This is a genomic window from Deinococcus multiflagellatus (genome assembly GCF_020166415.1).
In the GTDB taxonomy this organism is placed as follows: domain Bacteria; phylum Deinococcota; class Deinococci; order Deinococcales; family Deinococcaceae; genus Deinococcus; species Deinococcus multiflagellatus.
The window spans coordinates 57,672-106,782 of record NZ_JAIQXV010000017.1 but is presented as its reverse complement, the minus strand read 5'-3'; the positions used below and the strand labels follow the sequence as shown (position 1 = coordinate 106,782).

General features: G+C 69.4%; 35 protein-coding genes. 19 read left to right on the top strand and 16 right to left on the bottom strand.

All coding sequences use genetic code 11. The features are described from left to right. Positions 1 to 213: 213 nt before the first annotated feature. Together K7W41_RS17405 and K7W41_RS17400 are read right to left on the bottom strand one after the other, a co-directional pair. Positions 214 to 1,407, bottom strand: a complete 1,194-nt coding sequence (locus K7W41_RS17405; RefSeq protein ID WP_224611313.1) for a trans-sulfuration enzyme family protein — start codon at positions 1,405 to 1,407, stop codon at positions 214 to 216. Between the two features lie 454 nt (positions 1,408 to 1,861). Then, positions 1,862 to 2,449, bottom strand: a complete 588-nt coding sequence (locus K7W41_RS17400) for a TetR/AcrR family transcriptional regulator (RefSeq protein ID WP_224611304.1) — start codon at positions 2,447 to 2,449, stop codon at positions 1,862 to 1,864. A 285-nt stretch (positions 2,450 to 2,734) separates the two neighbouring features. On the opposite strand from K7W41_RS17400, the gene K7W41_RS17395 reads away from it, so the two are divergent. Together K7W41_RS17395 and K7W41_RS17390 are read left to right on the top strand one after the other, a co-directional pair. Next, complete coding sequence (locus tag K7W41_RS17395; protein WP_224611302.1) at positions 2,735 to 3,670, top strand: ABC transporter ATP-binding protein; 936 nt, start codon at positions 2,735 to 2,737, stop codon at positions 3,668 to 3,670. Between the two features lies 1 nt (position 3,671). Continuing rightward, the gene (locus tag K7W41_RS17390; RefSeq protein ID WP_224611301.1) at positions 3,672 to 4,844 is read left to right on the top strand and encodes an ABC transporter permease; all 1,173 of its coding nucleotides are present in this window, start codon (positions 3,672 to 3,674) and stop codon (positions 4,842 to 4,844) included. Between the two features lie 422 nt (positions 4,845 to 5,266). On the opposite strand, the gene glf is transcribed toward K7W41_RS17390, so the two are convergent. The 4 genes from glf to K7W41_RS17370 form a co-directional block, all read right to left on the bottom strand. After that, positions 5,267 to 6,442, bottom strand: a complete 1,176-nt coding sequence (glf, locus tag K7W41_RS17385) for a UDP-galactopyranose mutase (RefSeq protein ID WP_224611299.1) — start codon at positions 6,440 to 6,442, stop codon at positions 5,267 to 5,269. Then, a complete protein-coding gene (locus tag K7W41_RS17380) occupies positions 6,435 to 7,607 on the bottom strand; it encodes a glycosyltransferase family 1 protein (RefSeq protein WP_224611297.1) in 1,173 nt (390 codons plus the stop codon). The genes glf and K7W41_RS17380 overlap by 8 nt, the downstream gene beginning before the upstream one ends. Positions 7,608 to 7,878: 271 nt before the next feature. Beyond that, positions 7,879 to 8,787: an SDR family oxidoreductase gene (locus tag K7W41_RS17375; protein WP_224611295.1), complete on the bottom strand. Its 909-nt coding sequence runs from the start codon at positions 8,785 to 8,787 to the stop codon at positions 7,879 to 7,881. Positions 8,788 to 8,920: 133 nt separating this feature from the next. Continuing rightward, positions 8,921 to 11,074, bottom strand: a complete 2,154-nt coding sequence (locus K7W41_RS17370; protein ID WP_224611293.1) for a family 1 glycosylhydrolase — start codon at positions 11,072 to 11,074, stop codon at positions 8,921 to 8,923. A 415-nt stretch (positions 11,075 to 11,489) separates the two neighbouring features. Between K7W41_RS17370 and K7W41_RS17365 the strand changes: the two genes are divergently transcribed. Together K7W41_RS17365 and K7W41_RS17360 are read left to right on the top strand one after the other, a co-directional pair. Further along, positions 11,490 to 12,125: an FmdE family protein gene (locus K7W41_RS17365; RefSeq protein WP_224611291.1), complete on the top strand. Its 636-nt coding sequence runs from the start codon at positions 11,490 to 11,492 to the stop codon at positions 12,123 to 12,125. A gap of 40 nt (positions 12,126 to 12,165) precedes the next feature. Continuing rightward, positions 12,166 to 15,153: a PAS domain S-box protein gene (locus tag K7W41_RS17360; RefSeq protein WP_224611289.1), complete on the top strand. Its 2,988-nt coding sequence runs from the start codon at positions 12,166 to 12,168 to the stop codon at positions 15,151 to 15,153. 281 nt (positions 15,154 to 15,434) lie between these two features. Here K7W41_RS17360 and K7W41_RS17355 read toward each other — a convergent pair whose 3' ends face one another. Beyond that, positions 15,435 to 16,952 carry a sensor domain-containing diguanylate cyclase gene (locus K7W41_RS17355; RefSeq protein WP_224611287.1) on the bottom strand — a complete coding sequence of 506 codons (1,518 nt, stop codon included), beginning with the start codon at positions 16,950 to 16,952 and terminating at the stop codon, positions 15,435 to 15,437. 160 nt (positions 16,953 to 17,112) lie between these two features. On the opposite strand from K7W41_RS17355, the gene K7W41_RS17350 reads away from it, so the two are divergent. The 3 genes from K7W41_RS17350 (at position 17,113) to K7W41_RS17340 (ending at position 20,001) form a co-directional block, all read left to right on the top strand. Further along, the gene (locus K7W41_RS17350; RefSeq protein ID WP_224611285.1) at positions 17,113 to 17,670 is read left to right on the top strand and encodes a polymorphic toxin-type HINT domain-containing protein; all 558 of its coding nucleotides are present in this window, start codon (positions 17,113 to 17,115) and stop codon (positions 17,668 to 17,670) included. A 1-nt stretch (position 17,671) separates the two neighbouring features. Further along, on the top strand, positions 17,672 to 18,121 hold the full coding sequence (locus K7W41_RS17345) for a hypothetical protein (protein ID WP_224611283.1): 450 nt from the start codon (positions 17,672 to 17,674) through the stop codon (positions 18,119 to 18,121). Between the two features lie 653 nt (positions 18,122 to 18,774). Continuing rightward, the gene (locus K7W41_RS17340; RefSeq protein WP_224611281.1) at positions 18,775 to 20,001 is read left to right on the top strand and encodes a glucose-1-phosphate adenylyltransferase family protein; all 1,227 of its coding nucleotides are present in this window, start codon (positions 18,775 to 18,777) and stop codon (positions 19,999 to 20,001) included. 8 nt (positions 20,002 to 20,009) lie between these two features. Here K7W41_RS17340 and K7W41_RS17335 read toward each other — a convergent pair whose 3' ends face one another. Next, entirely contained in the window at positions 20,010 to 20,399 is a 390-nt protein-coding gene (locus K7W41_RS17335; protein WP_224611280.1) for a DUF1801 domain-containing protein, read from the bottom strand. A gap of 224 nt (positions 20,400 to 20,623) precedes the next feature. Between K7W41_RS17335 and K7W41_RS17330 the strand changes: the two genes are divergently transcribed. The 6 genes from K7W41_RS17330 to guaD all read left to right on the top strand — a co-directional run bounded on the left by K7W41_RS17330 (position 20,624) and on the right by guaD (position 28,603). Then, entirely contained in the window at positions 20,624 to 22,135 is a 1,512-nt protein-coding gene (locus tag K7W41_RS17330) for a DEAD/DEAH box helicase (protein WP_224611278.1), read from the top strand. Positions 22,136 to 22,434: 299 nt separating this feature from the next. Continuing rightward, on the top strand, positions 22,435 to 23,841 hold the full coding sequence (locus tag K7W41_RS17325) for a xanthine dehydrogenase small subunit (protein ID WP_224611276.1): 1,407 nt from the start codon (positions 22,435 to 22,437) through the stop codon (positions 23,839 to 23,841). Between the two features lie 36 nt (positions 23,842 to 23,877). Next, complete coding sequence (gene xdhB / locus K7W41_RS17320) at positions 23,878 to 26,241, top strand: xanthine dehydrogenase molybdopterin binding subunit (protein WP_224611274.1); 2,364 nt, start codon at positions 23,878 to 23,880, stop codon at positions 26,239 to 26,241. Continuing rightward, positions 26,234 to 26,428: a hypothetical protein gene (locus tag K7W41_RS17315; RefSeq protein ID WP_224611265.1), complete on the top strand. Its 195-nt coding sequence runs from the start codon at positions 26,234 to 26,236 to the stop codon at positions 26,426 to 26,428. Before xdhB ends, K7W41_RS17315 begins: the two co-directional genes overlap by 8 nt. Continuing rightward, positions 26,425 to 27,258: a xanthine dehydrogenase accessory protein XdhC gene (xdhC, locus tag K7W41_RS17310; protein ID WP_224611263.1), complete on the top strand. Its 834-nt coding sequence runs from the start codon at positions 26,425 to 26,427 to the stop codon at positions 27,256 to 27,258. The genes K7W41_RS17315 and xdhC overlap by 4 nt, the downstream gene beginning before the upstream one ends. 43 nt (positions 27,259 to 27,301) lie before the next feature. After that, positions 27,302 to 28,603: a guanine deaminase gene (gene guaD / locus K7W41_RS17305; RefSeq protein WP_224611246.1), complete on the top strand. Its 1,302-nt coding sequence runs from the start codon at positions 27,302 to 27,304 to the stop codon at positions 28,601 to 28,603. On the opposite strand, the gene K7W41_RS17300 is transcribed toward guaD, so the two are convergent. Continuing rightward, the gene (locus K7W41_RS17300) at positions 28,600 to 28,947 is read right to left on the bottom strand and encodes a hypothetical protein (RefSeq protein WP_224611235.1); all 348 of its coding nucleotides are present in this window, start codon (positions 28,945 to 28,947) and stop codon (positions 28,600 to 28,602) included. The genes guaD and K7W41_RS17300 overlap by 4 nt on opposite strands. A 385-nt stretch (positions 28,948 to 29,332) precedes the next feature. On the opposite strand from K7W41_RS17300, the gene K7W41_RS23735 reads away from it, so the two are divergent. Further along, positions 29,333 to 31,009, top strand: a complete 1,677-nt coding sequence (locus K7W41_RS23735) for a tetratricopeptide repeat-containing diguanylate cyclase (protein WP_318010919.1) — start codon at positions 29,333 to 29,335, stop codon at positions 31,007 to 31,009. 49 nt (positions 31,010 to 31,058) lie between these two features. Further along, positions 31,059 to 32,219 carry an acyl-CoA dehydrogenase family protein gene (locus K7W41_RS17285; protein WP_224611234.1) on the top strand — a complete coding sequence of 387 codons (1,161 nt, stop codon included), beginning with the start codon at positions 31,059 to 31,061 and terminating at the stop codon, positions 32,217 to 32,219. 156 nt (positions 32,220 to 32,375) lie between these two features. Here the strand turns inward: K7W41_RS17285 and K7W41_RS17280 are convergent, their stop codons facing one another. The 3 genes from K7W41_RS17280 to K7W41_RS17270 form a co-directional block, all read right to left on the bottom strand. Then, positions 32,376 to 32,540, bottom strand: a complete 165-nt coding sequence (locus K7W41_RS17280) for a hypothetical protein (protein WP_224611233.1) — start codon at positions 32,538 to 32,540, stop codon at positions 32,376 to 32,378. A 52-nt stretch (positions 32,541 to 32,592) separates the two neighbouring features. Further along, positions 32,593 to 34,131, bottom strand: coding sequence for a GGDEF domain-containing protein (locus K7W41_RS17275; RefSeq protein WP_224611231.1), 1,539 nt, complete (start codon positions 34,129 to 34,131; stop codon positions 32,593 to 32,595). 416 nt (positions 34,132 to 34,547) lie between these two features. Then, entirely contained in the window at positions 34,548 to 35,528 is a 981-nt protein-coding gene (locus tag K7W41_RS17270) for a tyrosine-type recombinase/integrase (protein WP_396115938.1), read from the bottom strand. 561 nt (positions 35,529 to 36,089) lie between these two features. On the opposite strand from K7W41_RS17270, the gene K7W41_RS17265 reads away from it, so the two are divergent. Further along, positions 36,090 to 37,334, top strand: a complete 1,245-nt coding sequence (locus tag K7W41_RS17265) for an MFS transporter (RefSeq protein ID WP_224611218.1) — start codon at positions 36,090 to 36,092, stop codon at positions 37,332 to 37,334. A 469-nt stretch (positions 37,335 to 37,803) separates the two neighbouring features. On the opposite strand, the gene K7W41_RS17260 is transcribed toward K7W41_RS17265, so the two are convergent. After that, complete coding sequence (locus K7W41_RS17260; protein WP_224611217.1) at positions 37,804 to 38,403, bottom strand: phosphatase PAP2 family protein; 600 nt, start codon at positions 38,401 to 38,403, stop codon at positions 37,804 to 37,806. A gap of 442 nt (positions 38,404 to 38,845) precedes the next feature. Between K7W41_RS17260 and K7W41_RS17255 the strand changes: the two genes are divergently transcribed. Both K7W41_RS17255 and K7W41_RS17250 read left to right on the top strand, forming a co-directional pair. Continuing rightward, the gene (locus K7W41_RS17255; RefSeq protein ID WP_224611215.1) at positions 38,846 to 41,980 is read left to right on the top strand and encodes a PAS domain-containing protein; all 3,135 of its coding nucleotides are present in this window, start codon (positions 38,846 to 38,848) and stop codon (positions 41,978 to 41,980) included. Between the two features lie 340 nt (positions 41,981 to 42,320). After that, positions 42,321 to 42,788, top strand: coding sequence for a hypothetical protein (locus tag K7W41_RS17250; protein WP_224611196.1), 468 nt, complete (start codon positions 42,321 to 42,323; stop codon positions 42,786 to 42,788). 239 nt (positions 42,789 to 43,027) lie between these two features. Here the strand turns inward: K7W41_RS17250 and K7W41_RS17245 are convergent, their stop codons facing one another. Both K7W41_RS17245 and K7W41_RS17240 read right to left on the bottom strand, forming a co-directional pair. Next, a complete protein-coding gene (locus K7W41_RS17245) occupies positions 43,028 to 43,534 on the bottom strand; it encodes a hypothetical protein (RefSeq protein WP_224611195.1) in 507 nt (168 codons plus the stop codon). A gap of 209 nt (positions 43,535 to 43,743) precedes the next feature. Beyond that, the gene (locus K7W41_RS17240; RefSeq protein WP_224611193.1) at positions 43,744 to 44,469 is read right to left on the bottom strand and encodes a ZIP family metal transporter; all 726 of its coding nucleotides are present in this window, start codon (positions 44,467 to 44,469) and stop codon (positions 43,744 to 43,746) included. Positions 44,470 to 44,885: 416 nt separating this feature from the next. On the opposite strand from K7W41_RS17240, the gene K7W41_RS17235 reads away from it, so the two are divergent. Further along, complete coding sequence (locus tag K7W41_RS17235; RefSeq protein WP_224611191.1) at positions 44,886 to 45,932, top strand: esterase/lipase family protein; 1,047 nt, start codon at positions 44,886 to 44,888, stop codon at positions 45,930 to 45,932. 380 nt (positions 45,933 to 46,312) lie between these two features. On the opposite strand, the gene K7W41_RS17230 is transcribed toward K7W41_RS17235, so the two are convergent. Continuing rightward, on the bottom strand, positions 46,313 to 49,027 hold the full coding sequence (locus K7W41_RS17230) for a LuxR C-terminal-related transcriptional regulator (protein ID WP_224611189.1): 2,715 nt from the start codon (positions 49,025 to 49,027) through the stop codon (positions 46,313 to 46,315). Positions 49,028 to 49,111 lie beyond the last annotated feature (84 nt).

Genomic DNA, 49,111 nt, shown 5'->3' with positions numbered 1-49,111 from the left:
ATGACCCGGACCTGAAAAGCCTCGGGCCCCTGCAACGCTGCGCAGGGGCCCGAGGGGTCTATGCCTGGGGCGACAAAGAGCGGTCCTCCGTTCTGCCCAGGGGAAGAAAACACCCTCCTCAGCTTCACGCCAACCGCCCTCTGCCGCGGTCACTCGCTTCCTTCGCCCCACATGACCTGCGGGGTTCACCTTCAGGTCATGGGGTGACCGCTGTCAGTGTTGCGCCACCGGCACCCGGTCCAGCGCGCGCAGCACGTCGTCAATCAGATCGGCCGGGTCTTCGATGCCCACACTCAGACGCACGAGGCCCGGGGTCACGCCCTGGCGCAGCAGGGCCTCGTCGCCCAGCAGGGCGTGGGTGGTGCTGGCCGGGTGGCAGATCAGGCTTTCCACGTCGCCCAGGCTCACGGCCTGCGTGAACAGCCGCAGTTCATCGGCAAAGGCCATCGCGGCGGCGCGGGATGCCAGTTCCACGCTCACCAAGCCGCCGTAGCTGCTCATCTGGCGGGTGGCGACCTCGTGCCCGGGGTGGTCCGGCAGGCCGGGGTAGAGCACGGTCTTCAGGCCGGGGTGACCCTGCAGGGCCCGGGCCAGGGCCTGCGCGCCCTCGCAATGGGCGGCCATGCGCAGGGGCAGGGTCTTCATGCCGCGCAGGAACAGGTACGCCTCGAACGGCCCCAGCGAGGCGCCCACATGCCGCAGCCCCACGCCTCGCAGTTCGGCCAGCAGGTCCGCGCGGGCCGCCACCACGCCGCCAATGGCGTCGCCGTGACCACCCAGGTACTTGGTGGCGCTGTGCATCACCAGATCAATGCCGTGCTCGGCGGGCCGCGTCAGGGCCGGGGTGCTGAAGGTGTTGTCCACCACCGTCAGGGCCCCCGCCGCCTGCGCCGAGCGCGCCACCCAGCCCAGGTCCACGATGTTCAGGCGGGGGTTGGTGGGCGTTTCCACCCAGATCAGGCGGGTCTTGGGCCCTATCAGGGCGTCCATCGCCGTTTCGTCGGCGGCCTCGTGGACCACCACGCCGAACTTCGTGGCCACCTCGTGCAGGAAGCCGGTGGTGCCCCCGTACAGCGGCGCCACGAAAATCACCTCGTCGCCGGGCTGCAGCAGGGTCAGGCACACAGCCGAGACCGCGCCCATGCCGCTGGCAAAGGCCACCGCGTCGTCCAGCCCTTCCAGGTCGGCCAGCTTGCGCTCGAAGGCGCGCACGGTGGGGTTGGTCAGGCGTGAGTAGAAATAGCCCTCTTCCTGCCCAGCGAACAGCCGCTCACCGCGGGCCGCGTTGCCGTAGCCGAACGTGCTGGTGGCGTAGATGGGGGTGGCGTGGGCGCCTGTGGCTGGGTCCAGGCCGTGTCCGGCGTGGACAGCACGCGTCCGAAACGCCTGTCTAGGGTTGTGTGCCATACCCACACTGTACGGCAGAGTCGTGAACAAACGTTTGTTTTCTGTGGGGTGTCCGGGGAGGCCGATCACCCACTGGTCTCAGGAGCAGGGGCTGCCTGGCAACGGCGCCAGGGAGGGCGTTTGCCCTAGCGGTGCCTTTAGGCAGAGCCCGGGCTTCAGGAGCGCCTCTGGCCAGCCAGTTCCCGGAACTGCTGCACGGCGGCATTCGTCACAGCCGTCCTCAGCTCGCCCACAGCGGCTGGGCAGGAAGATGCAGAGGAGTACTGCGAACTGCCGCCCATTTCTGGAACATCCAATTCCTTCCTGGCTGTTCCCCGTCTTCGGCGCTGTGCCAGCCCAAGGCCCGGGCATCCGTCCCTTTTCCCTCTCTGCGGCGCCGCTCTGCGCGTCCCTCCGGTCGGAAAAACACCGGGATACGGTACGGCGTTTCTGGCAAGTCGTCTGAAGGGCCGGGTCAGCTGTTGTCGTGGCGGGCCACCCCATGCAGAAAGTCGGCGACATGCTGCGCGGGGTCAAAATGGGTCTCTACCTCAAACACTTCGCCCAGCAGGAAGATTTTGCCGGCCATAGGGCCCATGAAAGTGGCCATCAGGTCCTCGGGGGTGCGGCCTGGAAAGTGCCCCGCTTCCTGGTAATGCACGAAGAGGCCGCGCAGGCTGCGCAGCAGGGTCTGGCGCAGCGGCGCCGAGGCTTTGCGCAGCGCCGGGGTGTAAGCAATTTCGGGCAGCAGACGCAGCATGAGCTTGCGGTGGCGCCGGGCCAGACGGTCGTACTGTTCGGCCACCCGTTGCAGATCGGCCTCCAGGTGGCCCGTGGGGGAGAGAGCCGCTTCCTGGTACCTATTGGTCAGATTCAGGAACACCTCGACCAGCAGGTTCGCCTTGGTCTTGAACAGCCGGAACAGCGTGACTTCGGCCACGCCCGCCTGGGTGGAAATGGACCGGGTGGTGGCCCGCCCAAACCCTTCTTGCGCCATGACCTCAATGGTGGCGTCCAGCAGCCGTTCCCGGGCGCCGGGCGCTGGTAAGTCCTGATCTGACATGGTGCCAAGGTAGACCATGACGCCGGGCATGGGTCCGCACGCCCGGCAGGGGCGGAGCGGGGCACCCTGGGCCAGAGCACTGGACCGCCCGGGGTGCCCGGTGCCCTGGGCCAGCGTGCCCCGACCAGAAAAGGTGCACCGCCCAGCGCCAGTGCTGGGCATGGCCCTGCCGCCTGGTCCCTTCGCATTGACAGCCGCCCTGAAGCCGCCTACTGTAGTGTAAGCAAGCACTAACACACAAGGCAGTGTGGTCCCCGCTTTGCGGCGCACTGCAGGGAGGCGGGTATGGACGCGGTGGAACTTCGCGGGCTCACGAAGGTGTACCGGCGCGGGCGGCGCAGCGTTACGGTGGTGGATCACCTGACCCTGAAGGTGCCGGCGGGCATCGTGTTCGGGTTCCTGGGGCCCAACGGTGCGGGCAAAACCACCACCATACGCATGCTCTGCGGCGTGCTGGCCCCCACCAGCGGCGAGGCGCAGGTGGCGGGCGCCAGCCTCCGGCACCCGGACCAGATCAAGGCGCGCATTGGGTACGCCAACCAGGCCGCCAGCGTCTACGGCGACCTGAGCGTGCAGGAAAACCTGCAGTTCAAAGCGGCGCTGTACCTGCCCAGCGCCGAGGTGGGCCCGGCCGCAGAGCGGGTGATGGCCCGGCTGGCGCTGGAACCTTTTCGGCACACCGCCGCCGCGCAGCTGTCTGGCGGCTGGCGCCAGCGCCTGCTGATCGGCACAGCCATCATCCACAGCCCGCGCGTGATCTTTCTGGATGAACCCACCGCCGCCGTGGACCCGGTGGGGCGGCGCGAGCTGTGGGACACCATCTACAACCTGACGGCCGACGGCGTGACCGTGTTCGTGAGCACCCACTACATGGAAGAAGCCGAGCGCTGCCACCGCATTGCCATGATCGCTGGCGGGCGCCTGCTGGCCGAGGGCCGCCCCGAGGACATCCGCGCCGCCACGCCAGGGCACTTCTATCAGTTTGAGCCCGCCAATCTGGTGGAGGGCCTGCACCGCGCGCGCACGGCGCCCGGGGTACGCGGCGCCTGGATCAGCGGCAATGCCATCCGGCTGCTGGCCGACGGGGAGCTGCGCGCGGGGGCGTGGCCGGCGGGGCCTCCCCCCGCTCCCGCCCTGCCTACCCTGGAAGACGCCTTCGTGGCGCTGGCCCAGCGGGCCCAGTTCCCAGACCAACCGCTCCCCGCCCAAGGGGTGGCCTGACATGGCCCAGCCCCGTCCCTCCCTGCGCGCTGGCCACCGTTCCGCGCCCGGCATGGCCGCCCAGCGCACCCTCGCCATTGCCCGCAAGGAATTCATGCAGCTGCGCCGCGACCCCGTGCTGCTGCGCTTTATCCTGATTTTTCCGGTGGCGCTGCTGGTGATTTTCGGCTTTGCGCTGAACACCAAGGTGACCCATATTCCGCTGGTGGTGGTGGACGAATCGGCCGACCGGGTCAGTCAGAAGCTGCGCCAGACCCTGGGCGCGGAGCAGCGCTTCGCCCTGACCACCGCGCCGTCGCTGACCACGGCCCTGGAACAGGTGCGCCAGGGCGAGGCCAGAGCGGCCCTGCACATTCCGGGGGGCGCTATTGAGGCGGTGCGCGGCGACAGGTCGCTGCACTTCACCCTGTACGTGGACGGCTCGGACCCCACCGTCAGTTCGCAGATTCGCGCGGGTGCCTCGGCCGCCGCGCAGGAGACGGCCGCCACCATTGCGGCGGCGCGCGCCCTGCGCACCGGGACGGTCAGCACCCCGCCCGTCTCCCCTGAAGTGAAGGTGCTGTTTAACCCCGATGACCGCACCGCCGTGTACATCGTGCCCGGCATGATCGGCCTGATTCTGACCCTGGTGGGCTGCCTGCTGACGGCCATCGTGATCGTGCGTGAGCGGGAGATGGGCACCATGGAGGGCCTGATTGCCACGCCCGTGCGCCCGCTGGAAGTGGTGCTGGGCAAGATCACGCCGTACTTCGTCTTTGGGCTGATTGACGCGGTGCTGGTGGTGCTGGCCGGCGTGCTGGTGTTCCGGGTGCCGTTTCAGGGCTCGCCGCTGCTGCTGGCCGGCGCCATGCTGCTGTTTATCCTGGGCTCGCTGGGGGTGGGCATCGTAATTTCCACCTTCGTGCGCACCCAGATTCAGAGCGTGTTCTGGATCATCGCCTATTTCTTTCCCAGCATCTTTCTGTCGGGGCTGTTCTTTCCGCTGGAAGGCATGGTGCAGCCCTTTGGCTTTATTTCGCAGTTCGTGCCCCTGCGCCACTTTCTAGAGCTGGCGCGCGGCGTGATGATTCGCGGCGCCGACCTCTCGCACCTTGCCACGCCCATGCTGGCCCTGGCGCTATTCAGCGCCGCCACGCTGCTGATCGCCAACTTCCGCTTCAGGAAGACGCTCTGAGGGCAGCCGTACCAGTGGGCGGCAGACGGCTTCCAAATCATCCGTGACCGCCCCTGCGCTTCGGTGCTTGCACGCTTCTCCGTTCCCGGTGCTCCTGCTCTGCTGCGCTGCGCTGCCAGCCCCTCCGGTCGGGTTTACCCGCTTGGATGAACCGGAATTCTCAGCACTGGTTCGAACACGTTTAAGTCTATGGAGGGGGCCGTTCCGAAAACGTCGTTTGGGCTGCTGACCCCGCTTACCCCCCTCCCCGCCTCCCCCACAAGGGGGGAGGAGAAAGCTGCTGTACTGTTCGCGGCTCGTTGCCGTGGACGCTCAGCCTGTCCGAGCCATGAGTCGGAGAGAAGACGGCGCTGAACGGCCCGCATCTCCCCAATTGAGGGACATGCGGGCCGTTCAAGCGGTGTTAGAAAAGAGGCACGGCCTTAAGCCGAGGCGCCCGCCGCCCCCACAGCCTGACGCTCTGTGGCCTCGGCCTTGTCGCCCTGCAGGCGGCGGTAGGTCGCCAGGGCCTGGGCCACCACCTGATCCATGTTGTAGTAGCGGTAGGTGGCCAGCCGGCCCACGAAGGTCACGTCGGTGCGGGTGCGGGTCAGGGCCTCGTACTTCTTGTACAACTCGGCGTTTTCGGGGCGGGGCACCGGGTAGTAGGGATCACCCTCGGCGCGGGGGTACTCGTAGACCACGCTGGTGTGCGGGTGGCGCTGCCCGGTGATGTGCTTGAACTCGCTGATGCGGGTGTAGCCGTAGTCGTTGGGGTAGTTCACGGTGCCCACGGCCTGAAACTGCTCGACCGGATGCGTTTCGTGCACAAAGTCCAGGCTGCGGTACGGCAGCTTGCCGTGGCAGTGGTCAAAGAAAGCGTCCACCGGGCCGGTGTAGATCATGTGGCCCCAGGGCACCAGATCCACAATTTCGCGGTAATCGGTGTTCAGCATCACCTTGATGTTCGGGTGGTCCAGCATCGCCTCGAACATGCGGGTGTAGCCGTGCAGCGGCATCGCCTGATAGGTATCCGTGAAATAGCGGTTGTCGCGGTTGGTGCGCGTGGGCACCCGCGCCGTCACCGAGGCGTCCAGCTCGCTGGGGTCCAGGCCCCACTGCTTGCGGGTGTAGCCCCGGAAGAACTTCTGGTACAGGTCGCGCCCCACCTTGGACACCACCACGTCTTCGCTGGTGCGCACCTGCTCCACCGGCTCGGCCACCGAGGCGAAGAAGCTTTCCACCTCAAAGGCCGTGAGGTTCAGGCCGTACAGCCCATTGACCGTATCCAGGTTGATGGGAATGGGCAGCTGCTGCCCGTCCACGCTGGCCAGCACCCGGTGCTCGTAGGGCCGCCACGCGGTAAAGCGCGACAGGTACTCGAACACGTCCTTGCTGTTGGTATGGAAGATGTGCGGGCCGTACGGGTGAATCAGAATCCCGGCGTCGTCGTAGCGGTCGTAGGCGTTGCCGCCAATGTGTGGGCGGCGGTCCACGATCAGCACGCGCTTGCCGGCGTCCCGGGCCAGCCGCTCGGCCAGCACGGCACCAGCAAAGCCCGCCCCCACGATCAGGTAGTCAAAGCCCCCGTTTCTGGGCAAGGGGGCCGCCTCAGTCATTGGCGCCTGCCATCTGGGCGCTGGCCACGCGGGCGGCTGGCTGGGCGGCCAACGGCTCAATGTGGCGGTCCATCGCCTGCCATGTGGCGTCCCAGGACTGCTGCGCCAGCAGGGCGTCGGCGCGCTCCAGGCGGTGGGCGGCGGCGGGGGTGCCGCGTTCGGCCAGGGCGGCGGCGCAGGCGGCTTCAAAGGCGTCGGCGCCGTCGGCAATGCGCACCAGCTCGCGCTCGCCGTAGGGGCGCACCACGTCGCGGATGCCGGTGGAGACCACGCTCAGGCCCGCCGCAAGGTACTCGGGGGTCTTGGTGGGGCTGATGAACTCGGTGGCCGGGTTGTGGGCAAAGGGCAGCAGGCCCACGTCCCAGTGCGCAAAGTAGTTCGGCAGTTCGGCGTAGAGTTTCATGCCCAGGTAGTGCAGGTTGGGCCCCTGGGGCAGCGTGGCCGGGTCAATCTTGACCACCGGGCCAATCAGCACAAACTGCCACTCCGGGCGGCGCCGGGCCACCTCACCCAGCAGGGCCACGTCCAGGCGCTCATCAATGACGCCGGCAAAACCCAGCCGGGGCCCTGGAATGCCCGCCTGATCCTCGGGTTGCGGCGGCAGGGCGCGCGCCTGCCGGAAGTGGGCGGTGTCCACGCTGGACGGAAAGGGGTGCACGTTGGGGTGCCGGGCCGTCTTGGCCTCGTACAGCCGGTGCCCGCCGGTGAATACCACGTCGGCGCGGCGGAACAGCTCGTCCTCGCGGGCGCGCAGCTCGGGCGGGGCGCCGTGGAAGTTGGCCAGTTCGTCCATGCAGTCGTAAATCACGGTGCGCGGCGTCAACAGGTCGGCCACCGGCAGTTCCATGGGGGTGTAGACCCACAGGTCGTATTCCGGCACGTCCTCGGCGTCCAGGAACTCGGCCAGCACAGCCGCCGTGCGCGCCTGCGACTCGGCCGGGCTGTGGCCCACTTCAATGTAGGGGGTACAGACCACCACGCCCGAGGGCTCGCGGCGCACCTCCAGGCGGTCACGCCACTCGCCAAAATGGGGCTCTTCGACGTAATACACCGTGCGGGTGCGCGCCGCACGGGTCATGAGGTGCTGGGGGCGCTGAAAGACAAAATCCCAGCGCAGGTGGGCCAGCACAACCAGGGCCGGGCAGGATGACTGAATAAGGGACATGGAGGCCTCCTGCCCAGCGGAGCGGGCATAGACAGAGAAAGAAACGTGCAGTGACCGAATTGCCACTCGGATAGACCCGACTATAATCTGTGCGTCCTGCACGCAGTTTTTGGTGATCTTTAATACTTCTTACGCTGGAAGGAGAGCAGGGTAAAGGCCGCTTCATGCAGTGGTGGGTTATCCCCACGTTTGAAGCCAGGACGCATAGCAACCCAACGGTGTGCACGGGCACCGACCCACTGCGCGCCCTTAGCTCATGGGTGGCCGGTCCTTACCCGTTGATCAGCTCGCCACCGTTGGGGTGAATCACCTGCCCGGTGATGTAACTGCTGTCATCCGACGCCAGGAACACGAAGGCCGGGGCCACCTCGGCCGGCTGGCCGGCGCGGCCCAGCGGCACGTCCTGCCCGAACTTGCCCACTTTCTCGGCGTCGAAGGTGCTGGGGATCAGGGGGGTCCAGATGGGCCCAGGGGCCACCGCATTCACGCGAATCTTCTTCTCGGCCAGATTGCCACTGAGGCTGCGGGTAAAGGCCACGATGGCGCCCTTGGTGCTGGAATAGTCCAGCAGTTCGGGGCTGCCCCGGTAGGCGGTGACGCTGGCGGTGTTCACGATGCAGTCGCCTTCTTCCAGGTGCGGCAGCGCGGCCTGCACCAGATAGAACATGGCAAAGATGTTCGTGCGGAAGGTGCGCTCTAACTGCTCGGGCGAGATATCGGTGATGCTTTTTTGCGGGTGCTGCTCGGCGGCGTTGTTCACCAGCACGTTCAGGCCACCCAGGGTCCCCACCGTGCGCTCCACCGCCCGACGGCAGAACGCCGGGTCGCCCACGTCGCCGGCCAGCAGCAGGCCCCGGCGGCCCTCGGCTTCAATCATCTGCAGGGTGGCGCGGGCGTCTTCGGATTCGTCGAGGTACACAATCGCCACGTCCGCGCCCTCGCGGGCAAAATGCACGGCCACGGCGCGGCCAATGCCGCTGTCCCCACCGGTGATCAGGGCCACCTTGCCCGCCAGCTTGTTGCTGCCCCGGTAGTCCTCGCGGATCACGATGGGGGCCAGGCTCATCTGCGATTCGTGGCCCGGCTGCTCCGACTGGGTCTCGGCAGGTGTCTGTTCGGGCATCTGGTCGGCGGGGGCGGTTTCGGGCTGTTCGGTCGGGGTACGGTGATCTTGCGACATGGACACTCCTGAAGGCCAATGGAAAATGAAAACGGTGCTCTGGGCCGCTGTTCAGTGTGGGGGTGGGCGGCGCGTTCCCCGGCGAGGAGGAGGTGAAGCCGGGTTCATGTCCGGCTGGGCACCACTGGAAAGCTCAGAGGGGCGGCGCCGGGCGCCAGTGGGCCGGCGGCGCTGGCGGGCACGGCTGGGTCAGTTCGGGGCCGGTGCTGGCCCACCAGTGGGCCAGTGCGCGTGACAGCGGCGGCATGGGCCAGCCGCGCCCGCTGCGCAGGGCCGGCGGTGGCAGGGGCTCGGCGCCGGGCTGCCGGGCCGGCAACCGCTCGCCCAGCAACTCGGCCAGTTGCCCATGCCACTCGGCCTGCGAGATGGGGGCGCCGTGCGTCAGGTGCCACAGGCCCGTTTCGCCGTCCTGCAACAGATTCAGGGCCTCGTGCAGAAAGTCGCGGGCGTAGACGGGTGACACCAGCGTCTCGCGGCCCCCGGGCCGCGCCCCCCCCGAGCCCAGGGCGCCCAGCACGGCCGCCGCGCTGTCATGGGCGCCCCCCGTGCCGAACAGGGGGCCGCCGCGTACCACCAGCGCCTGCGGGCAGCGGGCCAGCACCCAGCGTTCCGTCTGGGCCAGCCCCCGCGCGGCCGGGTCCACCGGGGCCACCGGGTCGGCCTCGCTCCAGGCGTGCGGGCCCGCGTGGCCGAAGACCTCGGCCCCCGAACAGCACAGCAGGGGCAGGCGCAGCGCGGCGCAGGCCTGCGCGAGGTGCGCCGCGCCCCGCCCCAGCCGCGTGCCCGGCAGGCTGACCACGCCCCAGGGGCCTGCGGCCTGCAGCAGCCCCAGTCGGTCGGCGGGCGACAGGCGGGCCCACAGCTGCGGGTCCAGGGTGAGGGTGGACAGCCCCCGCTCGGCGCAGAGTTCGCGCAGCAGGGCGCCCAGCCGTTCCCCGGTGCCCACGATGAGCAGGGGCGGCCTGTCCCCGGGCAGCGCGGCGCTGTGCACCTCGCCCAGCGCGGGATACAGCAGGCGCCCGGCCCGCGCCCACCAGCCAGGGGCCGAGTGCAGGCCGGACAGGGGCGGGGCCTCGCCGCGCGCCAGTGCCCGCGCGAGGCGCGCCAGCGCCGTGGGGCGCGGCTGCGGCGCGCGCACGTCCCACAGCCCGCTTTCGTAGTGCCCTTCGCGGCGGGTGAGCAGGCTGTTCCATTCAAAGGCCCCAAAGGCCGCCCAGGCAGTCACGGCGCGCACGTCGGCGCCCTGGGCCTGGGCTTCACGCGCCCCCTGCCACGCGCCCTGCAGCCAGCGCAGCTGCTCTTCACGGGTGCAGTTCAGGTGCACCTCGGTGACCGCCATGGGGCGGCCATACCGCGACTGGGCTTCGAGCAGCCGCGCCTGCACGCCGCCGTGCGGGGCGCCCAGCACCCGCACCGCCTCGACATCGGCGTAGCGCTCTCGGCCATTGCCGCCGTGGGTGCAGGCCGGGTAGCGCTCCAGCCGCTCATCTAGAAAGCGCTCACCCGTCACGTAGATGTTCAGGCCCAGCAGGTCCGGTGGGCAGGGGTGCTCGGCAAACCACAGCAGCTCGGCCTCGCTGGCCCCCGCCCGGCGCAGGTGGGCCCACAGGGGGTGCCCATGCGTGACCCGGCCCAGCAGCAGGTCGAAACTCAGCCAGCGCCGCTCGTTTTCAAAGTCGGCCTGCTGCTGCAGGCGGGGGGTGCTGTGGGTGCGGCCCAGGTCCTCGGTCTGAATGAGCTGCGCCTGCGGGTTGATTTCGCGGATGGCCTGCATGGCGAGCACCGTGCCCTGCAACTGGTGTTTCAGGGCCAGCCAGCAGCTGCGTTCGTCGCGGGCGTGGGGGTACCAGTGCCCGTACAGCCCTGAAAAGCGCGCGGTGGTCAGGGGTTCATTGACTGGCGTGTAGGCGCTCAGCGCCGGGTAGCGCTGGGCCACCGCGCGGGCGTAGGCCACCAGCCCCGGTACGAAGCCCGGGTCCAGCAGGTGGGTATGCCGGGGCCCGCTGCCGTGGTGCACCAGTCCGGCGATGGGCGTCACCCCGCGCCTTTGCAGGCGCGCTATGCGCTCATCGGCCCAGCGCCAGTCGGCCGAAGCTGGCCCGTCCGGGGCGGTGCGTTCCCACAGCACAGCCAGCCGCACCGCGCTCACGCCCAGGTCGGCCAGCCGGTCCATGTCCTCGGGGCGCTCATCGGTGCCGCACAGGGCCTGCTGGTCCAGCGTCCGGTCGCCCACGCGGCTCACGGTGGGCTCAATGCCGGCCCACAGGCGCAGCGGGGGGGCGGTCATGGCGCGCGCCGGGGAGGCGCGCTGGCGCGGCGCCTGCCCTGCGGCGAATCGGAAAGAAGACAGAAAGGGCGGGGCATGCCCCAGCCTACGGGCCCCTCAGCGGCCCAGCCTTCAGGCTGGGTTCAGAGATTCTGGGCCGCTCAGGAGCGCCGTCTCAAGGTGGCTTCATCTTTGCCGCTGGGTTCGTGGCAGAACTGGGTCTGTGCCGCGGCGCCCAGCTCCCATCCTTGCCCGGCTCTGGGATGAACAAAGTGCGCCGGCAGGTCCAGCAGCGCCGGGCAGGCTTGAAGAGGGCCAGGCTTTGGCCCCAGGGAGCCCAGCGGCGCCCGGCTCCCCGCAGGCCCAGCCACCCACCGCCGCGCCCAGTCCGCTACTCTACCCAGGTCGGCCCCCGCCGGCCCAAGGACCCTGCGCCATGACCCAGCCCGCCCTCCCCACCCCCCCGCTTTCGCCCGCTGCCCCGGAAGCATTGCCCGGCCTGCTGGCGCAGAGTGCGGCGCTGCACCGCCACCTGTGCCCCCGGCAGGTGCTGGGCGCGCGCATGGGGCTGCTGGCGGGCCAGCACCTCGCCCTCTCCTTTCCCCGCACCGACAAACGGGTGCTGGTGTTTGTGGAAACCGACGGCTGCTTTGCCGATGGGGTGGCGGTGGCCAGTGGCTGCTGGCTGGGCCGCCGCACCATGCGCCTCGTGGACCACGGCAAGGTCGCCGCAACCTTTGTGGACACCCGCACCGCCCAGGCCGTGCGCGTGGCCCCGCACCCCGACCTGCGCGCCCGCGTGCAGGCTGCGCGCCCCGAAGGCCAGAAGCGCTGGGACGCCTACATGGCCGCCTACCAGACGTGGCCGGATGAGGCGCTCTTCCGGGTGCAGCCGGTGACCCTGACCGTGGACCTCGCGGCCCTGATCAGCGTGGCGGGCAAGCGCGCGGTGTGTGGCCGCTGCGGCGAGGAAATCGTGAACGAGCGCGAGGTGCGTGCCGGGGGCGCCGTGCGCTGCCGGGCCTGCGCGGGCGACACCTACTGGGCCCCCCTGGGGGAGAGCGCCCCTTAACTGCCCCCGCAGGCCCCGGGCGGGCGCTACACTCCGGGGCGTGTCCCCCCCAGCCGAGGCCTCGCCCGGACCCTTTCCCCTGAGCGGCGAGCAGGCCCACCAGCTGCTCACCGTGACCCGCGCCCTGTTCCGCGCGGTGAGCCGCGCCGATGTCAAGCGCGTGATTCTGGATGAAGCCCTGCGCGTCACCGGGGCGTACGGCGGCACCCTGGTCAACGTCATTGACGAGCAGACCCTGTACATGGTGAGCGCGGCGGGCTACGACCCCTCGGTGGGGCAGACGTGGCAGCGCTTTCCCATGAACCCCGAATACCCGGTGGTGCAGGCCATTCAGGAGCGCCGCCCCGTGTTTGCCACCCTGGACGAGTTGCGCGCGCACGCGCCCGGGTTTGCGGCGCTGCTGCAGCCCCAGACCCGCGCGGTGGCGGCCATTCCGCTGATGGCGCGCGGGGAGGTGCTGTCTGGGCTAACCCTGTCGTTTGACCACGAGCAGGCCGTGACCCCCGAGCGGCAGGCCTTTTTGCTCACGCTGGTGGACCTGTGCGCCGAGGCCCTGGAACGCGGGCGCCTGCACGACGCCCAGCAGCAGGCGCGCGAGCGGGCCACGGCGCTCTCGGAAGTCAGCCGGGTGCTGGCGGCTTCGCTGGACGTGCAAGAAACGCTGCAGCAGATCACGGCGCAGGTGATTGCCCACGTGGCCGACTGGTGTGCGGTCTACCAGCCCGGCGAAGGCGGCGCCCAGCTCAGCGCGGTGGCCCACCAGAATCCGGCGCAGGTGCAGCGGCTGCACGCCCTGCTGGAGCGCTTTCCCTCTGACCCGCAGACCCCGGGCACGTTCGCCTGGGTGATGGCCACCGGCCAGGAGGTGCTGCTGCCGGCGGTGCCGCCCGCCATGCTGGACGCCCTGCCCACCGCCGAGCAGCGCGCGGCGGTGGGCGAGCTGGGGCTGCACTCGCTGATTCTGGTGCCCATGAACGTGCGCGGGCGCCGCGTGGGCGCCCTGGGGGTGGCGTCTTCGCACCCTTCACGCACCTACGGCCCGGACGACCTCGCCCTGGTGCGCGAACTGGCGCAGCGCGCGGCCCTGGCCCTGGACAACGCCGAACTGCACGAAGCGGCGCAGTTCAGCGCCCAGCGGTACCGCTCGCTGGTGGACGCCACCCGGCAGACGGTGTGGACCAACAGCGCCAGCGGCCAGATGCTGGGCGAACAGCCCGGCTGGGCCGCGCTGACCGGGCAGTCGCGCGCGCAGTACCAGGGCCACGGCTGGGCCCAGGCGCTGCACCCCGAGGACCGCGAGGCCACGCTGCGCGCCTGGGCGCGGGCGGTGGCGCAGCAGACCCTCTATGAGGTGCGCCAGCGCGTGCGGGTGGCCGGCGGCGGTTACCGGGTCTTTCACGTCAAGGCCGAGCCTGTGACCAACGCCGACGGCACAGTGCGCGAGTGGGTGGGCGTGCACACCGACATCACCGAGCAACTGGCGGCCGAACAGGAACTGCGTGACCGCGAGGCCCGCTACCGCGCGCTGGTGGAACACGCGGCGGTGGGCGTGGGGCGCGCCGACCACCAGGGCCGCTGGCTGGATGTCAACCGCGCCGCCGAGACGCTGCTGGGCTACACCCGCGCCGAACTGCTGACCATGACCTTTGATGACGTGACCCACCCCGAGGACCGCCAACGTGGCCCTGGGCGGCCCTTTGCGCGCCTGGTGGCGGGCGAACTGGAAACCTTTACCACCGAAAAGCGCTACCTGCGGCGCACCGGCGAGGTGGTCTGGGCCGCCACCACCGTCTCGGCCGTGCGCGACGAAGCGGGGGCCTTTGAGTACGCCGTGGCGGTGCTCAACGACATCACCGCGCGCAAGCAGGCCGAGGATCAGGCCCGGCAGCTGGCCCGCGTGATTGAAGAAAGCGACGACTTCGTGGGCATCACCACGCTGGAAGGGGAGACGCTGTACCTCAACCCGGCTGGCCGCGCCCTGCTGGGCCTGGGGGAGCGCCCGGTTTCGGCGCTGCGCCTCAGCGACTTTTTCTGCCCCGATGACCTGCCGTTCGTGCAGGAGGTGGTCTTGCCCACCACCCGCACCCAGGGCCGCTGGGCCGGTGACTTCCGGTTCCGCCACGCGCAGACGGGCGAAGCGGTGGACGTGAACTACACCCAGTTTGTGGTGACTGACCCCGCCACCGGCGCGCCCCGGGCTCTGGCCACCGTGACGCGCGACATCCGCGCGCGCAAGCGCATTGAGGCCGAGGTCCGGGCGCTGAACACAGCCCTGGAAGAGCGGGTGGCCGAACGCACCGCCGAGCTGCAGCAGGCCAACGCCGAACTGGCCCGCAGCAACACCGAACTGGAGCGCTTTGCCTTTGTGGCTTCGCACGACCTGCAAGAGCCGCTGCGCAGCATCGCCTCGTTTTCCGAGTTGCTGGACCGGCGCTACGGCGAGCGCCTGGAAGACCAGGGCCGCCAGTACCTGGGCTACGTGACGCGCGGCGCCCAGCGCATGAAGGTCCTGATTGACGACCTGCTGGTGTTCTCGCGCCTGAACGCGGTGCACGAGCCCTTTGCCGCTGTGGACATGGCCGGGGTGCTGGGCGAGGTGCAGGCGCGGCTGCACGCGGCCATTGAGGACAGCGGCGCGCAGCTGGTGGTGGGCCCGCTGCCCACGGTGATGGGCGCCCCGGAAGAACTGACCCGGCTCTTTCAGAACCTGTTGGGCAACGCCCTGAAGTTCCGCCGCGAGGGGGTGCCGCCTGTGGTGGCGGTGGGCGCCCAGGACGAGGGCGAGCGGTGGCACTTTACCGTCACCGACAACGGCATTGGCATTGAGCCGCAGTACCACGAGCGGGTGTTTGGCCTGTTTCAGCGCCTGCATGTGCGCGACCGCTACGAAGGCACCGGGCTGGGGCTGGCCATTGTGCGCAAGGTGGCCGAGCGCCACGGCGGCGCGGTCTGGCTGGAGAGCCGGGCCGGAGAGGGCACCACCATTCACCTCACGCTGGCCAAAGTGCCCCCAGTGACGCCCCTCTAGCCGCGCCCACACTTTGGGCAGGGCCGGGTGCGGCAATGGTTCGGACAGGTTCGGCAGTCCACAGAGGAGAGCCGGACAAACACGCTGGTTTTCCCCTCCCCCTCGTGGGGGACTCGTAGAGCTGCGCAGCAGAGGAGGGCAGCGAGTCGGGCGTCCCAGACAACGTTTCTTCCATCCAGACAACGTTTCTTCCATCGGCCACTCGCCACACTTGAACACTGTCTGTACCATTGATGCGGGTGCCTGGGCCAAAGGGGCCCCCGCTGGGGCGCTTTTCCCGCCTAGGCCACGCTGGCCCGGCGGCGGCGTTTGGCGGCGTACATGCGTTGATCGGCCAGGGCCAGCCGCGCCGGCGCGTGCGCTTCCTCGGCCCAGCGCACCACGCCGGCGCTGGCCCCGGTGCGCTGCGTGGTGAGCTGGGCGGCGGCGCCCATCGCCACGTCAATGCGCGCCAGCACCTCGGCCTCGCCCTGGTCCGGCAGCAGCAGGGCAAACTCGTCGCCCCCCAGGCGGTAGGCCGCGCCGCCCTCTCCGGCCTGCGCGGCCAGCGCCGCCGCAAACACCTGCAGCAGCCGGTCCCCCTGGGCGTGGCCCTCGGTGTCGTTCACCACCTTCAGGCCGTCCAGGTCAATCACCGCCAGGGTGAACGGTTCGCTGCCCCGTTCGCGCGTGTCCAGGTCCTCGTCAAAGGCGCGGCGGTTGAGCAGGCCCGTCAAGGCGTCCTCACGGGCCTGGTCGTGGATTTGCTGCAGGGCGGCGCGGCGCTGCAGGGCGTGGCGGATGGTGCGCCCGGCGGCTTCGAGCAGCGTGCGGTCCCCAGCGCGCCAGTCGGTGACGGCGTGCCCCTGCAGGCGCACCGCCATCAGCAGGGTGGGCCCCGACCCGCCTTCGCCCAGGGGAATCCAGGCCGCCTGGGCCACCCCCGCCGCCACCAGTTCAGGCAGGGCCTGGGGGTGGGCGGCGTAGTCGTGCAGATACAGGGGCCGCGCCAGATCGCGCAGGCTCCGGGTGACCCCGCCCATCATCTGGGGCAACTGCTGGGCCAGGGTCAGCACAGCGGCGGGCACGCCCGGCTGGTGGTGGGCCGCCTGGACCGTAAAGGTGTCGCCATGCCACGTCATCAGCGCGGCGTAGTCGGCACTGATCGCCTCGCTGATCAGCGACGCGGCGGCCAGCGTGGCCTGTTCAGGTTCCAGTTCCAGGTCCATCAGGCTGCTCACGCCTTCGAGAATGCGGGCCTGTTCCAGCGTGCGGCGCAACTCCGCCACCTGCTGGCGCTGCGCCTGGGCGTCGTGCTGCGCGTCCAGCTGCTGGCGGCGCAGTTCCAGTTCGTTCATGGCGATGGCGGCAAGGTCCTGCAGCGCCTGCAGGTCTTCGGCGCTCAGGGGATGGGGCTTGTCGTCGGTCACGCACAGGGTGCCGATGCGGTGGCCGGCCGGAGAAATCAGCGGCGCGCCTGCGTACATGCGGATGTGTGGGGCGCCTGTCACCATCGGGTTCTGGCGAAAGCGCGGATCACGCGGGGCGTCCTCGACCACCAGCGGGCCGTCGTCCAGAATGGTCCAGGCACAGAACGAGTCCTGACGGGGGGCGGTGGTGTCCCCCAGGCCATACGCCGATTTGCCCCACTGGCGGTGCTGGTCTACCAAGTTCAGTACCGCCACCGGCACCTGCAGCACCCGCGCCGCCAACCGCGTAATCCGGTCAAAAGTCTCGTCCTGGCCGCTGTCCAGAATCTGGTAGCGCGCCAGATCCAGCAGGCGGCGGTATTCATCGGCCGGAAGGGGAGCCCCAGTCACCTGCCCAGGATAAGGTGCGCCCCCTCACAACAGACTTGCGCCGAAGCGACAATGGAGAACGTAAAGGTGTTGGGATGAGTACCCCTTCTCCGTCACGGAGCGCTCTGACACCCAGCCTCGGCCCAAGCCGGAAGGGCATGAGGAACTGAGTGACAAGTGGGTGGGTGCGGGCCACCTCAAGATTGGTGACAAGATCAAACAGGCAGATGGCACCATTGGCTTCGTTGCCAATGTCATCAACGTCCAGAAGACCCAGGAGATGTTCAACCTCACCGTCAGTGAGGCTCACACCTACTACGTTGGGAATGAAGGCTGGTTAGTACATAATCAGAACACACCTTGTAAAATCCCTAGTGGTCCTCAAACTTATACTGCCGATTTAAGTAACACCACTGGCAGGGCAGCAGCGAATCGTAACAAAATTATTGCAGCACTAATTGAAGAGGATCTTCCAGGTATCAGGTTTACTTTCGTTCCACAATACAGTCCATTTATCCGAACAGGCATTGCTCAACAGGGTGCAGGTACACAGGTTGATAAGCTGGCATTTGGTTCGCGGGCTACACTCATAGATACCCTTATCCATGAGGAACTTCACCATCGCTGGTGGGCTCGAGGTGTTCCCTCACCTCATCACAGCTATCGCGGCGTTGAATCTCCTGCTGATCAACGGTTTTGCGATACTATTGACAGATACAGACGATTAAAGGGCTGGTGAAATGAAATTGCAAGCAAAGTGTCAAGTGTGTGGTGCCAAAAATAATTGGGTTCCCAGTCAGGCGAACATAAAAGGCAAGCTGCTTTGGAGCGCTGGATACGCGTGCGATAGTTGCGGCAATCAGATGGAAATAGATGATATTGGATTTATGCCAATTGAGCTCCGAAAGATGATTTTCGATAGAGATGGGAAATTTTCGATAAAGGCAGCTGAGCGTATTGATGACATTAGCTCGGTTAAAATCAAACAGATTTTGAGGAGAGAGTTTTCACTCGATCTAATTAAAACCAAATCTATTTGCGTTAATAATCATAGCGGATTCCTGTCTGGCACGTATACTGAAATGTCTTGGCTTAGAAGTATTCTCGACTCATTACATCTTTCGCTTGCAATAGAGCGAACTGATGATGCAGGTGACGAAATCCTTGATTTGATTTCTTTGGTGAAATGATTACTTGCGCTATTTGCGGCTATTCAACATCGAATTTGGCCCTCACCCTATAGTTACGCCATCTCCTCCAGCAACTGAGCCTCAACTACCAGCCGCTCCAGTCTCCCTTTTTTGGGGCGTGGGGCGGCTTCTCTCTTGCGCCCGCTCCAAGCACCCGCAGAGCAGAGGGCAAGCACCAAGGCGTGATCCTCAGCAGTCATGACCCCTACGAGCCACTGCAACGCGTTCTCCGGTATGGCCGGTGGCTCTGGTAATTGGTGAGGCCAGCAACGCAAGTCCTGCTCCAGCCAGCCATGCAGCCCACGCCACAGCCAGCGCCACAGATCGGGCGCGCTTTCCCACCATTTGGTCAGTACGGCCCCTCGCGCGAGGAAGGCTGCCTCGTCTCCATTTCGCATACTTGCTGCCCATTCTTGGTACAGCGGTTGGAATAGCTCGTCGTGCTTGAGCTTCCAGTCCTGGTCAATCCGGCTCCATTCACGCAGGGCTGTTGCTCCCCAGCATGTCCAAGTAGCGACGCACAGAGCAACTGCCTCCTCAGCTTCCAGCCGTTCACGTCTTGCTCCGTGCTCTCCGATCCGCTGCCTCCCTCATAAACCCCCCCTTACGCCTCCCACACCCATGTCCCCGGCCCCGCCCCCGAGACTCGCCGTATGGCGTCTTCCCGCAGTCTGAGCAGTGGGCCCACTGGGCGCGGCACCCGCGTGCGCGGCAAGCGCGTGCTGGCCATCATCCTGGCCGGGGGCAAGGGCAAGCGCCTGGGCGTGCTCACCCAGGAGCGGGCCAAGCCCACCCTCACCTTTGCCGGCACCTACCGCCTCATTGACTTTGCCCTCAGCAACTGTGTGCACAGTGGCCTGAGCGATGTGTGGGTGATCGAGGAGTACGAGCTGCACACCCTGAACGACCACCTCGCCAACGGCCGCCCCTGGGACCTGGACCGCACCCACGGCGGCCTGCAGGTGCTGCCGCCCTTCAGCGCCGGCGGTGAGGAAGGGGGCTTTGCTGCGGGCAACGCCGACGCCCTGTACATTCACCGGGGCTTGATCCGGCAGTACGCGCCGGAGGTGCTGCTGGTCCTGTCGGCCGATCACGTGTACACCCTGGATTACCGCCCGGTCATTGAAGCCCACCTGAACAGCGGCGCCGCCGTGACGATGGTGACCACCGCCCTTCCTGAAGGCGAGGACGCTTCCCGTTTCGGGGTGGTGCAGGTGGACGAAGACGGCGCCGTCACCCACTTCGCCTACAAGCCCGAGCACCCCCGCAGCCAGACCATCACCACCGAAATCTTCGTGTACGACGCCCCAAAGCTGCTGGCGCAGCTGGACGCCCTGCATGGGGCCAAGGGCGAGCAGGGGCGCCTGGGCGACTTTGGCGACGAACTGATTCCCGCCTTTGTGGCCGCCGGTGAAGCCCGCGCCACCGACCTGGGCGGCTACTGGCTGGACGTGGGGTTGCCCGGTGCCTACTGGCGCGCCCACCAGGACCTGCTGCGCGGCGAGGCCGTGACCCTGGACGACCCCGAGTGGCCCATCCTGACCTCCAGCATTCCGCGCATGCCCGCGCGGCTGGACGCGGGGGCCCAGGTGGAAGGCAGCCTCGTGTCCTACGGGTGCCGGGTGGCGGGCACCGTGCGCGGTTCGGTGCTGGCGCCCGGGGTGATCGTGGAAGAGGGCGCCACCGTCGAAGACAGCGTGCTGCTGCGCGACGTGGTGGTGCGTGCGGGCACGCAGGTGCGCCGCGCCATTGTGGACGAAGAGGCCCACTTGGCCGCCAACGTGGGCGGCGGCCAGGAGTTGACGGTGGTGGGCGCCCGCGCCCGGGTGAACAAGCCTGTGAAAGGCGGCGCCGAGGTCCAGGCGGGCCCCGAGATGTAGGTTGCGCTTCAGCCCTTCTTGGAGGGGCGCTTCTCCTCGTTCAGTGCCGCTGCCGCGCGCACCAGGGCCTGAAAAGCGCCCTCGTCCAATGCGGTCCCTTCACGCAGGTCTATGGCCCGGCGCACCTTGCCCTCCAGGCTGGCGTTGAACAGCCCGCCCGGGTCGGGCAGCGCCGCGCCCCGGGGAAAGGTCAGCTTGACGGCCGCCTTGTAGACCTCGCCGGTACACAGGATGCCGCCGCAAGACCACACCGGGGTGTCCCATTTCCATTCCTCCTGAATGCCGGGTGTAGCGGCCAGAACCAGCGCGCGCACGCGGGCCAGGGTCTCGCCCCGCCAGTCGTGCAGGCCAGCAATTTTTTCGGAGATCAGGGCCGGGGCGGGTTGTTGGGGCGTCATGGTTCCATCCTACCGGGGCGCCCATTTGGGTCTGGGGGGCTTTATCCGGCATAGTGGGGGCAGCACGGGCCGAGGCGCATGGTCCGTCTTGCCCCGCCCCTGGCGTCGCCGGGTGGCTGGAGGCGCTCGCCTGGACGCGTCCTGCCCGCCTTGTGGCCGGCGCGTCCCTTATTGCCCCTGGTCCCGCGCGGCGCGCCCCCGGTGGACCTCTGGAAGGACCTCGCATGACCTCAACGAACAAACCCCGGCGCACGCCTGCCGCGTCGCCTGCCACCCCTGTGGCCGCCCCCCTGACCCCCAGCGCCGACTGGACCGCCCTGCTGGGGGACCGCACCCCCACCCCCGTTCAGGCCGGGGCTATCCCCGCGCTGCTGGCCGGGCGCGACGTGATCACCACCGCCCGCACCGGCAGCGGCAAAACGCTGGCTTTTCTGATTCCCGCCGCCGCGCGCGGCATCGGCATGACGCCCGTGCGCGGCATGCGCCCCGAGGTGCTCGTGGTCACCCCCACCCGCGAACTGGCGGTGCAGATCCGCGATGTGGCGCGCGAGCTGGGCATGCCCGCCGGGCGCATCACCGGCGGCATCACCCCCGGGCAGACCCGCTCTGAAGCCACCGGCAAGGGCCTGATTGCCGGCACCCCCGGGCGCCTGAAAGACCTGATCAACCGTCAGGAACTCAGCCTTGCCGGCCTGAAATACGCCGTGCTGGACGAGGCCGACGAGCTGCTGTCCCTGGGCTTCCTGCGCGATGTGGGTGACATTCTTCGCGCCGCGCAGGCCCAGCGGGCGGGCAAAGGCCACCTGCAGATTGCGATGGCCTCGGCCACCTTCCCGGCCGAGATTCGCGCGGTGGCCGAGCGCTTCATGGAAGACCCGCAGCGCATTGACATTGCCCCGGCCACCCCCGCGAGTGACGCGGCCAACCCCGGCGACGTGCTGGGCGGCGCCACCGGGGCCACCCACGAACTGCACAACACCACCCGCGACGACGTGCTGGACCTGACGGCCGCCCGCACCCGCGAGGCCCTGCGCGAGCCCGGCGGCTGCGTGGTGATCTTCAGCCGCACCAAGCACCTCGTCAAGCGCCGCGCCGAGAAACTGGGCGCGCTGCTGCCCACCGAGACCGTGAGTGCCCTGGAAGGCAACATGGACCAGAAGAAGCGCGAGCGCACCATGACCCTGCTGCGCGAAGGCCAGTCGCGCGTGCTGGTCGCCACCGACATTGCCGGGCGCGGCATTGACCTGCCCGAGGTGCGTCTGGTGATTCATATGGACGTGGCGTCCACCGCCGAGGACCATGTGCACCGTTCGGGCCGCACCGCCCGCGCCGGGCGCCCCGGCACCAACCTCGTGCTGCTGATTCCCGAGCAGCGCGCCCTGTGGCAGAGCATTCGCCGCAAGCTGCCTGCCCCCCTCCACCCCCCGCTGACCCGCGAAGAAGGCCAGATTGACAAGGCCATTCAGGAAAAGCAGGGCCAGGGCCGGGGCGGGCAGGGCGGCGGGCGTAGCCCGGGTCAGCCCGGGGGCGCGGGCGGTCGCCCGGGGGGAAGCGGCAGTGCCCGCCAGGCCCAGGCCCAGTCCGGTGACCGGCCCCAGCGGCCCCGCCAGGGCGAAGGGCGCCCGTCTGGTCAGCAGGGGGGAGGCCGCCCGGCCCGCCGCCCGGAAGGTGCCACCCCGGGCACTGGCGCGGGCCGCGTGGGTCCGCAGCGTGCACGGGGCCGGGGCCGCCGCTAAGCGCCCAGTTACAGAAGTCCAATCAGGAAGGCCCAGTCAGGAAAAAGGGGCCAGGAGGAAGCGGCACAGCACACCGCGCCCTCCTGGCCCCCTCCGTTCTGTCCCCAGTGGCCTAGAGCAACTGGCCCCCTCCACCGCCCCTCTGCACTATCCTGAGCCTACCCACAACCCGGCTGTCGTTCTGCATGGATAACCGGCAGCCCGCCCCCTTTGCACGTCCGGCGTGAACCATGCGCGGCCTTCCCCACCCGGGGCAGGGGCCGCGCCGGGCAGCCCGCTTTCTGGCGGCAAGGAGGAACATGACAGTCACGGTCACGGTGAACGGGGTCCCCACCCCCCTGGGCGGCGGCGCACATACCACGCTGCTCGCGGCCCTGCGCGCCCGGGGGCTGACCGGGTGCAAGGAGGGCTGCGCCGAGGGCGAATGCGGCGCCTGCGCGGTGCTGGTGGCCCGCCCCGAGGGAACTGGCACCCGCTGGGAGAGCGTGAACGCCTGCCTCGCCCTGCTGCCGGCCCTGGATGGGGGAGAGGTGGTCACCGCCGAGGGCCTGGGCACGCCGGGGGCCCTGCACCCCACCCAGCATGAACTGGCCGTGCGCGGCGGCTCGCAGTGCGGGTACTGCACCCCCGGCTTCGTGTGCAGCATGGCGGCCGAGTACTACCGTCCGGGGCGCGCACCCGGTGAGCACGGGGCGCCGGGCGGCTTTGACCTGCACGCCCTGAGCGGCAACCTGTGCCGCTGCACCGGCTACCGCCCCATTGCCGACGCCGCGCACGCGCTGGGCACCCCCGCGCCGGATGATCCCCTGCTGGCCCGGACCCAGGCCCCCGCCCCGGCCCCCCGCGCCACCGCCCTGCAGGCCCCCGACGGCGCCTTTCACCGCCCCGCCAGCCTGCCCGAAGCCCTGGCCCTGCTGGCCGCCCACCCCGGCGCGAAGGTGCTGGCCGGCGGCACCGACTGGGGCGTGGAGGTCAACCTGCGCCACGCCCGCGCGCCCCTCACGGTGGCGGTGGACGCCCTGCCCGAACTGCGGGTGTTCGAGGACACCTCCGAGCACCTGCTCCTGGGCGCCGGCCTCACCCTGAGCGACCTGGAGCGGCGCATGGGCGGGCGAGTGCCACTGCTCTCGGCCTGGTTTCCGCAGTTCGCCTCGCGCCTCATCCGCAACTCGGCCACGCTGGGGGGCAACCTGGGGACCGCCTCGCCCATCGGGGACAGCCCGCCTGTGCTGCTGGCCCTGGAGGCGACTGTGGTGCTGGTGGGCCCCGGGGGCCCGCGCGAGGTGCCCCTGGCCGACTTCTTTACCGGCTACCGCCAGACGGTGCGCCGCCCGGACGAGCTGATTCAGGCGGTACGGGTCCCGAAGCCCCTGTCGCCCCTGGTGGCCTTTCACAAGATCGCCAAGCGCCGGTTCGACGACATTTCCAGCGTGGCGGTGGGCTTCGCGCTGCAGGTGGAAGGCGGCGTGGTGACCCGCGCCCGCATAGGCCTGGGCGGCGTGGCCGCCACGCCGCTGCGCGCCGTCGCCGCCGAGGCCCTGCTGGAAGGCCAGCCCTGGACCGCCGACACCGTGCGCCGCGCCGCCCGCGCCCTGGGCCAGAGCGGCACGCCGCTGAGTGACCACCGCGCCAGCGCCGCCTACCGCGCCGCCATGCTGGAACAGAGCCTGCTGAAGTTCTTCGTGGAGCAGGGAGGCACGCTGTGAGCCTCGCTGCCCGCCTTACCCCACCGGAGGTCCCCCATGTCCTCTGACCCTGCCCTGCCCACCCCCCACACGTCCGGCCCCGTCGGGGCCCCCCTGCCCCACGAAAGCGCCGCCGCCCACGTCACCGGGCAGGCGCTGTACACCGATGACCTGGGCGTGCGCCTGGCCGGATTGCTGCACGCGTGGCCGGTGCAGGCGCCGCACGCCCACGCCCGGGTGGTGGCCCTGGACCCCGCCCCCGCCCTGGCCGTGCCCGGCGTGGCCCGTGTGCTCACCGCCGCCGACGTCCCCGGCGTGAACGACGCGGGCGTGAAGGGCGACGAGCCCCTGTTCCCCTCTGAAGTCATGTACCACGGCCACGCCGTCTGCTGGGTGCTGGGCGACTCTGAAGAGGCCGCCCGCCAGGGCGCGGCGGCGGTGGCGGTCACCTACGAGCCGCTGCCGTCCATCATCACCCTGGGGGAAGCCATCGCCGCCGGCTCCTTCCAGGGCGCCCAGTCCACCCTGCGCCGGGGCGACGTGGCGGTGGGGTTTGCCCAGGCGGCCCACCTCTTTGAAGGCGAATTCGAGCTGGGCGGCCAGGAGCACTTTTACCTGGAAACCCACGCGGCCCTGGCCCATGTGGACGAGGCCGGGCAGGTCTTCGTGCAGTCCAGCACCCAGCACCCCAGCGAAACCCAGGAGATCACCGCGCATGTGCTGGGGCTGCCCTCGCACGCGGTGACCGTGCAGTGCCTGCGCATGGGCGGCGGCTTTGGTGGCAAGGAGATGCAGCCCCACGGCTACGCGGCCATCGCCGCGCTGGGCGCGGCCCTCACCGGGCGCCCGGTGCGGCTGCGCCTGAACCGCACCCAGGACCTCACCCTCACCGGCAAGCGCCACCCCTTCCACGCGCGCTGGAAAGCGGGCTTTGACGACCAGGGCCGCTTCACTGCCCTGCAGGTCACCCTCACCAGCGACGGCGGGTGGAGCCTGGACCTGTCCGAGCCGGTCATGGCGCGCGCCCTGTGTCACCTCGACAACGCCTATTACATTCCCCACATTGAGGCGCACGGCCGCATTGCCCGCACGAACAAGACCTCGCAGACGGCCTTCCGGGGCTTTGGCGGCCCCCAGGGCATGCTGGTCACCGAGGACCTCCTGGGCCGCGTCGCGCCGCTGCTGGGTCTCTCGCCCCACGACCTGCGCGCGCGCAACTTCTACCAGCCCGGCCAGAGCACCCCCTACGGCCAGGCCGTGCGCCACGCCGAGCGCCTGGAGACGGTGTGGAACACGCTGCTGGGCACCAGCGACTTTCAGGGCCGGCTGGCCCAGGTCGCGGCCTTTAACGCCGCGCACCCGCACCGCAAGCGCGGGCTGGCGATCACGCCGGTCAAGTTCGGCATTTCCTTTAACTTCACCGCCTACAACCAGGCGGGCGCGCTGGTGCATGTGTACCGCGACGGCAGCGTGCTGGTTAACCACGGCGGCACCGAGATGGGCCAGGGCCTGCACACCAAGATGCTGCAGGTGGCGGCGTCGGCGCTGGGCGTGCCGTACTCAAGCGTGCGTCTGGCGCCCACCCGCACCGACAAGGTGCCCAACACCAGCGCCACCGCCGCCAGTTCCGGCGCCGACCTGAACGGCGGGGCCGTGAAAGACGCCTGCGACCAGATCCGCGCCCGGCTGGCCGAGGTGGCGGCCGGGCAGCTGGGCGTGCACCCGGACGACGTGTGCTTTGAGGCCGGGCAGGTCTTCCCCCTGGGCCACCCGGAACGCGGCCTGCCCTTCCCCGAACTGGTGTGGGCGGCCTACTTTCGCCGCACCCCCCTGTGGGCCGCCGGCTTTTACCGCACCCCGGGCCTGCACTGGGACCGCGAGGCCATGCAGGGCGAGCCGTTCAAATACTTTTCCTACGGCGCGTCCGTCTCGGAAGTGGAGGTCTGCGGCTTTACCGGGGCCTACAGTGTGCGCCGGGCCGACCTGCTGCACGACGTGGGCCAGAGCCTCTCGCCCCTGATTGACCTGGGGCAGGTGGAGGGCGGCTACCTGCAGGGCGTGGGCTGGCTGACCCTGGAAGAGCTGCGCTGGGATGAGTCGGATGGCCCGGGGCGGGGGCGGCTGCTGACCCAGTCGGCCAGCACCTACAAGCTGCCCAGCTTCAGCGAGTTGCCTGCCGAATTCAACGTCGCCCTGCTGGAAAACGCGGCGGAAAACGGCGTAATTTACGGTTCCAAGGCGGTGGGTGAACCCCCCCTGATGCTGGCAATTTCCGTGCGCGAGGCGCTGCGCGCCGCCTGCGCGGCCTTTGGCTCCCCGGACCAGCCCACCCTGCTGGCCAGCCCCGCCACCCCCGAAGCCGTGTACTGGGCCCTGACCCGCGCCCGCCAGCTCCACCCGGAGGCCCTGCCCCATGACTGAACCCCTCACCCCGGCCGACCTGCACCTGCTGCACGCTGATCTGCCGCCCGTCCTGCCCCTGCTGACCACCGAGGACCTGGACCCCGATGACCTCGCCCGCCACGAATGGGCCGAGGAAGTGCCCCTGAGCCCGCTGCGGCTGGTGCCGCTGGCCTGGACGGGCCCCGGGCAGGACCACCGCCCTTGAACTGGCGCGAGGCCCTGAACGCCCTGCACGAGCGGGGCGAGGCTGGCGTGCTGGTCACCGTGGCCGCCGCCCGGGGCCACACCCCGCGCGAGGCCGGGGCCAAGATGCTGGTGGGGGCCGGGCACACCTGGGACAGCGTGGGCGGCGGCAACCTGGAAGCTACAGCGGTGGCCCGCGCCCGCGCCTTGCTGGCGGCGGGCGAGCGCGCCCCCGAACTCCTGACCCTGCGCCTGACCGACCGCGCCCCCAACGAGCACGGCCGCCAGTGCTGCGGCGGCGAGGTCACGCTGCTGCTGGAGCCTTTCCTGACCGCGCGCCCGGCGGTGGCGGTGTTCGGGGCCGGGCATGTGGGCCTGGAACTGGCGCGCCTGCTCTCGCGCCTGCCGCTTGCCCTGCACCTCATTGACTCGCGCGCCGCCCAGCTGGCCCCGGAGCGGCTGGCCCCCCTGGACGGCGGCGCCGCGACCCTGCACGTCCACCACGCGCCCATCCCCGAAACGGTGCTGGCCGACCTGCCCCCGGGCACCCACCTGCGGCTGCTGACCCACGACCACGCCGAGGACGCCGCCCTGCTGGACGCGGCCCTGCGCCGCCCCGACTGGGGCTCGGTGGGATTGATCGGATCTTCGGCCAAGTGGGCGCGGTTTCAGGGGCAACTGGCCGCGCTGGGCCACCCCCCAGACGCCCTGGCCCGCGTGATCACACCCATCGGCCTCCCGGCCCTGATGACGGGGCCGGCCCGCAAGCACCCCGCCATGATCGCCCTGGCGGTGGCCGCCGAACTCGCGCCGCTGCTGTTTCCAGAGGGCCCTGGTGACGAGGCGCCCTGAAGCCTCGTCAAAGCCCCACCCTGTCCCCACCCCAAAGGAAGTTATGACCTCTGTTCTGTACCGCGCGACCCTCCTGCACACCCCTGAAAGTCCCTTTACCCACCCTGATGCCCTGCGCGCCCATGAAGACGGCGGCCTGCTGGTGTCGGGCGGCGTGATCCAGGCCAGCGGCGATTTCGCGGCCCTGCGCGCGGCCCACCCGGCCGCCCCCGTGACCGATCTGCGCGGCGGCCTGCTGCTGCCCGGCTTCATTGACACCCACGTTCATCTGCCCCAGGTGCGGGTGATCGGCGGACTGGGCCTGCCGCTGCTGGCGTGGCTGGAGGGGTGCGCTCTGCCCGAGGAAGCCCGGCTGGCCGACGACACCTACGCGCGCGCCGTGGCCCGGGACTTTCTGGATGGCCTGCTGGGTGCGGGCACCACCACCGCGCTGGTGTTCGGCTCGCATTTCGCCTCGGCGGTGGACCTGTTTTTCGAGGAAGCCGCCCAGGTTGGCCTGCGCGCCGTGGCCGGACAGGTGGTGAGTGACCGCCTGCTGCGCGATGAACTGCACACCACCCCCGAGCGCGCCTACGCCGAGGGCAGGGCCCTGATCGAGCGCTGGCACGGCGTGGGCCGCGCCCTGTACACGGTCACGCCCCGCTTTTCCCTCTCGGCCTCCGAGGGCATTCTGGACGCCTGCGCCGCCCTGATGACCGAGTTCCCCGATGTGCGTTTCACCAGCCACATCAACGAAAACGTGCGCGAGGTGGAGGTGGTGCGCGGCCTGTTCCCCGGCGCCCGCGATTACCTCGACACCTACGAGCGCGCCGGGCTGGTGAATGCGCGCGGCGTCCTGGCCCACAACATTCACCCCTCGGACCGCGAACTGGGCGTGCTGGCCGAACGGGGCTGCGCCGTTTCGCACTGCCCCTGCAGCAATTCGGCCCTGGGCAGCGGCTTCTTTCCCCTGCGCCGTCACCTGCAGGCGGGCGTGCCGGTGGCCCTGGGCAGCGATGTGGGCGGCGGCACCGGCTTTTCGCTCCTCAAAGAAGGCCTGCAGGCCCACTTCATGCAGAACCTGATGGGCGAGGCGGGCGCGCCCCTGACGCCCGCCCACCTGCTGTACCTCGCCACCCGGGCCGGGGCCCAGGCGCTGGGCCTGGAGGCGCAGGTGGGTTCGTTCCTGCCGGGCCAGCAGTTTGACGCCGTGCACCTTTCGCCCCTGCCCGGTACCCCCCTGGACGCCGTGTTCCGCCACGCGGCCAGCCCGGAACGCGCCCTGGCCGCCGCCTTTGCCACCGGCACCCCGGCCGATATTGCGGGCGTGTGGATCGGCGGCGGGCAGGTGCGGGCGCGGGCTTAACGGTCCGGGTCGGCCGCCCAGTCGGTGCTGAGAAAGGCGGTCAGCACCATTGCGGCGGCCCCGGCAAAGTACCGCCCCTCCCTGGGGCCCTCACCCCGCGCCGAGAGCAGGACCAGCGGCACACTCAGCAACTCGGCGCGGCCGTGCCAGGGAAAGGGTACGGTGCGGCGCAGGGCTGGGGGAAAGTCCGTCACCGCTGTCAGCGCCAGATACGCCGCCGCAAACGCCTGCGACCGGGCCCGTGCGGCCGGCGACAGGCCCAGCACCCGGGGCAGCACCAGCAGCCCCGCGCAGGCCACATAGTCAATGATTCCGTGCACGCGGGGCGTGACGGGCGGCTTCATGGCGTTACTCCGTGGGGCGCGGGCAGGGGAGAGCACGGCGGGCACTGGGTCATGGCAAGCCTCCTGGGGGCAGGATGACGGCTGGCCCAGGCCGGCGAGGTGCGCGCCGACTGAAGGTCCCTGAAGCTGGACCGCACCCCGGGCGGCGGGTTCCGTGAAGGGCGCTTCACGTCTGGGCGGCCCCTTCCGCTCTCCAGCCCCTGGACCCCGGCGCAGGCACCTTTTACAGTGGGGCCATGATCTGGAACTCAGGGGAGCTGAAGGCGAACCTGAGCGGACTCGCAGAGCTGCATCGTAGGGCAAAGACGAGAACATACGGGACTTCGGCGATGGAGAAGCATCCCTTCGCTCTTCCCAATCTGATTTGGAATCAGAGGCGTCCCGGATGACTTCCTCTGGCGGCGGCGGCGGCAGGGCTGACCCGGCCCCGCCAGAGGCCCACGCCGCGCTGCTGGCGCAACTGGTCGCGGCCGAAGCCGCCCTGGACACCGACCCAGCGCGTTCGCAGGCCCTGGCCGCCGGGGCGCTGGCGCAGGCTGAAGCCCTGGATACAGACCCGGCCCTGCTGGCCCGCGCCCTGTGCACGGCAGCGGCCCCGGCCCTCTTTCAGAACCGCTATACCGAAGCCCAGGCCCTGTACCGCCGCGCCTTGGCGCTGGAGGTCCCCGATGCGTCGCTGGTCTGCCGGGCGCTGAGCGGCCTGGGGGCCTGCGCGCTGCGCCAGGGCGACTATGCCCGCGCGCTGGAACTGTTTCTGGAAGGTCTGCGCCGCGTGTCCCCGGCCGACACCTTCGGGCGCCTGCGGCTGCTGAACAACGTGGGGCTGGTCCACACCGAACTGGGCGACCACGCCCTAGCCCTGCAGGCCCACGAACAGGTGGTGGCCCTGGCCGAGGAGCTGGGCGACGACACCCACCTCCTGACCGGCGTGAGCAACATCGTGATGGACCGCTACGCCCTGGGCGAGTACGCGCGGACCCTGGCCCTGATTGCGGCTCAGGAGGAGAGCGCCCGGCAGGCGGGGCTGCGCCACCACGCGCTGGTGTTCGCCACCTACCGCGTCCTGTGTCTGCTGCACCTGGGCCGCCTGGACGACGCCCAGGTGGCCGCCCACGCGCTGGCCCCGGCCGTCACCCAGGCCGAGGCCGCCGCCGACTGGGACACCGCCGCCCACGCCCTGACCGTGCTGGGGCAGGTGGCCCTGGCTGCCGGGCACCCCGGTGAGGCCAGGGCCCCCCTGAACGCCGCCCTGGCCCACGCCCGGCACTGGGGCCTGCGCGCCCGGGAATGTGAGGCCCTGCGCCTGCTCAGCGAGGCGCACCGCCAGCGCGAGGACTGGCGCGCCGCCTACGAAACCCTGGCCGCCCACCACGCCCTGGAGCGCGCCCTGCACGCTGAGCACCTGGACCGCCGGGCACGGGCCCTGCGCGATCAGGTGCAACTGGAGCGCCTGCGCCGTGAAGCCGAAACCCAGCGCCAGCAACTGCGCGCGCTGCTCGAAGACCACAACACCCTCCTGCAGGACCGCCACGCCCTGGTGCAGCAGGCCAGCCACGATCCGCTGACAGGCCTGCTCAACCGCGCCCAGTTTCGCGCCCGTGCCGAGGCGCTGCTGGCCCAGCCGGGGCAGGCCGAATGCGCGGTGGTGTTCCTGGACCTGGACGGCTTCAAGCCGGTCAACGACACCCACGGGCACGCGGCGGGCGACGACCTGCTGGTGCAGGTGGCCGGGCGCCTGCGCGGCGACCTGCGCGGGGCTGACCTGGTGGCCCGCCTGGGGGGCGACGAATTCGCGGTGTTCCTCACCCGCCTGCGCCACCCGGGCGACGCGCAACTGGTGGCGGCCAAGCTGTTAGACACCCTCTCGCGCCCCTACACCCTCTCCAGGACGGGCGCCACCGTCCATGTCTCGGCGTCGGTGGGTGTGGCTGTCACGCCCCAGGCGGGGCCCGACTTGGGCACGCTGCAGCGCTGCGCCGACGAGGCGATGTATGCGGCCAAGCGGCAGGGCCGGCGGCAGGTCTGCCTGTACGTGCCCGCTGAGGAGGCCCCGGCGCCGTAACGGGCTGGCGGCGCCCTTGCCCCCAGGCCTATCTGCTATTCAGTGAAGCATGTTCGATGAATTCGCGGTGCAGGACCTGCTTGGGCCCGATGAACGGCAGGTGCGCCGGAGCGTGCGCGCCTTCTGCGACGCGGAATTGCTGCCCCAGGTGGGCGCGTGGTGGGACCAGGGTGAGCTGCCCGTGCGCGACGTGATGCGCCGCTTTGGCGCCCTGGGCCTGCTGGGCCCCACCACCCCCGAGGCCTACGGCGGCGCAGGCACCTCCCACAGCGCTTACGGCGCCATGATGTACGAACTTGAGCGGGTGGACAGCGGCCTGCGGTCCGCCGCCAGCGTGCAGGGCAGCCTGGTCATGCTGCCCATCCTGAATTACGGCAGCGAGGCGCAGAAGGCGCGCTGGCTGCCGGGGCTGGCCAGCGGCGAGCTGATCGGCTGCTTTGGCCTCACGGAAAGTGACGGCGGCAGCGACCCCGGCGCCATGCGCACCCGCGCCGTGCGCGACGGCGACCAGTACGTGCTGAACGGCGCCAAGATGTGGATCACCAACAGCCCGGTGGCCGACCTCGCCCTGGTCTGGGCCCGCGACGACGAGGGCGCCGTGCGCGGCTTCCTGGTCCCCACCGAGACCCCCGGTTTCGCGGCCCCCAAGATCGAGCGCAAACAGAGCCTGCGTGCCAGCGTGACCGGCGAAATCGTGCTGACCGACTGCCGCGTGCCCGCTGACCACCTGCTGCCCGGCGCGCGGGGCCTGGGCGCGCCGCTCTCCTGCCTGAGTTCGGCCCGCTTTGGGATTGCCTGGGGGGCCATGGGCGCCCTGGAAGCAGTGCTGAGTGCGGCCCTGGACTACGTGGGCAGCCGAACCACCTTTGGCAAGCCGCTGGCCGCCCGGCAACTCGTGCAGGACAAGCTGGCCCGCATGGCCACCGACCACAGCCTGGGCCTGCTGCTGGCGTGGCGCCTGGGCACCCTGAAAGACGGCGGCACCATGAACCACGCGCAGGTCAGCTACGCCAAACGGAACAACGTGCGCGCCGCGCTGCAGGGCGCCCGGCTGGCCCGCGAACTGCTGGGCGGCAACGGCATCACCACCGAGTACCCGGTGATCCGCCACATGCTGAACCTGGAAACCGTGGACACCTACGAGGGCACCCACGACATCCATACCTTGATCATCGGCCGGCACCTCACCGGCCACAGCGCGCTGGAGTAAGGCCAGACGCTGGGCGGGGTGTGGTGCCCGAACGCCGAAGGGGTTGGCCCGGTTGCTTGGGAAGGGAACCGGCCACGAGTGGCCAGAGCCCCATGTGGGCGCCCACCAGGTCGGCGGCGCTGACCTGGGGCCCGCCCTGTGCGGCTGGTGCCGGCTTTATCCCAGGGCGTCGGTGGGGGGATCGGCGCTTATGGAGACTGGGCCCTGCAGCGGGGGCTCGGGTTCGGCGTCGGGGCCCAGGTCCGGGCTGGCCGGGGAGGTCAGGGCAGCCCGCAGCCACGCGATCTGTTCAGCATTGGCCCGGTCATGCTCGCGGTTCATAGCCGTCATCCTGACATGCTCGGGGCGTGCGGCGCGGCGCATGTGCGGCGCTTCACTGGGGCAGACCCAGCATCACGGTGTCGCGGCCCGCCGCCTTGGCCGCGTACAGGGCGGCGTCGGCGGCCTGCAGGATGTCCTTGACCGCCGCGCCGGGCCGCACCGCCGCCACCCCAAAGCTGCCGGTTACCTGCAGGCCCGGTGCCAGGGCCCGCCAGTCGAGCGTGCTCAGGGTGGTGCGCAGCCGCTCACACACCCGCCGGGCTTCTTTTGGGCCCAGGCCCGGCAGAATCAGCAGGAATTCTTCGCCGCCAAAGCGGGCGAGGCTGTCTCCCTCCCGCAGCTCGGCGCTCAGGCGCTGCGCCACCCGGGTCAGCACCTCGTCGCCCACCGCGTGGCCGAAGCGGTCATTCACACTCTTGAAATGGTCAATGTCCAGCAGGGCCACGCAACTGCTTTGCCCCTGCTGGGCCTGGGCCCACACCGCCTGCAGGCGGTTCATGGCGTGGGTGCGGTTGGGCACCCCGGTCAGGGGGTCACGCAGCGCCGCTTCGGCCAGGGCGCGGGCCCGCACCTCGGCTTCCTGCGCCTGGCGCTCAATCTGGCGCAGCTGCGCGCCCTGCTGAAAAAACGCCCGGTAGAGGGTCTGGGTGCGGCCGGTCAGCTGGCGCTGCACCTCAAACGCGTCGCGGTAGTCCCCCTGCTGCGCGCGGGCGTCGGCCACGGCCTGCCACGCCTGCACCGCCAGCAGTTCGCGCCCGGCCGTTTCAAAAAGGTGCGCGGCTTCCTCGGCGTCGAGGATCACGGCCCTCCAGTCGCCGCGCTCACCGTGCACGGCGGCGCGTTCCAGCAGCGCCCGCCCCAGTTGCAGCCCAATGCCGCCGGCCCGGGACAGCGCCACGTGTTCATCGGCCAGCGCCAGGGCCGCGCCCAGATCACCCTGCCAACGGGCGTGGGCGGTCAGGGCGTCCAGCACCTCGGGCCCCCAGCGTCCAGGCAGGTGCGCCTCCTCGCGCAGCCGCCCCAGGAAGGCGGCCGATACAGGCAACTGCGCCTCCAGACGCGCGCTCAGGGTGGCTGGCAGGGGTTCCCGCAGCGCCAGCGCCGCCCCCTTGACATAGTTGATGTGAAACGACTGTTGCAACTCGGTGCCCACCTGCTCGTCCACCACCAGCAGCCCCGCGGCGTGCTCGGAGTCCAGCAGCGCCTGCAGCCGGGCCGCCGCCGCTGCGTAGGCCCCGCGCTCCAGCTCATAGTGAGAGGCGTTGACCGCCACCAGCGCCACCCCCCGCGCGTCACCGCAGGCGCGGGCCAGGGCCTCGGCCCGCGCAAAGTGCCCGTCGGCCCCCTGGTCGTCGTAGGCGTCGGCCATCACCAGCGCCACGGTCACGTGCGCCTTGGCCTCCAGCCGGGGCTCGGCCAGCGCCCGCGCCGCTTCCAGACACTCCACGGCGTGCGTCATGGCCAGCGCCGAGTCGCCCAGGTCCAGGGCCATGTAGGCCGCGTCGCGGTGCAGGGTCATCAGCGCCGCGCCGCGCGCCTGGGTGATCTGCCGCTGCAGCGCCGCCAGGGTGGCTTGCGGGTGCTCAGGCACGTGGCCCCCCGCGGTTTGGGGCCAGGGCGGCCGGTGTCCACGCGCCGGCGCCCGTGCAAAGGGGGCTGTTCACAGCTGCCATGCTACTGCGCGCGGGTGTCTGGGGGCCGGGCAGGCCCACCGGGGGGGCTCCACCACTTGCTGCTGCGAATTCCGACCGGAGGGACGCGCAGAGCGGCGGAGCAGAGAGGGAAGAGGGCCGGATGTCCGGGCATTGGGCTGGCACAGCACCGAAGGTGGGGAACACCCAGCTCTTTTTTGGATGTTCCGGACATGGACCGCCGTCCGTATGGAGCGACCTCTCTACGAGATATGGTGAAAAACGCCGGCCATCGCGGCGGGGCAGGGCCTGGGAGCTGGCAGGCGGTGTTTCGCCACACCTTTGCCGGGCGGGCCGCTGGAGGGGGCCCCGCGGTTCACCAGCTGCTCAGGTCGTCCTTGAGGTCATCGGCGGCCAACTGGGCGTAGCCCCGGCGCGTGGTGTCCACGCTTTCATGGCCCAGATGCGCGGCCACCCGGCCGAAGTCCTTGATCTGCCGCAGCAGCCGGGTCCCCGCGTATTTGCGTCCCGGGTGAAAGCCGCGGAAGGGCACCCCCGCCGCCCCGAACGCTTTCTGGGCGTGGTAGCGCGCCGTCATCATGTGCCCGTAGCGAAACAGGTGGTCGTGCGGTGTGGTGCGGCGGCCATCGGTATGCTCAGGGCCGCCGGGCCCGTACAGGCCGCGGTAGTGCCGCGCGGCCCGCGCCAGACTGGTGCTGATCGCCACGACCCGCGCCTTGCGGCCCTTGCCGCTGCGCACCAGGAGGTGCCGGGCCTGTTCATCCAGGTCGGCCCAGCGCAGCGCCAGCGCCTCGCTGATGCGCAGGCCCGCGTGGGCGGTGAGGAACAGCAGGAATTTCACGTGAACGTCCGCGTGTTCCAGCACGTCGGCCAGTTCGTCTTCGGTGTAAGGGGGCCGCTTGATGATGCCGGGGGTGCGGTCCTTGGGCACCCGCGTGTCCCGGAAGGGGTCGGCGTCGGTAGCCCCGGCCCAGCGCAGCGCGCGGTACAGGCAACTGGCCGCCGCCACCTTCAGCTGCACGCCGGCAGGTTTGCGCCCCGCCGCCAGCAGGTGGTTGATATACCCCTGCGCGTCGTGCCGCCCTGGCCGCAGCAGGTTGATCGCCTGCCCGGCAGCGTAGTCCACAAATTGCCGCGTGCCCAGCGCATACGCCTCAACCGTGCGCGCGCTGGTCAGGACCCCGCTGCCCCCCTGGTGAGCAAGGAACGCCGTGGTCAGCGACACGAGCGCCGCGTGGTCTTTGAGCGCCGCCGCTTCGACCGCCCGGCGGCGCAGCTCATCGTCGTGCAGGTTGGTCCATTCCCGGCTCTGGGCCAGCAGGCTGTGTTGGGCCACGGCCAAGGCAGAACTACTGTGAGCCATACTGCTTATCTTACCTAATTCTACTTAGATAAGAGAAGCCACACTCTACGAGCCGAGCCGTTTTGCAGCGTAGGGATATTCGACGTCCAGCACGGACTTTTTTGCACTCTGTTTCGTTGTCCCTCTCTCTTTTGCCGTTGAAGCCCTGGGCGAAGTCTGGGGGGCCTGTTCCCCTCAAAATTTGTCAGAGGCCCCTTCCTGGCCTTCCTGTGACCTTGACTTTTTTTGTTCGTCCCAGCCGCCCTTTTTTGGCTCACCCTGGGCGATGGCGCTGGAAGCTGTCCACTCGGCTCCTCGAAACAGGTGGTGGCAGGCCGCGCGGTTCGGTGCGTTGGACGGAAATGGCCCGGGTGCTGTAAGCCACAGCCCGCAGTGTGCACTTAGCCCCCGCATTCACCATCTACCTCCTTCACTAAAAAGCCCGGTTGCGGCCGGCTCTAGGCGAAATTCAGAGCGGCTCCCTGAGGGAGGTTGACCTCATAAGACACCCTTCTTGACTGACCGGTCGGTAAGGTCATGTGCTATGCTGGTTTCATGATGCTTCCGACTCCTTCTGGGACGCCCAAAGTCAGTCCCAAGGCGACCCTCTTTTTCACCATCTTTACGGCTATGCTGGGCTTAAGCGTGTTGTTTCCAGTTATTGCCCCACTGGCGCGGCAGCTGGGGCTGTCTGAATCCCAGGCAGGGTGGTTTTCTGCCGTCTACTCGCTGATGCAGCTGGTGTTCGCGCCGTTCTGGGGCCAGCAAAGTGAGCGGTGGGGCCGCAAGCCGGTGCTTCTCCTGGGGTTGGTGGGCTTTGCGCTCAGCTTCGGTCTGTTTGGGCTGGTGGCGCAATTGGGACTCCGTGGCGTGCTGGGGGGCGGGCTGGTCTTCGCGCTGCTGCTGGCCTGCCGCCTTCTGGGCGGGCTGCTTTCCAGTGCCACCCTACCCACGGCGCAGGCCATGATGGCCGACCTGACCCCCCGTGAGGCGCGCGCCAGCGCCATGGGGCTCATCGGCGCGGCATTCGGGCTGGGCGTGGTGTTTGGCCCGGCCCTGGGCGGCCTGTTGAGCGGTGTGGGATTGGTGGCGCCTGTCTTTTTCAGTGCGGGGCTGGGGTTGCTGACGGCGGTGGTCGGCTTTTTCACCCTCCCAGAAACCCTGCGGCGCGATCAGGCTTCGCCGCAGGGCCAGACCGGACGCGCTGTTTTGCAGGCTGCTCCTGTGCGGATGCTGCTCCTGCTGGGCGCGCTGAGCACCCTCGCCAGTGTGGCGATGGAACAGACCATCGGGTTTTATGTGCAAGACACGCTGCACCTCAGCACCACCGCCACCGCGCGGACGGTGGGCAGCATGCTGGCCCTGTTCGGCATTGTGGCGGCGCTGGTGCAGGGCGGGGCCATGCGGCGCCTCGGCCGCGCCATACCGCCCGCCCACCTGCTGGCGCTGGGACTGGGCACCATGGGGGCCGGCATGGGGGCGTTGTCGCTGGCGGCCTCTGCCTGGACCATGGCGCTGGCCCTGGCGGTGATCGGCGTGGGCAGCGCCCTGCTCAGTCCCACCCTGAGCGCAGCCCTCAGTTTGAGTGTGGGTGAGCGGCAGCAAGGTGCGGTGGCGGGCTTCAATGCTTCAGCGCTGGCCCTGGGCCGCATGGCAGGGCCTCTGCTGGGCACGGCGCTGTACCAGCGCGTGGGGCACGCGGCGCCCTACTGGGTGAGTGGCAGCCTCCTGGCCGCCCTGCTGGCCTGGGTGTGGATGATCCGGCCCCAGATTCGCGCGGTGGCAGCGCCGCAGGTCTGATAAGCCAGTAAAGGTGTTGACTGAGGGCCTGCGGCGCTGCCCCACTGCGGGCCCTGATTCGTTTCAAAATAAGTCTTGATATCTTGTGATATCAAATTAGCCAATCCCAACCATTAGGCAGACGACGGACTTTCCTGCACTGGACGCCCAATCCGTAATCCCTCTTTCCTCACTCAAAGCCGCACCACAAGCGCAGGCAAAGAGGGGCTGGGACTCTACGTAAAGGCCCCAACAGGCGTGCAGGGACCAGCACCAAGACAGGGTTCTCCCCTTCAGAACACGAACCCTATTTGCTCCTCTCCTGCAGCCGAGACCCTAAGCTCCAAGAGGAACCCGCCCGGTGCGACCCACACTCCATATAGGTTGAGCCAGTGGCCTGGGCCAAAGCAAATGGAACGGCCCCTCTTCGAGCCAGCTCGCGTCACAGTACCCCGCTAACGCGGCCCAACATCTGACGCCCAGAACAGGGCTATCGAGATGAAGAGGTGGATACTGGCTGCGCTGCCTGACGCCCGCGTGGCACCCGGTCGAGATGCAGAAGCTGGGCGAGGCCGAACACCCAGGCCACGGAGAACAGCGCCCCGCCTGTCACATCGGTCGGATAATGCACACCGATATAAACCCGTGAGAGCATCATCCCCAGGACGTACAGCACCCCCAGCACCAGGGCCGGCAGGTGCCAGCGCGTCGTCCAGAGAACCAGGATCACCGAGGTGGCGAGCGCAGCGGCAAACATGGCATGTCCGCTGGGAAACGAAAAGTCTGGCTCGGGCAAGATGGGCGTCCAGAAGGCTGGCCGTGGACGGTCAAAGAGGTTCTTGAGCAGTAGGTTGATGATCGCCACCCCGCCCAGGCTCAGGGCCATGAAATACGCCAGCCGCCGCCGAACACGGTAAAGCACGGCGACCAGGAGCAGGCCCAGCGGGGCCATGCCCTTGGCACTGCCCAGGATGGAGAATGTCGCCGCCACGTGGTTCAGTGCAGTGGAACTGTGGGCATGCAGGGCCAGCATGAGGGGTTTTTCGAAGGCGAACGGCTCTTGCTCAAACACTTCCTGGGCGATCTTCACGAAGCCCAGCAGGGGGAGCAGCAGCCCCAGAAAGAGCAGCAACAACAGGTGACCGTGACGCTTCAGAAAGTTGGTCAGGTGGGCGAGCGGGGCTTGGGGGGACGACATAGGTCACACCCACCCTATGCACTGGTGACAGCTGGCAGGTAAGGACTGTGGAAACGTCAGGTGAAGATGTAGCTTGTGGCCCATGCTGCGGGCCAGAAGGCATGGTTAGTCTTTTGCTTAATCTGGGGGGTTTCGTTGGGCCACCTTCTGCTTCCCTGATGGTGCCGACGATGCGGGCTGACAACCACACAGGGCCTGAGCAGATGCGCCAGCAATGTTGCGCTACAGCCTGCTGGGGCCGGTCACTGATTTGATATCACCGTATATTAGAAACTGGGCGCAGCGGCTGGGCCTATGCCGCCCTGTGCAGGAAAGCGCCTACACTAGGAGGGTGATGCCAGAGCGGCCAGCCGCGCCTTTTCCAGTTCACCCGCTCGACATCGTGCCCCTGCCCGCGTATCTGTGCGACAGGGCAGGCGCCACGGTTTACGTGAACCCTGCCCTGTCGCGGCATGTGGGTCTGGCCGCCGACAGGCTGTGCCGGCAGGGCGTCGAAACCCTGTTTCACCCGGCGGATCGCCAGGGGCTTGGCCCGCTGGCCGCACTAGGCGTTCCTGCCGAACAGGCCGTGCGGGTCCGGTTGGCAGATGGACAGCACCACTGGCACCGGCTGCACAGCGCCCCGGCCGGGGAAAGCGGACCGCCTGGGTCGGTGGTCGTGATCCTGTCCAGGCTTCAAGAGCAGCGCGAGATAGAGCCCCAGCTTCAACATCTCCCCGCGTTGGCGCAGGGCCTCGCGCAGGCCCAGACCGTGCCCGAGGTGCTCGACACTCTCCCCCTCCTGGCCCAGATCCTGGGCGCCGACCAGATCAGCCTGGGCACGCTGCAGCCTGGTCACCTTCAGCGCGTCTGTGCGGGTCAGCCTGCGGGCCCGGCCCTCCCGCTGGAGGGGCCGCTGGCCGACGTCTTGCAGGCTGGCGCGCCACTGGTCCTGTCGAGCACCCAGGACACCCCTCTTTCCCAGGCAACTGCCCTGCTTGACCGCCCGCAGGCGGCGCCGAGCGCGCTCCTCTTGCCCCTGAGAACCGATCAGCCGCTGGGGGCCGCCGTGCTGGGTTTCGGTGGGCCACGCACACTGGGGCCTGCCGAACAGGCAGTGGCGCAAACCGGCGCGGCGCTGCTGGCCCAGGCGCTGGACCGGGCGCAGCAGCGCGCGCGTGACCGGGCCGACCGCACCCGGCTGGTGCTGGACGGTCTGCCGCAACTCGTGTGGACCTCGCAGCTGGGCAGCGGCGAGGCGCACTTTAACCGCACGTGGTGCACCTACACAGGCCAGCCGGCCCGCGCCGGGCGCGAGGTCTGGCCGCAGGTGATCCACCCGGACGACCTGCCCAGCGTGCTGGCCACGGTCACCCCCACGCCACTGGGCGCCTTTGAGCAGCAGGTGCGCCTGCGCCGACACGACGGGGCGTACCTCTGGCATCAGGTGCAGCTCACGCCCCTGCCCACGGGCGAGTGGCTGGGCAGCGCCACCAACATCCACGACCACAAGGAGGCCGAACTGGCCCTGGCCCGCAGCGAGGCGCAGCTCTCCGGGGTGCTTGACGCCCTGCCGGTGGGCGTGCTGCTCGCCGATCCATCCGGGCACCTGATCCGCGACAACGCCGCGCACCGCGAGCTGTGGGGGGTGGCCCCCGAAACCACCCGCTGGGAAGAGTACGGCGAGTGGGTGGGCTGGTGGCCCGAGACCGGTCAGCGGGTGGCGGCGCACGAGTGGGCCATGACCCGCGCGCTGCTGCGCGGCGAGACGGTGCGCGGCGAACTGATCGAATACCAGCCCTTTGGCCGCAGTGAACGGCGGTTTTTCCTGAACAACGCCGCGCCCATCTGCGGCGCAGACGGCCAGCTGTTGGGGGCGGTGGTGGCCGAACAGGACGTCACGGCCCGCATGGCCGCCGAGCGCGCGCTGCAGCAAAACGTGGAGCGCATTGGCCTGGCGCTGGCGGCCGGGGCCATTCTGGGCACATGGTTCTGGGACCTGCGCCATGACCGCTTCACTGTGGACGAGGCCTTTGCCACCAATTTCGGCCTGGATCCCGCGCTGGGTCAGGAGGGCCTCAGCCTCGAACAGGTGGTCGCCACCGTGCACCCGGATGACCGGCCAGGGCTGATGGCGGCCATTGCCGAGGCGGTGGCCCGCGGCGGGGCCTACGCCCATGAATACCGGGTGCGCCGCCGCGACGGGCGGTACTACTGGATTGAGGCCAACGGCCGGGTGGAGCACGCCGCCGACGGCACGCCCGTCTCGTTTCCGGGGGTTCTGCTGGACGTGGAAGGGCGCCGGGCGGTGCTGGCGGCCCTGCGGGAAAGCGAGGAGCGCTTCCGCGAACTGGCCGACCACATCAGCCAGTTCGCCTGGACGGCGGACGCCTCCGGGGCCATTGGCTGGTACAACAAGCGCTGGTACGACTACACCGGCACGTCGCCCGACGAGGTGCGCGACTGGGGCTGGGCCCGGGTGCACCATCCGGAGTACCGCGAGGGGGTGGTGGCCAAGTTCAGGGCCGCCATCGCCAGCGGCGAGCCGTGGGAAGACACCTTTCCCCTGCGCTCACGCAGCGGCGAGTACCGCTGGTTTCTCTCGCGGGCGGTGCCCATCCGCGACGCCCAGGGGCAGGTGATCCGCTGGTTTGGCACCAACACCGACGTGACGGCGCAGCGCGAAGCGCAGGCGCAGCTGGCCGAGCTGGCCGCCTCACTGGAAAAGCGGGTGCAGGCGCGCACGGCGGAGCTTGAACAGGCCAACGCCGAACTGCGGCGCAGCAACATGGCCCTGGAGCGCTTCGCGTACATCACCTCGCATGACCTCAAAGAGCCCATCCGCACGGTCAGCAGCTTCACGCAGTTGATTGAGCAGCGCTACGGCGCCCAGCTGGATGACCGGGGGCGGCTGTACCTGGGCATGGTGATCCGGGGCGCCGAGCGCATGAGCGCCCTGGTGGACGACCTGCTCACCTATTCCCGGCTGAGCGGCGAGAACGTGCCCCTGCAACCCGTGGACCTGGGCACCCCCCTGACCGAGGCCATGGCCCGCCTGAGCCGCCGCCTGGAAGAAACCGGCGCGCGGGTCACGGTGGGCGAGTTGCCCACGGTGCTGGGCGACGGACCGCAGCTGGCCCAGCTGTTTCAGAACCTGCTGTCCAACGCCCTGAAGTTCACCCGCCCAGGGGTGGTTCCCGACCTCAAGGTGGAGGCCATACATGAGGGCCAGAACTGGCATCTGCAGGTGTCGGACAACGGCATTGGCATTGAGGCCGAATATCTGGAACGGATTTTTGTGCTGTTTCAGCGCCTGCACCCCCGCGACCAGTACGAGGGCACCGGCCTGGGCCTGGGCATCTGCCAGAAGATCATTGAGCGCCACGGCGGGCGGCTGTGGGCCGAGAGCACGCCGGGCCAGGGCAGCACCTTTCATTTCACGCTGCCCGAAGTGCCGGCCCCCCCGCAAGGCGCCGTGGTGGCCAGCTAAGGCCAGGCAGGGATCGTGCGAGGGCCTTGCCTCTTTCCCTCGCCCTTCCACAGCCTTGCCCTCCGGCGACTGGGGGAGCAGGACAGTTTCAGCAGTCCACAGAGGAGAGCCTGACAAACACGCTGCTTTTCTCCTCCCCCTTGTGGGGCTTCCGTCAGAGAAGGGATACCGTTGGCGAAGTCAGGCCGGAATACGCCGGGTATTACTGGCCCTCACTCGATCACGTGGTCAGCGACAGCTTCATTGGGAGTTGTGTGCGCGGTGGCAACTTCAACGGCACCGACCACACATGGACCGAATGCCAGGTGGCCCGACCTTGAGGGGGCGTAAGATACGCGCCATGAAGCCGTTCCTGCCTCTCGGTCTTGCAGCGCTGTTCCTCCTCGGCTTGACCGGCTGCGTGAACAGCTCTTCTTCGCCCTTTTCTCCGCCCGGCCCGAACAGCGGCGTGGTCAATGGCGGCACAGTCCAGCTCACGGTGCCGCAAGGCACCACCCGCACGGGCACAGTGACCATCAATTACGGACCTGTGCCCACGGGCACGCCGCTGATCTGGAGCAAGTCCAACGAGGCCGCAGCCCAGCATCCGGATCCCAATGTCATCTACGTCTCCCCGGAAGGCATCACCTACACCGTTCCAGCACGGACCTTCACCACCGGGACTTCGCACACCACCACCGTGAATGTGACGGTCCCCTCCACAGTGGCCGTCGGCACCCGCTCCACAGCCCTGCTGGGCCTGACGCGCACCGACGTACCCGCCGGACCTGGCCCCGTTGGTTTCGTGGTCACCGTCACAGCTCCCTAAACGGCGCTTCAGAGCCGCGCCGTACCCCACACCACGGGAGTACGGCGCAGCGTTTTTCCTGAAACGGAACTCTCTGGCGTGGATCCTCACTTCCTGAGATCGTTCAATACCCAGAAAATGCTGAATCCTGATGTGTAGTGGGAAGGCGACCCACATCACACTCAGGCCGACTGGATGGATGATCTGCCAGGGTACGACTGTGTAGGCCAGCAGGACAGCGTCCACCACCAGGAAGGGGCCTACTGAAGGAGCGTAGCGGAGCGCCCGCGAAGTGTGTTTCCCTCCTGCTGGACAACCTGGGCATAGGCCTGGGCTGCGGCGTTGTACCGGGCGCGGGCTGCCCGCGCCGCCTCTTCTGCGCCTCCCAGGGCCTGGGCAGCGACCCTGAGGGCGTTCAGTGCGGCCTCCTCATCTGCCCGTGGGTCCGCGGCTTCTGCCTGTGAACCGTCCAGCGGCGACTCCCCCGTATCCGGCGACTGTTCCACCTCGTCCGGGACGTCTACCTGCACGTCCAGCTGCCCAGGTCCAATGCCCTCAATCAGGCGCGTGCCTGCGGTCTGGGGTCCGGCCCGGTTGGTGGTGCGCACGGGCGTACCGCTCTGGACATACTGCGCCGCCAGCCGCAACGCCTCATCTATGCCCATGCTGCTCCGGTGACAGTTGGTCGAATCGAAGCTGAAGTCCAAACAGGTCAACTGCGCCGTGATGCTGACCGCCGTGGGGTCGCCCAGCGGCTCTCCGCTCATCTGTTTCAGGGCGTAGCCGAACGCCCCAGCCACCCGCCCCACTTCATGGGGTTCCGTCAGGGAAGGTGACAGAAGCCCTTGTGGGGGATCCGCAGAGCGGCGCAGCAGAGGGAGCAGCGAGTGGGGCGTCCCAGACGACGTTTCTTCCATAAGACACTCGCCACGCTTGAACACTGTCCGAACCATTGGGGAAGACACGAAGCGCCTTTTCACAAGTGGCTGAGGGTAAAGGCGGCGAGGAAGCCGCAGGTCGTGGCCAGCCCAATCACCGCGCCCCCTTCTTCGTAGGCTTCCGGCAGCATGGTGGACGACAGCATGGTCAAAATGGCGCCCGCCGCAAAGGCCTGAATCCCCGCCACCAGATTGGCGTCGGCGTGGCGCAGCAGCGTAAAGCCCAGGCCCGCAGCCACCGCGCTCAGCAGGGCGATGGCGCTCCACATGCCCAGGATATGCAGCGGGGCGTGGCCCGCGCGCTTCAGGCCCACGCTGGCGCTGAGGCTCTCGGGGATGTTACTCAGGAACACCGCCGCCAGAAACACCCAGCCCACCTTACCGCCCGCCAGCAGGCCCACCCCGATGGCCACCGATTCCGGCACACCGTCCATCAGGCTGCCCAGCACAATGGCCGACGCCGCGCCGGCCTCCTGCTGGCCACCACTGCGTTTGCGGTGCCGACCACCCGCGCGGCCTATCATCAGGTCGCCCAGAAAAAAGGCGAGGGCGCCCAGCAGCAGCCCGGTGGCAGCCGCGTCAAAGCCCCCTTTGCCCAGGGCCTCGTCCATCAGCTCAAAGGCCACGCTGCTGACCAGCACGCCGGCGCCCAGCGCCATGATGAGGGCCACCACCTTTTTGCTGATGGGCGCGTACAGCCCCAGCAGGGCTCCCACCACCAGCGACGAACCCCCAGCCAGCCCCCACAGCGCCGCAGTCCACATGGAGGAATTGTTCCACCGCTCCTGGGGTCCACCGTGAGCGGGCCCTGGGGGCAACCCTGAAGCTTGGGCCCGCAGGATCAGGGCAGACGGTGGGCTCAACCAAGGCGGGCGGCCTGTGACAGCGGTATTCCGTTCCGCCTTGGGGAGAAAAGCACCCCCCTCAACGCCACTCCAACCACTGTCTATCGCGGTCAATCGCTCCGCTCGCCCCACATCACCTGAAGGTAAACCCTTTAGGTGATGTGGTTACCGCTATGACACCGCCCCCTGCTGCGGGGCCACCAGTGACAGATGTACCGGGTCGGTGCCGCCGGTTGACCCCCCACGCCTGCACCTGGGCCGCCCGCCGCGCCGTGCCTAGACTCACCGCATCTCGTTCACAGCGCCGCGCCTGACCCAGCGGCGCAGGAGGATCTATGACCCGGAGCCTGACCCCCGCCTTGACCCTGAGCGCCCTGCTGCTTGCCGGCTGCGCTTCGGTGGCCCCCTTGCCCACCCCAGCGGCGCAGACAGCGCCGGCGGTTTCAGACGCGCTGGCAGCCCAGCCGACGCCCGCAGACGCCACAGCGCTGCAGGCCCAGGCGGTCGCCCCGGCGGACTTTGTGCTGCTGATTCGCGGCCTGGAGCCCTTTTACTCGCCCAGTGCCCACAAGGACAACAGCGTGACCCCTGCAGGCTGCGACACCTATTTCAGGGACATGATTCAGTACTTTTACAACCAGGACGCGCTGTGGGGCAGCAAGCTGCGGACGGTGGGCTTTTACGACAAGCAGGCGCCGAGCAGCTGTTACGTCAACCTCAAGGACGTGCGCCCGCCCAAGCCCTACTCCAGCAACCTGCTGCTGGAGAACAGGACCTTCACCAACGACACGTCCATCGTGCAGCTGGGGCAGCGCCTGGCGTGGTGGGTGTACACCAACTACACCGCCAAGGGCTACACGGTGAGCCTGGTGGGGCATTCGCTGGGCGGTTTGGTGGCGCGGGTGGCGGTGGGGGCCAGCGGGAAAGACCCGCGCTTTCCCCCCACCCTGGCGGTGAAAACCATGATGACCCTCAACACGCCGAACAATGGGGCCACGTTTGCGTCGCTGGCCAACAACGTGACGTGGTCGTGCAACACCCAGTGCAAGGAAATGACGCCGGGCTCCGACTTCTTGCGGGTGCTGAACACCGACTGGGACAGTGGCAACAGCGGCGTGAAATACCGCTTCAACCTGGGCGGCAGCAACGACTACGTGGTGGGCGACACCCGCTCAAGCGCCATTGGCGGCACGGGCAGCGCCTGCTATTACACCAACCCGTCGTTTGACCACGGCAGCATCCTGACCGACCCCTCCGGACGCGAAGACGCCACCATGAAGTGCTGGAATGACCGCCGCACGGCCTACACCCAGGCGCCAGTGACAGCCACCGGCCAGCGCCACCCCCTGAGTTCCACCTTCCTGTGGGCCACCTCGCCCTGAGCACAGAGGTGCAGGAGAGGGCGCAAGTGCCCCTTTCCTGCACCTCCGGGAGCCCAGACGCCCATATGGATGCCGGGTGAACCGTTCCAAAACCTGTTCAACCTGAGCCGACCTGCCAAGCGGCGCCGAGGGGCGGTCACGGGTGGTCTGGACGCCGGAGGAAGCGGCGGGCTCCCGATTCGCCCATGGCATGAACAGAGAGTGAATCAGGAACAGGCGGCGGCCCCACGCCGCGCCTCAAGCTGCCTGGGGCCGGCCTGGCGAGGGCGGCGCGAAGGTACTTTTAGCTGTGCGTGTCCCGCTGGGCACGAGCCGGGTCAAGCACAGGGAAAGTCGCTGTCCAGTACCGGCAGCGGCGCGGGTGGGGGCTCTCCCCTGCCCTATTCCCCGTCCTTCACCAGCCCCAGGGCCAGGACAGCGCTGAGGGCCTGGGTGCGGTTGCGCACCCCCAGCTTGGCGTAAGCGGCGCTGAGGTAATTGCGCACGGTGGTTTCGGAGAGGCCCAGCAGGGACGCGATACGTTTGTTGGGATGGCCGCCCCGCAACAGGCGCAGCACGTCGAGTTCGCGGGGGGTCAGGTCGGTGGGCGGCGTCTGGGCGCCTGGACCCAGCGGGCCGGGCTGGGGCGCGGCGGCCAGCGCTGGCCCAGTGTGCCCCCCAGCCTCTGCCGGGGCCTGGACAGCGCGCGCCAGGGCCTGGGTGATGGCGTGCTGGGCGCCGTCCGTGGGGAGCGCGCTGGCCCGCGCCAAGACGTCCGGGGCCAGCCGCGCACGCACCCCGGCCTGCAGACGGAGGCGATCTGCGTCGTCCACCCAGACGTCACCCAGGCGGTGTTCCTGGGCCAGGGCGTCGCCAGCGGCCAGGGCGGCCGCCGCCTGCTGGGGCTGATCCAGGGCCAGACCGGCAGCGGCCAGGGCCAGCGCCACGTTGAGCCCCGGCGGCCAGTTGCCTGCTTCCACCAGCACAGGCCACGCGCGCCGGGCAAGGTTCAGGGCCTCGTCCAGGCGGCCCTGGCGCGCCACAACCAAGGCCAGAATCGCCTGGACCTGCGCAATGTCACCAGCCCAGCCCAGGCGACCAAACAACGCGGTGGCCGCCCGGTAGGCGCGCTCGGCCGCTTCATCCTCATTCAGCACGGCCTCGGCGTCGCCGAGGTTGTACAGCAAGATGGCCTGCGCGGTCAGGTCATGCTGGGCGCGCATGGCCTGCAGCGCGGCCTGAAACAGTGGCCGGGCCCGGCCCGGGTCCCGGAAAACATTCATCCACAGCAGGCCCAGGCGCGACTGCGCGACCGCCCGCCCGTGTTCAGCGCCCAGCACCTCGGCCAGATGCAGACTCTCCTCGTAGGCGGCGCGCGCCCGCTCGGGCTCACCGCCCGCCTTGAGCACGTCGCCCAGGGTCACGGCCGTCAGCATCTCCTGATAGGGCTGCGGACCCGCCCGGTACGAGCTGAGGGCCGCTTCCAGCAGGGCGGTGGCCCGCGCCAGTTGCCCGGCGTCCAGGGCGGCGCGGGCCAGCAGCACCTGCGCGCTGGCCTGCAGGGCCGGCAAGCCCGCGTCCCCGGCCAGGGCCAGCGCGGCCTCAGCAAGTTCCAGGCAGCCCGGCTCGGCGGCCATCAGGCGCCGTCCGCCTTCGGCGAGCAGCACGCGGACATGAAGCTCCGGGTCCAGGGTGGCGGCCGTGGCCCGCGTGGCCCCCAGCAGGGCGCGGGCTTCAGCCATGTGGCCCTGGCGCGCCAGCAGGAGGCCTGCTGCGGTGCCCGCGCGGACCCGCGCCGCTGGCGCCAGGTCGGTGCGCGCCAGCAGTTGCCGGCACCACGCCAGACCCTCGCGGCCCCGGCCGCGCTGCACCCAGGTGGCGTAGGCTTCGGCGCACAGCCGTGCGCCCCAGCTGGCGGCGTCGGGGTCGGGCGCCGGTTGGGCCGTGACCCAGACCAGCACCAGGGCCGCGCGTTCATGCGCCGCATCGAGGTGCGGGGCCAGGGCCGCTTCCTGCCCAGCCGCCACCCGCTGGTCCAGGTCCCGCAGCACCAGCGCCGCGAGGGCCAGCACCGCCGCGCGGCGCTCACCCGTGTGGTCCAGGCGTTCCGCCGCGTAGGCCCGCAGGGTTTCAAGCAAGCGGAAGCGGCCGTCTGGCAGCGGCACAATCAGGCTGGATTCGGCCAGGTCCAGCAGGTCGGCGAATGTGTCGGGGGCTGGACCGGCACCCGCCATGAGCGCCTGCGCGTCTTCGGCCCCAAACGGCCCCGGAAAGACCGACAGCCAGCGAAAGAGCCGCGCCACTGGGTCAGGCAGCAACTGTTCACTCCAGCGCGCGACCTCTGCCAGGGAGCGGTGGCGCCTGGGGGCGTCGGCGGGGCCACCCTCTGGCAGCCGGGCCTGCACCTGCCCCAGCAGGGCGCGCAGGGAGAATAGCCCGGTGCGGCGCGCGGCCAGTTCCAGCGCCAGTGGCAGGCCGTCCAGGCGGCGCACCAGGTCGGTCAGCAGCGGCTCGTCCCCGGGGGCCAGGGCAAAACCGGGCACGGCCTCGCGGGCGCGTGTCAGAAACAGGGTGGCGGCGGGCGAGCCCAGCGCCGCCGCTGCGCTGCCGGGCCCGGGCAGCGCCAGAGGCTGCACCCGCCACACCCGCTCCCGCCGCAGGCCCAGGGCCCGGCGACTGGTCACCAGCACCTGCACCTCTGGCAGCGCGGCGAGCAGTTCGGCCACAGCGGGCGCGGCGCCCTGCATCTGTTCCAGATTGTCCAGCACCAGCAGGCGGGGGCGAGGGGGCAAAAAGGCCCGCAGCGCCTGCAGCGGCGGCTGAGCGCCAGACAGCCGCACGCCCAGGGCCCGCGCCGCGCCCTCGGCCAGCCGCTCGCCCTCGGTCAGGGCCGACAGGTCGGCCTCATGGACCGCCAGACCCAGCTGCGCCGCCTGCCGGGCCACCGCCGAGGCCAGGGCCGTCTTGCCCACCCCGCCGGGCCCCACCAGGGTCAGCAGCCGCGTGCCCCCGCGCAGGGCGGCCAGCAGCGCCGCTTCGTCCGCTTCGCGCCCCACCAGCTCCGGGGCCTCCTCGGGACCGGGCCAGGACACAGGCCGCAGGTGGGGCAGGCTCATGGGCGGCCGCCCCGCCGGGCCAGGGCCGCTGAACCTGGGCCGAACACGCAGTGGTTCACAGGCTCCACTCTACTGGGCGTGGCC

Bases quoted from the DNA above. Each gene is read 5' to 3' on its own strand.
- xdhB (WP_224611274.1), top strand. From the start codon at position 23,878: ATGTCCTCTGACCCTGCCCTGCCCACCCCCCACACGTCCGGCCCCGTC.
- K7W41_RS17370 (WP_224611293.1), bottom strand. From the start codon at position 11,074: ATGACCGCCCCCCCGCTGCGCCTGTGGGCCGGCATTGAGCCCACCGTG.
- K7W41_RS17280 (WP_224611233.1), bottom strand. From the start codon at position 32,540: ATGAACCGCGAGCATGACCGGGCCAATGCTGAACAGATCGCGTGGCTG.
- K7W41_RS17330 (WP_224611278.1), top strand. From the start codon at position 20,624: ATGACCTCAACGAACAAACCCCGGCGCACGCCTGCCGCGTCGCCTGCC.
- K7W41_RS17375 (WP_224611295.1), bottom strand. From the start codon at position 8,787: ATGTCGCAAGATCACCGTACCCCGACCGAACAGCCCGAAACCGCCCCC.
- K7W41_RS17400 (WP_224611304.1), bottom strand. From the start codon at position 2,449: ATGTCAGATCAGGACTTACCAGCGCCCGGCGCCCGGGAACGGCTGCTG.
- K7W41_RS17235 (WP_224611191.1), top strand. From the start codon at position 44,886: ATGACCCGGAGCCTGACCCCCGCCTTGACCCTGAGCGCCCTGCTGCTT.
- K7W41_RS17240 (WP_224611193.1), bottom strand. From the start codon at position 44,469: ATGTGGACTGCGGCGCTGTGGGGGCTGGCTGGGGGTTCGTCGCTGGTG.
- K7W41_RS17300 (WP_224611235.1), bottom strand. From the start codon at position 28,947: ATGAAGCCGCCCGTCACGCCCCGCGTGCACGGAATCATTGACTATGTG.
- K7W41_RS17340 (WP_224611281.1), top strand. From the start codon at position 18,775: ATGGCGTCTTCCCGCAGTCTGAGCAGTGGGCCCACTGGGCGCGGCACC.
- K7W41_RS17230 (WP_224611189.1), bottom strand. From the start codon at position 49,027: ATGAGCCTGCCCCACCTGCGGCCTGTGTCCTGGCCCGGTCCCGAGGAG.
- guaD (WP_224611246.1), top strand. From the start codon at position 27,302: ATGACCTCTGTTCTGTACCGCGCGACCCTCCTGCACACCCCTGAAAGT.
- K7W41_RS17405 (WP_224611313.1), bottom strand. From the start codon at position 1,407: ATGGCACACAACCCTAGACAGGCGTTTCGGACGCGTGCTGTCCACGCC.
- K7W41_RS17255 (WP_224611215.1), top strand. From the start codon at position 38,846: ATGCCAGAGCGGCCAGCCGCGCCTTTTCCAGTTCACCCGCTCGACATC.
- K7W41_RS17245 (WP_224611195.1), bottom strand. From the start codon at position 43,534: ATGAGCGGAGAGCCGCTGGGCGACCCCACGGCGGTCAGCATCACGGCG.
- K7W41_RS23735 (WP_318010919.1), top strand. From the start codon at position 29,333: ATGACTTCCTCTGGCGGCGGCGGCGGCAGGGCTGACCCGGCCCCGCCA.
- K7W41_RS17345 (WP_224611283.1), top strand. From the start codon at position 17,672: ATGAAATTGCAAGCAAAGTGTCAAGTGTGTGGTGCCAAAAATAATTGG.
- K7W41_RS17315 (WP_224611265.1), top strand. From the start codon at position 26,234: ATGACTGAACCCCTCACCCCGGCCGACCTGCACCTGCTGCACGCTGAT.
- K7W41_RS17390 (WP_224611301.1), top strand. From the start codon at position 3,672: ATGGCCCAGCCCCGTCCCTCCCTGCGCGCTGGCCACCGTTCCGCGCCC.
- K7W41_RS17365 (WP_224611291.1), top strand. From the start codon at position 11,490: ATGACCCAGCCCGCCCTCCCCACCCCCCCGCTTTCGCCCGCTGCCCCG.
- K7W41_RS17325 (WP_224611276.1), top strand. From the start codon at position 22,435: ATGACAGTCACGGTCACGGTGAACGGGGTCCCCACCCCCCTGGGCGGC.
- K7W41_RS17395 (WP_224611302.1), top strand. From the start codon at position 2,735: ATGGACGCGGTGGAACTTCGCGGGCTCACGAAGGTGTACCGGCGCGGG.
- glf (WP_224611299.1), bottom strand. From the start codon at position 6,442: ATGACTGAGGCGGCCCCCTTGCCCAGAAACGGGGGCTTTGACTACCTG.
- K7W41_RS17265 (WP_224611218.1), top strand. From the start codon at position 36,090: ATGATGCTTCCGACTCCTTCTGGGACGCCCAAAGTCAGTCCCAAGGCG.
- K7W41_RS17250 (WP_224611196.1), top strand. From the start codon at position 42,321: ATGAAGCCGTTCCTGCCTCTCGGTCTTGCAGCGCTGTTCCTCCTCGGC.
- K7W41_RS17285 (WP_224611234.1), top strand. From the start codon at position 31,059: ATGTTCGATGAATTCGCGGTGCAGGACCTGCTTGGGCCCGATGAACGG.
- K7W41_RS17335 (WP_224611280.1), bottom strand. From the start codon at position 20,399: ATGACGCCCCAACAACCCGCCCCGGCCCTGATCTCCGAAAAAATTGCT.
- K7W41_RS17380 (WP_224611297.1), bottom strand. From the start codon at position 7,607: ATGTCCCTTATTCAGTCATCCTGCCCGGCCCTGGTTGTGCTGGCCCAC.